Source organism: Arenibacter latericius DSM 15913 (assembly GCF_000424985.1).
GTDB classification, from domain to species: domain Bacteria; phylum Bacteroidota; class Bacteroidia; order Flavobacteriales; family Flavobacteriaceae; genus Arenibacter; species Arenibacter latericius.
Genome location: NZ_AUKX01000016.1, coordinates 57,672 through 101,823, shown reverse-complemented (window position 1 = coordinate 101,823; position 44,152 = coordinate 57,672). Strand labels below are relative to the sequence as shown.

The 44,152-nt window shown below is 37.1% G+C and carries 35 protein-coding genes and 1 pseudogene; 7 read left to right on the top strand and 29 right to left on the bottom strand.

The features are described from left to right. Window positions 1-315: 315 nt before the first annotated feature. Window positions 316-1,008, bottom strand: a complete 693-nt coding sequence (locus tag H344_RS0108725; protein WP_240484964.1) for a glycosyl hydrolase — start codon at window positions 1,006-1,008, stop codon at window positions 316-318. Window positions 1,009-1,169: 161 nt separating this feature from the next. Between H344_RS0108725 and H344_RS21390 the strand changes: the two genes are divergently transcribed. Then, window positions 1,170-1,379 (top strand): carboxypeptidase-like regulatory domain-containing protein, encoded by a 210-nt coding sequence (locus H344_RS21390; RefSeq protein ID WP_169514957.1) that lies wholly within the window; start codon window positions 1,170-1,172, stop codon window positions 1,377-1,379. Window positions 1,380-2,235: 856 nt separating this feature from the next. Here the strand turns inward: H344_RS21390 and H344_RS0108720 are convergent. The 16 genes from H344_RS0108720 to H344_RS21670 all read right to left on the bottom strand — a co-directional run bounded on the left by H344_RS0108720 (window position 2,236) and on the right by H344_RS21670 (window position 24,983). Beyond that, window positions 2,236-3,651: a purine-cytosine permease family protein gene (locus H344_RS0108720; protein WP_026809968.1), complete on the bottom strand. Its 1,416-nt coding sequence runs from the start codon at window positions 3,649-3,651 to the stop codon at window positions 2,236-2,238. Window positions 3,652-3,677: 26 nt separating this feature from the next. Then, window positions 3,678-4,823, bottom strand: coding sequence for an alpha-hydroxy acid oxidase (locus tag H344_RS0108715; RefSeq protein WP_026809967.1), 1,146 nt, complete (start codon window positions 4,821-4,823; stop codon window positions 3,678-3,680). A 2-nt stretch (window positions 4,824-4,825) separates the two neighbouring features. After that, window positions 4,826-6,199 (bottom strand): FGGY-family carbohydrate kinase, encoded by a 1,374-nt coding sequence (locus H344_RS0108710; RefSeq protein ID WP_026809966.1) that lies wholly within the window; start codon window positions 6,197-6,199, stop codon window positions 4,826-4,828. Window positions 6,200-6,208: 9 nt separating this feature from the next. Then, entirely contained in the window at window positions 6,209-7,489 is a 1,281-nt protein-coding gene (locus H344_RS0108705; RefSeq protein ID WP_026809965.1) for a TIM barrel protein, read from the bottom strand. A 77-nt stretch (window positions 7,490-7,566) separates the two neighbouring features. Next, a complete protein-coding gene (locus H344_RS0108700) occupies window positions 7,567-9,672 on the bottom strand; it encodes a bifunctional rhamnulose-1-phosphate aldolase/short-chain dehydrogenase (protein WP_026809964.1) in 2,106 nt (701 codons plus the stop codon). Window positions 9,673-9,874: 202 nt separating this feature from the next. Then, the gene (locus H344_RS21010) at window positions 9,875-10,672 is read right to left on the bottom strand and encodes a hypothetical protein (RefSeq protein ID WP_157378204.1); all 798 of its coding nucleotides are present in this window, start codon (window positions 10,670-10,672) and stop codon (window positions 9,875-9,877) included. Then, window positions 10,609-11,154, bottom strand: a complete 546-nt coding sequence (locus H344_RS21005) for a hypothetical protein (RefSeq protein WP_026809962.1) — start codon at window positions 11,152-11,154, stop codon at window positions 10,609-10,611. The genes H344_RS21010 and H344_RS21005 overlap by 64 nt, the downstream gene beginning before the upstream one ends. A 374-nt stretch (window positions 11,155-11,528) precedes the next feature. Further along, entirely contained in the window at window positions 11,529-12,380 is an 852-nt protein-coding gene (locus H344_RS0108685; protein ID WP_026809961.1) for a hypothetical protein, read from the bottom strand. A 590-nt stretch (window positions 12,381-12,970) separates the two neighbouring features. After that, on the bottom strand, window positions 12,971-13,801 hold the full coding sequence (locus H344_RS0108680) for a PIG-L family deacetylase (RefSeq protein ID WP_026809960.1): 831 nt from the start codon (window positions 13,799-13,801) through the stop codon (window positions 12,971-12,973). Window positions 13,802-13,906: 105 nt separating this feature from the next. Continuing rightward, window positions 13,907-14,905, bottom strand: coding sequence for a GRP family sugar transporter (locus tag H344_RS0108675; RefSeq protein ID WP_026809959.1), 999 nt, complete (start codon window positions 14,903-14,905; stop codon window positions 13,907-13,909). A 24-nt stretch (window positions 14,906-14,929) separates the two neighbouring features. Then, on the bottom strand, window positions 14,930-15,853 hold the full coding sequence (rbsK, locus tag H344_RS0108670) for a ribokinase (protein ID WP_034256356.1): 924 nt from the start codon (window positions 15,851-15,853) through the stop codon (window positions 14,930-14,932). A gap of 150 nt (window positions 15,854-16,003) precedes the next feature. Next, window positions 16,004-17,335 (bottom strand): hypothetical protein, encoded by a 1,332-nt coding sequence (locus tag H344_RS0108665; RefSeq protein ID WP_157378202.1) that lies wholly within the window; start codon window positions 17,333-17,335, stop codon window positions 16,004-16,006. 407 nt (window positions 17,336-17,742) lie between these two features. Continuing rightward, window positions 17,743-18,786 (bottom strand): nucleoside hydrolase, encoded by a 1,044-nt coding sequence (locus tag H344_RS0108660; protein WP_084148759.1) that lies wholly within the window; start codon window positions 18,784-18,786, stop codon window positions 17,743-17,745. Between the two features lie 3 nt (window positions 18,787-18,789). Beyond that, window positions 18,790-20,937, bottom strand: coding sequence for a RagB/SusD family nutrient uptake outer membrane protein (locus H344_RS19935; RefSeq protein ID WP_051254223.1), 2,148 nt, complete (start codon window positions 20,935-20,937; stop codon window positions 18,790-18,792). A 16-nt stretch (window positions 20,938-20,953) separates the two neighbouring features. Further along, on the bottom strand, window positions 20,954-23,977 hold the full coding sequence (locus tag H344_RS0108650) for a SusC/RagA family TonB-linked outer membrane protein (RefSeq protein WP_026809955.1): 3,024 nt from the start codon (window positions 23,975-23,977) through the stop codon (window positions 20,954-20,956). Between the two features lie 847 nt (window positions 23,978-24,824). Then, entirely contained in the window at window positions 24,825-24,983 is a 159-nt protein-coding gene (locus H344_RS21670; RefSeq protein ID WP_157378200.1) for a hypothetical protein, read from the bottom strand. A gap of 64 nt (window positions 24,984-25,047) precedes the next feature. On the opposite strand from H344_RS21670, the gene H344_RS0108635 reads away from it, so the two are divergent. Together H344_RS0108635 and H344_RS19930 are read left to right on the top strand one after the other, a co-directional pair. Further along, the gene (locus H344_RS0108635; RefSeq protein WP_034256352.1) at window positions 25,048-25,326 is read left to right on the top strand and encodes a transposase; all 279 of its coding nucleotides are present in this window, start codon (window positions 25,048-25,050) and stop codon (window positions 25,324-25,326) included. A gap of 11 nt (window positions 25,327-25,337) precedes the next feature. Further along, window positions 25,338-26,084, top strand: a complete 747-nt coding sequence (locus H344_RS19930; protein ID WP_157378198.1) for an IS3 family transposase — start codon at window positions 25,338-25,340, stop codon at window positions 26,082-26,084. On the opposite strand, the gene H344_RS21385 is transcribed toward H344_RS19930, so the two are convergent. Then, window positions 26,048-26,350, bottom strand: coding sequence for a hypothetical protein (locus H344_RS21385; RefSeq protein ID WP_026809952.1), 303 nt, complete (start codon window positions 26,348-26,350; stop codon window positions 26,048-26,050). The two genes, H344_RS19930 and H344_RS21385, sit on opposite strands and share 37 nt — an antisense overlap. Window positions 26,351-26,630: 280 nt before the next feature. Next, a pseudogene (locus tag H344_RS21000) lies at window positions 26,631-27,095 on the bottom strand (IS4 family transposase); the annotation flags it as partial. A gap of 121 nt (window positions 27,096-27,216) precedes the next feature. Between H344_RS21000 and H344_RS0108615 the strand changes: the two are divergent. Beyond that, window positions 27,217-28,128: an IS982 family transposase gene (locus H344_RS0108615; protein WP_026809951.1), complete on the top strand. Its 912-nt coding sequence runs from the start codon at window positions 27,217-27,219 to the stop codon at window positions 28,126-28,128. Window positions 28,129-28,132: 4 nt separating this feature from the next. On the opposite strand, the gene H344_RS22410 is transcribed toward H344_RS0108615, so the two are convergent. Next, on the bottom strand, window positions 28,133-28,540 hold the full coding sequence (locus H344_RS22410; RefSeq protein ID WP_394330142.1) for a DUF4372 domain-containing protein: 408 nt from the start codon (window positions 28,538-28,540) through the stop codon (window positions 28,133-28,135). A 495-nt stretch (window positions 28,541-29,035) separates the two neighbouring features. On the opposite strand from H344_RS22410, the gene H344_RS0108605 reads away from it, so the two are divergent. After that, window positions 29,036-29,332 (top strand): tyrosine-type recombinase/integrase, encoded by a 297-nt coding sequence (locus tag H344_RS0108605; RefSeq protein WP_026809949.1) that lies wholly within the window; start codon window positions 29,036-29,038, stop codon window positions 29,330-29,332. Window positions 29,333-29,481: 149 nt separating this feature from the next. Here the strand turns inward: H344_RS0108605 and H344_RS19920 are convergent, their stop codons facing one another. The 9 genes from H344_RS19920 to H344_RS19910 all read right to left on the bottom strand — a co-directional run bounded on the left by H344_RS19920 (window position 29,482) and on the right by H344_RS19910 (window position 41,776). Further along, window positions 29,482-30,093, bottom strand: coding sequence for a DDE-type integrase/transposase/recombinase (locus H344_RS19920; protein WP_240484963.1), 612 nt, complete (start codon window positions 30,091-30,093; stop codon window positions 29,482-29,484). 470 nt (window positions 30,094-30,563) lie between these two features. Next, the gene (locus tag H344_RS22095) at window positions 30,564-30,689 is read right to left on the bottom strand and encodes a transposase (RefSeq protein WP_240484962.1); all 126 of its coding nucleotides are present in this window, start codon (window positions 30,687-30,689) and stop codon (window positions 30,564-30,566) included. A 156-nt stretch (window positions 30,690-30,845) separates the two neighbouring features. Next, window positions 30,846-31,661, bottom strand: coding sequence for a hypothetical protein (locus tag H344_RS0108590; protein ID WP_026809948.1), 816 nt, complete (start codon window positions 31,659-31,661; stop codon window positions 30,846-30,848). Between the two features lie 93 nt (window positions 31,662-31,754). Further along, complete coding sequence (locus H344_RS0108585; protein WP_026809947.1) at window positions 31,755-32,801, bottom strand: Gfo/Idh/MocA family protein; 1,047 nt, start codon at window positions 32,799-32,801, stop codon at window positions 31,755-31,757. Between the two features lie 21 nt (window positions 32,802-32,822). Further along, entirely contained in the window at window positions 32,823-34,190 is a 1,368-nt protein-coding gene (locus tag H344_RS0108580) for a Gfo/Idh/MocA family protein (RefSeq protein ID WP_026809946.1), read from the bottom strand. A gap of 50 nt (window positions 34,191-34,240) precedes the next feature. Next, window positions 34,241-35,584, bottom strand: a complete 1,344-nt coding sequence (locus tag H344_RS0108575) for a DUF6807 family protein (RefSeq protein ID WP_026809945.1) — start codon at window positions 35,582-35,584, stop codon at window positions 34,241-34,243. Window positions 35,585-35,891: 307 nt separating this feature from the next. After that, the gene (locus H344_RS0108570; protein WP_026809944.1) at window positions 35,892-37,640 is read right to left on the bottom strand and encodes a RagB/SusD family nutrient uptake outer membrane protein; all 1,749 of its coding nucleotides are present in this window, start codon (window positions 37,638-37,640) and stop codon (window positions 35,892-35,894) included. A 12-nt stretch (window positions 37,641-37,652) separates the two neighbouring features. After that, a complete protein-coding gene (locus H344_RS0108565; protein WP_051254217.1) occupies window positions 37,653-40,931 on the bottom strand; it encodes a SusC/RagA family TonB-linked outer membrane protein in 3,279 nt (1,092 codons plus the stop codon). Window positions 40,932-41,029: 98 nt separating this feature from the next. Then, entirely contained in the window at window positions 41,030-41,776 is a 747-nt protein-coding gene (locus tag H344_RS19910) for a phytanoyl-CoA dioxygenase family protein (RefSeq protein ID WP_026809942.1), read from the bottom strand. A gap of 91 nt (window positions 41,777-41,867) precedes the next feature. Here H344_RS19910 and H344_RS0108555 point away from each other — a divergent pair, with 91 nt between their 5' ends. Both H344_RS0108555 and H344_RS0108540 read left to right on the top strand, forming a co-directional pair. After that, window positions 41,868-42,719: a helix-turn-helix domain-containing protein gene (locus H344_RS0108555; RefSeq protein WP_026809941.1), complete on the top strand. Its 852-nt coding sequence runs from the start codon at window positions 41,868-41,870 to the stop codon at window positions 42,717-42,719. A gap of 1,067 nt (window positions 42,720-43,786) precedes the next feature. Further along, window positions 43,787-44,140 (top strand): single-stranded DNA-binding protein, encoded by a 354-nt coding sequence (locus tag H344_RS0108540; RefSeq protein ID WP_026809939.1) that lies wholly within the window; start codon window positions 43,787-43,789, stop codon window positions 44,138-44,140. Window positions 44,141-44,152 lie beyond the last annotated feature (12 nt).

Below are 44,152 nucleotides of genomic sequence, written 5' to 3'. Positions count from 1 at the left end.
TACTGATGTCCACGCCCACTGTTTCCATTATTTTCATAATTTTATGGTGTTTAAAAATGGTTGCGTTGACTAACACCTTTAGTAGGTAGAGACTGAAATTCTATTTGGTCCTTGCAACCGGGTTAATAAAGAACGGGGACTAATACAGGCGATAGGCCATAAACCTAGAACGACACAAAGTTCACCCCGTTCTTTTTCAATTATGGTTATTAACAAAGTTAAACTTATCAACAAAGAAAAAAGAAGCAAAAAAAGAAATCTCATCATCATAACTATTATTCTTTTTTGTATTCCTTTTATTTACTAAATATAACTTTATAAATCTAAAGGAATGACTATGGTATGTTCTTCTGCAGTAAAATCATTACTGACTGTAGTATTCCCATTCAACAAATTACTAGCATTTTCAATAGCTGGAGTAACCGTTATCTTTGAATTTGAGGCATCCAAATAATTAACTTCATTTTCATCCTTAGGAAAAGCCAATACATATACATCTTGAAACTCTGCTTTTGGTTGATCCAATTTTATAGCTAATTTTTCACCTCCTGAGATTAATGTCTCTGAATACACCAAATGACGCATCGTCTTATCACTAGTAATCCAAGGCCCTCCGGACATACTCCATCCTGGAGAATTAAAAGCCCCTATATCAACCCCAAGACGCTTTCCCTCATTTACAGCATGTACCATATGACTCCACCATTCCTCACTAAGAATAGGTACGGGACCATCTTTCTCCTCTGGATTTATGTTACCTATAAGAGCAGTTCCAATCCCAACAGCCTTCATAGCCTTCAAATCCCTTGTAATTCCTTCTTTTGAAATGTCATCTCCAATCCAATACCAATAACACCACAAGTGATTCTCTCCTGGTGGTGATTTAAAATCATCAACAAGAGATTCAAAATAAGACTGTGATATTTCTTCAGGTTTAGAACACTGAGAAAACAAAAGACTTAAAACTATCAAAAACAACAGGGGGCTTAATTTCATATTAGTTGACATCCGTAACATTTAATTTTAATAATTCGCTGGTAAGAAACGAAATATTACGACTGTTCGCATCCTGCTCTATACTGTAAAACCAACATCCTATAATGATTGGGAAAGGCCGGTTAAAGAACTAAAAAACACATATAAGTGAATACCAAATAGTTACGGTAAGCGTGCAAGACGATACAGGCCTGCCATTGCCAGCGGCCTTAATAGTAGTAAAGGGCACAAATTATGGTACACAAACTGACTTTGACGGTAATTTTCCAACAATTACCGATACTGACAGTAACCTGCAAATCATCTCTTACATTGGATATGCTTCAGTAGAACATGCAATTAATAGTCAAACATCAATCACCTTAACGCTACTAGAAGATTAAGGCTTATTTGACGGAATGGTAGTTAAGTGAATGGTAAACAAAAAAGAGCTAATATTACGTGTGATGTAGCAACCGTCGATAATGAAACTTTAACTATTGCTCCAACAGCAAATGTCAGTCATTCACTTACAGGACGCTTACCCGGATTAGTTACTAAATAAGAAAGTGGTTTACTTGGAAATGATTCTGCCTCATTAAGTATTCGTGGCTTCGGCAAACCACTGATAATAGTTTATGGGGTTGAATGGGGCTTTAACAATTAAGAAAGCACATCCAATCTATAAAATTGATTTTATAGATGCAATTACATCTTTACAATTTCATTTAATCTGTATAATATCGGAAGTACTAATTTTTAAGTCAAGTAAGGAGTTTATATAGGATGTTTCCCTACACTCGTTAAGATTTCATTCCTCACCATATAATTTCAAAAGGCTAGTATAATAGTCTTAATCAATTCCGTAATCTAAATTAAGTAGTAACTTAGTTTGCGCCCTATACCTCCAAAAAACTGTTCCATATATTTTTACGGTTTAAAAATAGCTTCTATTAAAAGTAGGTTAAAGAACTTGAAAATCATTTTCCATCGAACGGAAAACCTCCATAACTTCACCCCTGAAAACTCAGATCAAACGCTCTACCAAGCCGCTGAATTACAAGCGCTTACCTCTAGCAATCTGCAGTCATGTTTATTATTTTACCTTTAGATGTTTTATCTCTTATTCACTTTTTAATATCCTTTCACTATTTTAATTCGTAATACAGTACTTCATAAATCTAAACTCAATAATTATGTTGCCTTGCTTTTTTCCGGACAGCGAGGTGAGTCTATTATTGTAATATCATAACTTCGCCGTTATATGGATTGCTTTCTTTGAATCCTTCGGCTAAACAGAAGAAAAAGGACGCCGCAAAGTATCCATGCAGGCAAAGTGACAAAAGATAAAAATATATCAAATTGAACAGATAAAAAATAAAAGATACCAAAGCTAATCAACCAAGCAAAAAACACAGCCCTGTTAAATTTCAGATCTGCCACTTCTGCATAATTCTTAATGATTCCCGCCTGCTTATGGAAAAAATGTTCGAACACTATAATGGCTCCGAAAGGTGCTAGGATAAACCCGTATAAGGCAACAAAACCTAACAATTTCATTGCGAAAGCTGGGAAAAGACCAGCGATGGTGGCCAAGGTACCGGCAATTATAGTAACCCAAAAAGTTGACAATTTGGGTACAATGGCCTGAAAAGCAAGTCCCGCTCTATATATTGTTGGGTTTGCAGTGGTCCAACCCGCCAAAACAACGGCAATTATTCCAAATATACCAATGGCATTATGGGCCAATGGTCCTGGGGCAACCGTGGGTGCCTCCCCATTGGAAAGGAGTCCTTGAGCCTCTGGTGATCTTAAATAAACGGCATACAGCAAAGCTGCCGCTATCCAAGCCATATAGTGTCCTACGTACATTCCGGCTGCCGTGGTCCATCCACTACTTGCGTTTTTCGCAAAACGAAATACGGAAAGATCGGACATCCCAACGTGCATCGCCGCATTGGCGAACCAAGACCAAATAACAACATGCCAGAAGGTGTATTTAATCTGCCCAGGAAAAGGTTCAGAACCTTCGCCCCATATACTCCAAAACTCCGATATACTGCCTACTCCCAACTGATTCAAGGCTACTATGCCACAGGCTATAAAAGCTAGTACTATCACTGGAGACATCCAGTTTGCGGCTTTGGAAACTGTTTCATAGCCTTTGGAGGCAATCAACGAAATAACTGCACCAAGAACAATAACAATAATAACCCACGTCATCCCATTAGGCATAGTATCTGTTAGCTTAGGCATTTCCATATTAAAAGGAATCCCTACAGCTGTGGCCGAAACCGTAATCATGGAACCTGCAAGAAAACAAAAAAGCACTCCATTGGCCAAATTATAGCCAGTAACAAGGTTTTTGCCACATATTTTTTCAAGCTGGTAGTACAAGGTCAACCTGTACTTCACGGCAATTTCAGCTGTCAGGAAACGCCAGCTAAGCACGGCTAAAAGATTCCCTAACAGAAGCCCTATAATAAGATCAAAGGCACTTACCCCAGTTGTAAGGAATAATGGCCCGATTACGAATTCGGTACCTGCGGCATGTTCCCCCGCATACATACCAAGAAAACTTTTCCAACTTTTAAGTTTGGATGTGGGTACTGGTACGCGCTCAAATTCTCCGCCTACTATATCCTCTATTTCTACTTCTAGGTTGAATTGACTCATATTTTATTTATGGTATTATTTAGTCATTATTTTATTAGATGATTTGGCAAATCTTCCACTCGTCCACAGCAAAGTTGATCCATGACTTGCTTGAATTGGGTCTTTACCATAGAGATGGTGTGATCTCCTCCTTTATTTCCTAAAGCTGCTGCACCATACATAAAGGAGCGCCCCATAAAAGTAAACTTGGCTCCACTTGCCATGGCCCTTGCTATATCCGGACCTGAACGAAGACCACTATCTATCATGATCTCAATTTGATCCCCGTACTTGGTCATTTCCCGAAGCGAATTGATTGTGGACTGTGCAGCATCCAATTGTCTACCCCCGTGATTTGATACTATGATACCATCAAAACCAAGATCTATGGCGTCTTTGGTATCCTGTTCTGAGGCTACGCCCTTTAGCACCAATTTGCCCTTCCATTTGTCTCGGATTGGCTTTATTTTTTCCGCATTTAACTTACCTGAAAAAGTCCTATCCATAAACTGCCCCAACTGCTTTAAATTGAGTCCCTCAGGGGTATATGGCTTTAAGGTTTCAAAGGTAGGTTGTCCGTATTTAAGGGTGTTATAGGCCCAAGCAGGCTTTCCTAAAATCTGAAGAATATTTTTTAACGACATTTTTGGCGGTAATGCCAGACCATTTCGAATATCACGCGGTCTATATCCAAATGTGGGCACGTCACAAAGAAGCACCAGAACAGGACATCCGGCGGCCTCTGCACGATCAATTATGTCATTACGAACAGCGTCATCAACGGGATTGTACAGTTGAAACCAAGCCTTACCCTCCGTAAGCTCACTGGCCCTTTCTATACCCATAGTTGTAACGGAACTTAAGATAAAAGGTACGTTATGCTTCTGCGCTGCCTTAGCCAGGATTTCTGGAGAATTGGGCCACATTAACCCTTGAAGACCCACTGGAGAAATTCCAAAGGGAGCATCAAATTCCATTCCCAATACTTTAGTCTGAGTATCACTTTCCCCAAAATTTCGAAGATACCGTGGCTGTAATTGCACCTCCCTTATTTCTGCAGTATTTCTTATAATACTTACGTCTTCATTACAACCTCCATCCAAATATTCAAAAGCAAATTGGGGAAGCCTATTTTTTGCTTTTTCTCGTAGATCGGAAATAGATGGATACCGTGAACATATTTCTGAAGTCATAATTATTGAATTATAAAAGGCACATGCTTCTTTAGTGCATAGTTCTTTCTAAGAAATTTGGAGTTCAGCTTCGTATCCGATATGCATAATGCTGCCCCCAGTGCAGAACCTAAGGAAGAATCCGTAGTGCTTAAGCTCATGTTCCTAAGATAGTGCGATATAAGTTGAATGTACACTTCATTATCTGAAAACCCACCATCTATATATAGCTTTTCAATGTTATCATTTCCACTTACCGTTTTAATACTATCAACCTGCAATAGCACCAGCTCCACCATTAGTTGGTGATAGGCGTGTTCGAATTTGTCGTAAGGGATTCTAGTTGATTTCGGCATATTTTCATCGCAGAAACCAATCCACCTGTACATATATTCAAAATCCTGTACAATCTCAAAATAGATATCATGATCAAAACGTATAGTTTTATGATACTCAAAAGGAACTTGAAAGTGATCTGACAATCTTTTAATCTGTTCCTTGTATTCATTGCCAAGGAACAAACTTGAGGCTTTTACAGCCTTTCCATTAATCCGCATATAATTAATACAGTTTAATTCTATGTCTGAAGCCTTCAAAGCTTCTTCCGAAAATGGATTCATGGCTATACTCCAAGTTCCAGTAGAAACAAGAATAAACTTTTGCCTCACACTTCGAATGTAGGGTAATAATGCAGCAGAACTGTCATGTATACCAACACCTATCTTAATACGTTTGCCGTTATAATTCATATTAATACTGGTCTCGGTAGAGACAATCTTGGGCAATATTTTATTTATCTCCTCTTTATAGACCCAATCGTGATAATCCTTTTTTGTGTAATCCCATAGCGCCGAATGACAACCAATGCTAGTATATTCACTCACCGCTATACCAGTAAAAATAAAACTTATGTACTGGGGTAAATGCAACGAATATTTTATTTTTTTAAATATTTCGGGTTTTGCATATTTCAACCAATAAAGTTGAATTCCCGAATTCAAAAACCCAGAAACCGGCGAGCCAGTATTTACCGAAAAATCCAGTTTTGGCCCATATTTCTCATTAAAAGAATCGATAACATCTTGGGGTATCTTTTTGGTATAATTATATAGCGGAGTTAATACTTTATCATTATCATCCAAATGTACTAAACTGGCACCATAGGTTGAAAAATTGATCGAAATAATATTGTACTCCTTTGCATTCAATATCCTATCAAAAACTTCTTTCAGCCATTCTTTTAATCGCACCAGATCTTCTGATGGATATCCATCCTCATCTTTAACATTCTCAAAATATGTATATTCTCTATACACTTCCTGATAATCCTCATCGAATAGAAAGAATTTTTTATTAGTCTTTCCAATATCGAATACAGCCGTTACTTTCTCTCGCATTTCATTATATTATAATCCTGTTGCAATGCTGTTTTTGCCCCTTTTGTTAATCAAATTTTCTCTAACCTTAAACAAACGATAGGCATTTAAAGGTGAAAGAGCACCTCCACTAATGAGCCTAGCTTCTTGCAATAAAGGTCTAACATCTGTTCGATAGGCATTTTGAAGTATCTCTTGACACTGAACTACGTCGTTTTCCAATTGTGCATTTCTCAATTGTTCTTGATCAATCAAAAGCGCCTTGGCATATGCCTCCTGAACAGCTTCCAAAGATTGAATTAAATCCTCCAATGGATCTTTGATATTATGACTAGCATCGATCATCCATGCTGGGTAAGGGTTTTGGGGATTATTGTTCATACCATAGACCAATTCATTAAAAGTTAAAAAGAGAGCATATGGCTTAATACTACCTACGGTAACATCATCATCACCATATTTGCTGTCATTAAAATGAAATCCTCCTAGTTTTCCCTTTAGCATCAATGTGGCAACGATCTGTTCAATATTGGAATTTGGTAAATGATGACCCAAATCAACTAGGGTATAAGCATTTTCTCCACATTCATTGGCCAACATGAATGAAGTTCCCCAATCCTGTATTACAGTACTGTAAAAATTTGGCTCATAGGGTTTGTATTCAATGAATAACTTCCAATCCTCCGGCAATGCCCTATAAATATCCTTTAGACTGTCCTGGGTGTTTTGCAAAGCATTTTGAAAATTAATCTGTCCAGGAAAATTAGACCCATCGGCCAACCAGACTGTTAAACTTTTCGAACCTAATTTGTTGCCAATATCAATAACATCCAAATTGTGCTGAACAGCCTGATTCCTTACCGCCTTATCCCTATTGCTCAGCGAACCGAACTTATAGCTTTCCTTTGCGTTCTTTTGATCTTGAAAGGTGTTCGAGTTTACAGCATCAAAAACGATATTGTGCGAAGAGGCTAATTGTTTTATGGCTTCGTAATCTTGTGGTATATCCCAAGGGATGTGCAGGGAAATGGCACCGGCTGTCTGTGTGAGAGCATGAATAATGCCAACGTCATCTATTTTTTGCTCCAAACTGGACGGTTCTCCCTGAAAAGAGAACCTTCCAAATCTGGTCCCACCTGCACCTAAGGCCCAACTGGGAATTGCAACTTGAAATTCGGCTAATTTATTAATAATATCATGGACATCACCCCCCCCTTTTACCAGGGTATTCGACAAAAAATCAAATTTTTCTTGGTGTGATTTTATATCCTTTCGATTCTGCTCCTGTATTCTCTCTTTATCTATTCTCATTTTATTCTCTATTAAAATTAGTCCTGCCAGGAATTGGCACCCTACCCTGACAGGTCCTATAATAAATTAACTCACTATCACCTTACAAATGCATTGGCCATACCACCATCTACATTTATTATGTTACCCGTAGTCTTTTCCAGAATCGAAACACAGGCAAAAACACCGTTCGCAATATCCTCTGGGTAAATAATCTCATTCAGCAAATTTCTTTTGGCATAATGTGCCGGCAATTCGTCGACAGTAATTCCATAGGCTTTGGCACGTCCTTCGGCCCAATCACCTTCCCAAATCTTACTGCCTATGATAACCCCATCAGGATTTATTACATTAACACGAATCTTATCTCCACCTAATTCGGCGGCCAATAAGCGAGCCATATGTTGTTGTGCTGCCTTGGCGGTACCGTAGCCCACATTATTAGGACCGGAAACAATACCATTCTTACTAGCTATACTAATGAAATCGCCACCCAAAGCTTGTTTGCGCATTATGGTAACTGCCTGCTTGGCTAGCTCGAACTGCCCTTTAACTAGAACATTCTGTAGTATATCCCAATCGTTTTCAGTTGTCTCTTCCAGTGGCTTGGAAATAGCGAGTCCTGCGCTATGCACTACAATATCCACACCACCAAATTCCAAGCAAGCTTTTTTATAAGCCTCCGCAATAGATTCACCTTTTGTAACATCACAAACGGCATAACTTGCAGTATCTGGTTTATAGGTACTCACGGCCTCCTTCAATCTTTCTTCGGCTATATCTGTCAACACCACATTAGCTCCTTCTTTTGCCATTTTATCAGCGATGGCCTTTCCTATACCACCGCCTGCTCCAGTAACTAGCGCCACTTTCCTGGATAACGGTTGCTCTTCGGGCAAACGTTTCAATTTAGCCTCCTCGAGCAACCAATACTCAATATTGAAAGCTTCCTGCCTTGGCAAAGAGGTGTATTCCGAAATGGCCTCAGCACCTCTCATAACATTAATTGCATTGATGTAAAACTCACTGGCAACCCGAGCAGTCTGCTTGTTCTTTGCAAAACTGAACATGCCTATACCTGGATAAATAATGATTACTGGGTTCGGGTCTCGTACGGCTGGGCTATTATCCTTTTTACAGGCCACATAGTAGTCCTTATACCCTTGCCTATAGGCTTCAAAAGCAGGTTCTAATTTTTCCAGAACAACTTTAAAGTCGCATAGATCTTCATCAACACCAAGATCCAGCACCAAGGGCTGTATTTTGGTCCTAAGAAAATGATCGGGACAGGAAGTACCCATCGGAGCAAGACGTGAAAGGTCATTACTATTTATAAATTCCATAACTACATCATCATCCGTGAAATGCCCAATCATCCTATTTTCGGAAGAACATAATCCCCTTAGCAACGGCATTAACTGAGACGCCATATTCAAACGCTCCTCTTGAGGTAACGATTGAACCTTTTGACCTCCAAAAACACTTCCCTTTTCCTCTATTTTATTATCAATAAACGCGGATGCCATTTCTATAACCTCCAAACTATTGATATAACATTCATAGGAGGTGTCTCCCCAAGTGAAAAGCCCGTGGCTTCCCAAAACGATCCCCCTAATACCTGGGTTCTCTTTTAAACAATTTTCCAATTGCAGCCCCAAATCAAAACCTGGCCTTTGCCATGGCACCCACCCCATAGTATTTCCCCAGATTTCTTTGGTAACCTTTTCGCTATCCTTAGCCGCGGCAACCGCTATCAAGGCATCCGGATGTAAATGGTCTATATGCTTAAACGGAAGCAAGCCATGCAAAGGAGTATCTATTGAGGGAGCCTTGCTTTCCAGATCGTAGATACAATGGTCAAAAAGACCCACCATTCGATCCTCATCCGCAAGACCACCATAAATGCCCTTTAAGCTCCTTAATCTTTCAGTATAAAGCCCTGCAATACCAGACTTATCCAAAGTACCTATATCCCCTCCAGAACCTTTAATCCACATTACCTCAACTACTTCGTTGGTCAAAGGATCTTTTTCAACGGTTTTACAACTGGTGTTACCTCCTCCATAATTGGTGATTCTAAGATCGGCCCCCAAAATATTTGAACGGTACAAAAACAGAGCAACTTCATCATTTTCTAAAGCCTTTGCTAAATCATTATTCCAAAGGTAATCTACGTATTTAAATCTATTTGCAATTGTATTCATAAGAACTAAAAATATGTTTCAAAGCGAAAATAGATTAACTAAATATTGATTCTATCCTGTAGAGTACTGTATAGCGAAAATTAAATTCGATTTGAGTTCATTGAGTTGTGGTATAACAAAAAAAGACGACACTCCTACTTAAGCTACATGACCATTGAAGAATTTAATAACAGAAAAATTAATTATAAATATGCTGCTTAACTTATAGAGCAACTTTCGTTTGCATATCCAGCCTGGCGGTTCTCCATCCAATTTCCAGTATCTTCCCTATTTCTGAAGAATTTACTTCCAGTTTTGATTTTAATTTAAATGGATAACCAGTAAAAGTCCCAAAAACATCATCTATAACCAAAGGCTCATCTTTGGTATGTATGGATAATTGAATATATCGGTAAGTTCTCCACCATAGTGGGGTAAATTCCTGATGCGCAGTTCCATCAGAGATTATACTATCTGTTTTGCCTATGAATATTTTCCCATCCACTTCATCTCGATTGCCTTTGGGAAGCAATGGCAACCGAAAACCGTCTAAATTTTCATCCTTATGAATATATAATCCCTCCGAATAACCAATGGCTATACGGGCATCTTGACCACCACTGAAAATTAAAGTAGGATAGGCGTTAGTAAGATATTCCTGGTCCAATAGAATTTTGGCTGTAGAATTAGCGGGAATGTTAACCTTAGATTTATTAGCAGGAAATCTATCAAAAATCAGAACACCCTCAGTCTTTCGTGTAGATACCAATCGTTGCTCTGTCATTTCCATTTGAGGTAGACTAGAAGGTACGAGAATCCAATCAGTTGGGGCGACGGCAATTTCTTTTAAAACCCCAGCACCCATAACACGAGCTTCATCCCATTTACTATCCTCAAGACCAATTTTATACCAGTCTTTAATGTGTTCACTCATTTTCACCATTTCTCCAGGACCGGCTACATAATAGCCCTGACCCTTACTGCTAGAGGTTGATAACTGTTGTCCTCTATGACTTTCCAAGAGCTATTAGTGTTAAAAATTCTTTCAGTCTCAGTTTCTCCTTGTAGGATGAAAGCAGTCAAATGGCTTATCTGTGCTTCGGGTTTATATGGTCCATCATTCCAAACTACGGCGGCTATGGTGTTGGTGCCTTCATCTAGTTCAGAACCTATATCAATTGTCTCATAATTCCAGAAATATAAATCTCCTCTGGCAGGCCCTTGAGAGACTTGATTCTCATTGACAAAAAGTTTGTAGCGGTTATCAGCGGAAACATGGATTACAAAAGATGAAGGTTTTTCTTTTAATTTTATGGTCTTTCTGAATTTGAAAACTCCATACTCTTTGAGAGTATTGTCAGTTATGGCATTAAAGCTGCTAATAGAGAATCCCAGTCCAGTAATCCAATGGGCATCACATTGCTTTTTTGACTGTTGGGCCATCATTGGATAGATTGAAACCCCTAGTGTACCGATTAATAAGGTTAAAATAAGTTTTTTCATTTTTATAAGGTTATAAAAAAATCATTCAATTCTTGTTTTCCAAATTAAATAGGATTATTTAGATATAATGCAATTAGCCAATTACATACAACCATAAATCACTATTACTCCTAACCGTTCTGAATGGATATATAAAATTTACAGTTGGATTTGTTGGCCATTTATAAAAGAATTAACCCTTTCAAGTCTTAATAATTTGAAATGCCTTCCAATTAAAGGGGTTCAAAATGTCTATTATCTTTATTCTAATCTAGAAGAAACTATAAAACCTTACAACCATTTTTTCTAAATCTCATAATTGTCTTTTTATCTAAAATTCACAATTATAATTTAAATTAAACCTGTTAATCTCTTTCAGAACGGTAACACTCACTTCAAAGTGGTTTTAGATCAATCAACACTGAACCACCCGCTTCAATATACCATCCTTTCAAAGGTTCTTTTTTATCTTTCTGCTTTGAGTTTATCGATGTAAAAACATGATCCAATTTCCGGTTTTGGGATAGGTTTAAGGAAAATTTTGAAGGCTGATCAAAATTACTATTTGAGATAACAATCCGGAGTTTGTCACCTTTTCTCAATGTTACTATAACAAGATTTGCCTCCTCACCAATGGGTGTGACAAAAGGAGAATACCCCGTTCCCAGTAGTTTTTTAAATTCATAACGGGCAACCTCTGTGTTTTTCCAACGAATAAGACCCCTTCCAGCTTTCCCAAGGTATAAATTAGCTTCACGAACATAATTGTAAATTTCTGTGTGTTTGCCTGTACTATCTATCATAGCATTATAATGGGGTTCTGTTTTGACCATCTCTTCCTCTGCCTTTTGAGCTAATCCCTGTGTTGGTGTTGGTGTCCAATACGTAAACCATGCAAATCCCCTTGCTCCATAGGCTAAGGCTGTGTTCACTTGCCAGAAAATTTCAGCCCTGTTTGGTACACGAAGAATTCCCCTTATACCTTGACTTTGGACGAAAACAATAAAAAGGATATTTGCTTTTTGTGTTGCTTCACGTACCATCATTATATCGCTGTACCATGCATCGAATAAAGTTGATTGTTCAAGTAAGGGGTAAAAATCATAAGATAATATCCCTGGATCAACAGTTTCTATATAGTCTTTAATATAAGCATGGAAATCATCTACCCCTAGTTGTTTAGGGCTTGCATAAGATGGAAACAGATTAATATAAGGTTCATGCACAGAGTCTTTTGCCCTAAACATATCATAAACAGTTTTCAGGGCGGGAAACAGACTGGCGTTCGGCTCGTCATTTAATAAATAACCTGCAAAGGCCGGGTGTTCTTTATAAACAAATATCAGCTTCGAGATAATCTCAGGATTCTTATAGGTTTAAGCTGTTACAGGATAAAATACGGTGTCTAGTGTAATAATTCTAATGCCTACTTCATGAGCCAGGTCAAGAGCTTTAAGGTTTTGTTCTATCGTAAAAGTCCCGATACCTGGTACCAGAACATCAATCCCCGCATCGGCAATCTCGCGGTAACGTTCAATATTAACTTCTTCAACAGGCGGGCCAGAATAGGCATAAATAACAAATTCATCGGCAAGTTTAGTCTGTTTTTGTCCCCGTCCAATATTATTTCCAAGACCTCCTGCGCAACCAATACAAAATGGGATTAATAATCACAATAAAAAAATGAATGTGGGAGTTATTATTGTTTTATCGATTTGCATGCTATAAGATGTCAAGTTTTATATTTATTAAAATTTTCCAGAGGTTTAAATCCCTATTGCGCTGATATTAAACATGTATTCTATTACTGATTTAAGCCCTCTTAATTACTCGTTTGTCATTCAAAAATGTCATACTTGATTGTATTTGAACCGAGCCAAGGACGAAAATAAAGCAATCCTTTATTTTGTGCCATAATTATAAAAATCTCATCCATCACAGCAGATGTAAATTGGGATCTACAACATCCCAAAGCTTCTCGACCAGTTTTGAGATTAGCTTCTGTGTAAGGTATTCTGTATGTAAGGAATTTTTTTTGGGTTGTATGCAAATGTTTCTTATACCAATTTACAATTTCCGTATTTAAGGATGGTAAGGATTCTATTACTTCATTTGGGAAACCAATATAGAGTAGCTGTTTTGGGTACGCATATTTGCCTTCTTGAACTACTTCTGTCACAACGTTGCCAACCATGCGATGGTCGGGATGCCCGTAGCTCCCATCAGGCCCGAAGGTAATCACGACATCGGGTTTGTATTGATTAAAAAGACTGTCTATTTGTTCATTAAGTAAAAACAAATGATCCATAGAAGCCAGATTCCCATCTTCATAATCGAGCTGAATAGGAGGATTGATACCCAGCGTCATCGTAGTGCATACGGTCTCCTTGGCACGTACTTTTGCTAGCGGGTCTCCTGCCGGAATATTGGCATGAGGCGTTACTCCTTTTGAACCATCTGTAACGATCACCAAATAAACCTTCACACCCAATTCTGCATATTTATTCAAGATTGGGGACACCATAAGTTCATCATCCGAATGCGCAAAAACAGCCATTATGGTCCTATTACTATAAGAAAAAGAATCAGTTTTAGTATTTGAATCAGCAGCCCAGTTATTCGTAAGTACTAATAACAAGGGGCTAAAAATCAGCATCCATTTTTTCATCGACTTAATTTTTTATTTTTCAAATCATATAGCTTCCTCAGCAAATTTTATCCAAAATATAAGGTCGCTTCACGGTGTAAATTAAAGATTATATAACATCTATACTTATTTAGAGACAATAATCATGGTAAGCCCAGTAATGTATAAAAGCAACATGATATTCAACATGGTTTTGGTGTCAGAGGGTGCTTTGTCAAATTCTTTCCAGAAATAAATCCCCCAAATAGCAGCTACTACCGTTGCACCTTGTCCAAGTCCGTAGGAAATCGCTGGTCCCGCTTTTCCTGAAGCAATAATACTTAAGGACATCCCTATACTCCATATTACTCCACCTAAAATACCTGCTAAGTGGTCTTTAGATTTACCTTTAAAATAATCACTAAATGAAACTGGAAGGTCTACAAACGGACGCTTCATTTGTATCGTATTAAAAATAAAACTACTCACAACCACACCGACTGCAAAAACAACCAATGCCGTGTATGGAGTGAGTTTCCCTATTTCTGGCACATTAAAATTGGTTACCATTGAACCAGCAACATACTTGTAAAATAAACCCATCAAACAGCCGCTAATAACCGATATAACTAAGCCTTTTTTAGAAACTTTTCCCAATGAGGCTGTTTGTAATTTTCCATAGGCTTTGGCGTTAATTAAAATTGCCAAAACAATTAAAGCGACACCCCCAAATATATAAATAGGATTTCCTTGTGGGAATGCGATATAATTTACCAATACACCCAAAGCTAAGGCGATACCAATAGCAACGGGAAAGGCTACAGACATACCAGCTATGGCAATGGCAGCAACCAATAGTATGTTAGCTAGATTAAAGATTACACCTCCTATAAAAGCCGAAATTAAACTTTCTGAATTTGCTTGACCTAAATCCACAATAAAAGAGCGGCCTTCAATTCCGGTACTTCCTAAGGTAAATGCCAGAATTACGGTGGCTAACAAAATTCCGATGCCATAATCCCAATAAAAGAGTTCAAACCTCCAAGTTTTGGAAGTCAGTTTGGTCGTGTTGGCCCAAGAGCCCCAACAAAGCATAGTGATAAAGCATAGAACAATTGCCAATCCGTAATTTTCTACAATAAACATAGGCTAATTTTTAAAGGATAATAATCAATATAATACTATTTCTTTTTTATAAGGTATCGATACCTGCGCTCCTAATCTTGTTACGGATTTAGACGCAGCTACAATTGCAAATTTTACGACCTGTTCCCACTCAATAGTTGAACGATCCTGTTTTTCTGTAAGTGCAACAGCAATTGCCCCACTGAATGTATCACCTGCAGCAGTAGTGTCTATGACTTTTACAAGAGGTGCAGGGATTTTAAAGTGTTGGTTATTATTTTCGAAATAAGCCCCTTCTTTTCCTAAAGTGATAATGACGTTTTCGACTCCTTTATCTAGAAAAATTTTAGAAGCTTGTGAAGCGGTTTCTTCGTCAATTACCGTTATTCCAGTCAATAGAGCCGCTTCCGTTTCGTTTGGTGTGATCAAGAATAAACCCTTCAGCAATTCGTCATCCAATTTTTGAGCAGGAGCTGGATTGATAATTACCTTTTGATGCGTTTTCTTTGCGTTTTTAACCACAAAAGCTATGGTTTCCATTGGGATTTCTAATTGCATCAAGATTATTTTGGCTCTAGATACTTGCTTTACTTTTTCAATATCTGAAGGCAATAGATTGGCATTTGCACCTGGCGCAACGACTATACAATTTTCACCTTCTTCGTTTAGAATAATTAATGCTGTACCTGAAGGACTTTTATTGTCTGTAAAAACATAGTCCGTTTTGATACCATCTTTTCGTAAACCTTCAACGGTTTGCTTTCCGAAAATATCATTTCCCACTTTAGTAACCAAGCTAACATTGCCACCCAATCTTGCGGCGGCTACAGCTTGGTTTGCACCCTTGCCTCCAGCATTCATATAGAATGTTCCACCCAAAACCGTTTCTCCAGGTAAAGGAAGTTTAGTTGCTTTTACCACCATATCAGTATTGGCACTGCCAATGACGATGATTTTGTTTGGGCTCATATTTTGCTTTTTAAATTGCACGTAACTGTAATAAAATTATTAAACCGTAAATACGGACTTTTCAAAAATATTGTGTTTGACCAACTAGGATGCTCTCAGCAATCATTCACTAATTCTTTAGTCATTTTTATTCATTCTCACTTGTCTTTCTTATTTCTCCAACCACTTTTTGGCCGCCAAAACAAATGGACTGTCTTCACTGTGTGACACAGAGAACATGGATTCCAAAGGTTCTCGACCCCATCCAAAAACCGATACAAACAAGGCGTTATTATTAAACATAGAAGCGAAATAATCATCTGCCTGTTTAAAATTCTGATCAACACCGAGACTATAGCCTTCTGCCAAAGCAAAATAGTTTTGTGTGGGGTCGGCCTTTTTAATTTCGTTAGTAAGGGTTTCTAAGTTATAAGGACAGGTAACTGGGGACATCGTAAAACCAGGCACGCTGTATTCGTTTACAGCAGTCCAAATTGGCGGGGAGAAAGTAGTTCGTAGATCAGGATAAGCAGACATCATCCCAACAATGTGCGTAAATATCTTATGCTTTGGAATCCCAGACTCGAAGGCTGTTTTTGCCAAAAGTTCTGAATAATCGTGTATCACCGTATTTAGTACATCCAAATCATACTGATCATGTCCCAAAATATGTAATGAATTATATCCAAATTTCCTTGCTTCCCACGGCTCCATGCGGTCACCGTTTATTACGCTAATTGGTAAATTATCAGGATTAACTTGAAGCACGGAATTAGAAGATGAATAATCTGGTATATGTGTTTCCCAACCAATTGCCATCCCTGCAAATAAATGTGCTCGTCCTTCTTCTTTCAACTTACTATACCTAATATTTAACGGTTTAAGAACACCTTCTTGTAATCTGTTAACTATAAAATCACGATATCCTGGGGATTGAAATGCGGGGAACGCTTTGGCATGCATCCATGAACCCCAGTTAAACCAAAAATAGGGTGGTCTTCCATTTTGCTGTCCACCCCAGTTTTCCTTGTCCTGAGGGAAGGATACCCATTCAACCCAATCCGGGTTTTCATAAAACTTTATATCAGTACCATCACCAAATTCATCTGTGTAATTGTTACAATCATCCAATTGAAAATATACTGGGACGTTGTATTTTTCAGCGGCATCAAATGCTTTATTAATCTGATCCTTCATTTCATCAACAGATTGTGTTAAAAGCATGGGACCTGGAAGACCAAAAGCATATTTAAACTTACTGTCCTTTTTAATTTCACCAAATAAATGAGGCAGTTCGCTAATGAAGTTATAGGAAGAATTAGCATCCATTCCTGTATTTATATTGACAGCCTGGTCAATACTAGTATTGGTAAGAAAAAAGACAATGTACCGATCAACGAATGTACTATCATTCTCATAATATGCATTTCCACAGGACGCTAATATGGTCATAAAGAAAAACAATGTCAATACAGAGTATCGTAATATTACTAATTTAATCATGTTAACAGTTTAAAGATTGCCCAATAACAGGTCCGCTATAATTCAGAATAATGCAAGGGGTTTCGGTTAATAAAAATTAATTTCAGTATTATACATTCAGTCGACGACTGCAAGGATGTTATAGCCAAATAAGAAAATAATCCGTTCAATAGCACTTCTTTAAATATGCTCTCTCTTTTTGAAAGCTCCACTAATGTCTAACTGAATGGTTACAGGCCAAAAAGAACTACAACACGCCATTCATTTTCACTTTAACCATATCCTTCACTGTTCTCAAAGAAATCATAAGCTTTTCCCAAAAACTTACAGGAATAATTTTTGTATAAATCTTGTTCTTTAAATTACAGTTCTGGGACAATAATTAAAGTTAAAAACCATGCTTTAATACTGTTCTTCAACTACATCCTTCAATTAGCATTTATCAGTTCAATAAAACGGGATAATATCCTATTCTTCGCAGTTGAATCAGGAAGCATGAGGTAGAAATGTGTTCCATTTGTATCTTCTGTAAACCTAGTATATCCTTCCTCATTTACCCTTACCAAACCGGGATTACTAGTAGTGAAATATCCCCTCTCTGGCTCTATAGCAAATAACGCCGCAGTCAAATCCCATGTAGGTCTATCATAAGGCATGGGAAAATAGAGTTTATATCCTTCCACTAGTGGATTAGGTCGTGTATAGCCTAAATTATCTTCTATGAAGGAAGCTGGAAAGAGGATTTCGTTTCCAATTTCAAAAGGACTGCTAAAAATGATACCTGGCCATTGCTCATACACCTTTTTTGCTGAAGGGATGTCAACCCTGACATTAAATTCCGTAGACGCGGGAGTACTGAAATTTCCAGCCATGGCACTTAGAAATTTAACTTTCCTCGCCACTAATTCCTTACCATTAAGCGCTGAGAACTTATCTGGCCCAGAATCCAACAACCTGGCAAGATTGGTGAAAAAACCTACGGAAATAATGATTACGGAATGATCAGGTTCAGCAGATAAAATCTGCCGGTACAAGCTCACAGACTCTTCCACCTTGGTTTCGAAATCAATTTCTCTACTATTACTAACCGATTTATCTTTTTTGTACTCATCAACGACCTTTTTCGCAAAGCTCTTGGATTCAACTTCTCCCCTTTTCCCTTTAACTACCGTACCTATCGGAATCTTTGGAAAATTATACCACTTATTCATAATATCAATAAACTTAGAAGAATTCTCACTTTGCTTATTATTACTTATTCCAATAATTTCCACTTTCCCCTGCTCGGCATATCGATATAGCATAGCTAGAGCAAGGGCATCATCAATATCATTACCCATATCCGTTTCAAAAATCACCTTAACGGGATTTCGGTCAGCGATGCCCCCAGAAAAACAAGCACTCCAACCGCTCGTTATCGGCAAAATGATACTTAAAACCAAACAAGAAAGAAACTTAAATGTATTATCCATAATTTACCATCCCGGATTTTGATTAATACTAAAATCTGGAATTATTGCAGCTTCACCTATCGGAATAGGGAAAATTAGAAATTTATCTTGCCATGAATTCCGCTCTTCTGTAACAATTCTTGTGTAATTCATTCTTCTAACCTCTAAATCATCAACAAACCCTGTACTTCCTGGGTCAAACTGTGCTCCTACTATAGCAGTTGTATTAGTTGGACCAGTAGTAAAAGTTGCCGACACTTTAGTCCATCCTGGTGAAGCTGTAAACCCTCCTACTGGGTCTCCCCCATAATCTAGTGCGCCTATAATGCCTACACCTGAAGTTACATTCACCCATCCAGAAACTGAATACGTCGTATTGGGCTCAACATCAATATTTTTAATAGCAAGGCCTCCAGATTCCCCACTTATTTCTGCTGAAAAGTTTCCCGTCCGGGGTGAGGTAGAGGTTCGTGAAGCTCCCGAAAGATAGGTCCAATCTGCTGAATTTTCCTCAAATCCACCATCAGAAAGTGATACACCACTCGTACTCAGTTCTATTAGCATCCCTGTAGCCACCTTATCTGTTTGATCTAGAATTTTCCATCGACGTACATCCCAAAAACGATGTTCCTCAATTGCTAATTCAACCCTTCGCTCACGGCGGATACGGTCACGCATTTGTTCTTTAGACAGTCCTGAGGGTAAGGGGGGCATCTGTACTCTTGCCCTAATGGTATTAATCGCATTATAAACATCTCCTGTGGGACCTTTACTTTCATTTTCCGCTTCGGCAAAGTTTAGATAAATTTCAGCAAGTCTGTATTTTTTCCAACGAGTATCTTCTGGTTGGCCAGGTTGTAGGCGAGGATCTATAAATTTTCTGAGATAGTATCCTGTACGAGTAAAATCCCACCCAATAGGCGCTACAAGCAACTGCTCCCGGCCACCTTGATATGTCTCCAATGGCCGCACTTCCCCATTTATATTATCATACATGGCTCCATTGTGCCAAACGGTTGCGTAAAATCTTGGATCCCTGCCTTTGTACGGATCAAGTTCATTATATCCTGATGTCGGGTTAATAATTGGTTCAAGATGTTGCTCATCATTATAGCCCAATATGGCAGGCTCACCAGTTGCTTGCATATCATAACTATCCACTAGTTCCTGAGTAGGAGTAGCTCCTACTTTAAAATTTCCGCTTTTACTTGGAATACCATTAATAATACTGAATACAGGATCAATTTGCGGTTCATGTACTTCGTAAATTGTTTCTTTGTCTCCGAGAGTAGATTTGCTAAGAAAATATTCACCATAGTCAGGAGCCAATGCAAAGCCTTCAGCAATTAATTCCTGCAAAGCATTTTTAGAAGCGGTAGCCGCATCCTCCCATTTTTTAAGATCGTTTTCGGGATTCCATAATGGGCTCGCATTATATAACAAGGCCTGAGATTTAATAGCATGGGCAACCGATTTGGAAAATCTACCTCTCTCCGCTTCTATGGTAATATTGAATGGCATATCGGAATTGGCAAGTACTTCATCACAATCTTTAACTATAAAGTCTATGCTCTCTTGAAATGAAGGTCTTGTTAGTGAGGTGTAATCAAAAGAATTATCGAAGGGTGAGTCTACTACAGGCATCGGACCAAATTCTTTAATCAATTCCAAATAATAAAATGCTCTTAATAGTTGTGCTTCCGATTTTAACCTACTCCTTTTGGCTTCATTTGAAATGTTTGCTCCGTCTATATTGGCCAAGAATACGTTTGCTTCTCTGATACCTGACCAAAACGTGGGATAATGATTGGCACCCTTCCCACGCTCTTGAGGTGTATGTGCAATGGGATTAGAACTTGCACTTAAGCTACCGGACGCCCATGGCATTGTTCCTCCACTAAATGCATAGCATTCATCGGAATAAGACGCAAGAAAATCAAAAAAACCATATTTCCAGAAATAACTGGGTATTCTACTGTATACAGCATTTAACTGAGCTTCAGTTCTTTTCTCATCTAAAAACACATCATCCAACGTAATTCTACCGTCTGGAGTAATATCCAAAAAGTCCTTTTGGCATCCAGTAGCAACGACAAGAATAAGAAAACAAAACGCTAGTCCTTTTTTCATGTATTGAGCTCTTTTAGTGTTAAGTTCAACTATATTTTTCATATCTGTATATTTTGTATTAAAATGTAATATTTACACCGAGATTGAAAGTCCTTGTTATGGGGAATGAGCGAGAATTTCTTAGTTCGGGATCAAATTCTTTAGTAGGTAAATTATCCCAAGTAATAAGATTAAGTCCGTTAGTATATATTCTGATTCGTTGAATATTAAATAGCCTTCTGGTGAGCTCAGAAGGAAGAGAGTAGCCCAATTCAGCGCTTTTCAATCTTACATATCCTGTATTGACAATGAAGAATGAGTTTCTGATTTCGTTTGGACTATTCTGCAAACTCAATCTTGGATAAGAAATTTCATCTCCATTGGCTGCTCGCTCTGGAGTATAACTATTCAAATGTCTAGAGATAAAATTGTTGACCCCGTTTGTCGCAAAAGCCCCCTCTCCACTAATATAATTTGAAACATTGCCAACCCCCTGGAACAAAGCACTAATATCAAAATTCTTATAGGTGATATTAAATGCTAAACCAAACTGATATTCAGGGACATTGGAATAACCGATCGGAGCAATATCTTTTTCATTTACCACTCCATCACCATTTAAGTCCTTGTATTTAAAATCGCCTGGTCGAGACTCATGGCCTCCGACGACCTGTTCAGGAGAACTATTTATATCTTCCTCATCTAAAAAATATCTGTCCACTACATACCCGAATTGTTGTCCAATTTTATATCCTGTTTCTCGGAATCTATAAGCAAAATCTTCAGGTAAAATAGCTTCATCCGCAAACAATTGTTTGTTTTTGGAATGGTTAAGATTAGCCCTAGCTAATAATGATAAATCTTTGCTGAAAGCTTTTCTATAATTTAATTCCAACTCATATCCCTTGTTACTAATAACACCTATATTAACTGGGGCAAGTGCCTGATTGGGCAAACCATTTAAAACGGGGATTATACCGCGAAATCTTAAAATATTATCTCTTCTTTCATAAAAAAAATCGGCATTGACAGTGAAATCGTGAAAAAGGCCCAGTTCAATTCCAACGTTTGTCTTTTTAGCCACTTCCCATTGCAAATCCTCATTTTTGAGCAGATTGGTAATAATCGTATTTCCATCACCTAAACTACCTGAAAATCCACCACCAGCAATCTTTATGTCATCTAAGAATAAAAATCTACTGCTACTAACTCTATCGTTACCAACTTTTCCAAAAGAGCCTCTAACTTTTAAAAGATTTACAACATCTTTCCCATTCCATTCCTTCCAAAAGCTCTCGTTCGATAAAACATAACCGGCCGACACCGCAGGGAAAAAGCCATATCTGTTGTTTTTCGCAAACTGTTCAGAGCCATTGTACCCAGCATTTAGCTCCATAAAATACTTATTATCATACCCGTAAGTAAAACGAGCAGAGGTTCCTAATGAATTAAAAGGCAATTGTTCATCAATAATCAAAGATTCTTTCTGAAATAACAACATTCCCGTTGTCGCATGCTTTCCAAAAGTTCTGTTGTAATTCAGGAACGCTTGAAAATTTGATCGCGAGGCAAAGGCCCTTCTACCGCTAATCGATAGCGGTGTGTTTTTATCGTTATTATACAGTCGATAAGACACACTAGGGAGGCCTTGATCGTCGAGATTATCATTATCAATCACCTGAACAAATTTTTCATGAGATCTCTGGGCTTCCAATCGATTTATCGATTTGGTGTCAAAGGATAAAATCGCTTTTGCCGATAAGCCTTTAGTTATAAAATCCAATTGTTGTTCCATACCGAAGGATGCTAACACGTTGCTTTCCTTTGTTTGCACAAATCCGGATCTATTTAATAACCCATAGGCAGGCCAAGCTACGTCTCCATCGGTAATAACGCCATCATCTGGAGTAAGAGGCCCAGGTACAGTTGCTGGCAAACGATTCATAAAGTAAATTATCCAGTCCGTCGGATCATCCCCACCTAATGCATATGGGGCATTTCTAGTTTGAAGATAGCCAGCAACATTTAAAAACGCCTTTAGTGATTCGGTCAACTTAACATCTGCATTAGATCGAAAATTGTAACGTTCAAGTTCAAAGCTTGGATTATATGGAAGGTCTTTTTCCGTTTTGAATTGCCCTCCTTGTTTCACATAACCACCATTAATAAAATATTTTGCTTTTTCACCTGCCCCAGAAATATTTAGATTATATCGCTGTTGAAAGGAATAATCTTTCATAAGTATGCTACGCCAATCGGTGTCTGGATATCGAAGCGGATCATCCTGTAGTCTATAATGTTCCAAAGCATTGGCTGAAAATTCTTCAGGCAAACCGTCATTAGCCAGCGAAAGATTTCTTAAAGTCGCATATTGGAAGGAATTCACAGGGCTAATAAATCTGGGCAAATCAGAAAAGCTGCTTTCTGATGAAAAATTAATCTCTGGAATTTCGGAATTTCCTCTTCTTGTTGTTACTAAAACAACCCCATTTGCACCCTTTACACCAAAAATAGCAGTGGAGGACGCATCCTTTAAAACCGTGATAGATTCCACTTCATTTGGATCAATAAAATTGAGTTCACGCTCAACACCATCTACCAAAATGAGTGGACTTTGAGTATTGACAGTTCCTTGTCCCCTTATGAGTAATTGGACGTTTTCTGCCCCGGGCTGTCCAGTTCTCTGAATAGAAGTCAAACCAGGTAAACGCCCCGCCAAGGTAATCGCCATATTAGCTGCAGGGCTTTGCTTAACCTCTTTGGTTTTAACCGATGAAATAGCCCCAGTAACTGTTTCCTTCTTTTGAGAACCAAAACCAACAATCACAACCTCTCCGAGTTGCTCTGCCTCTTCGATTAGGGTAATATTAATTTCTGAACGATCTCCGATCGGTTGTTCAAGTGTCTGAAATCCAATATAAGAAAAAACAAGAATATTAGATCCTTCTATTATTCTTATTCTGTAGATTCCATCAAAATCGGTAACGACCCCATTTACAGTCCCTTTCTGAATAATATTTACCCCGGGCAAAGCCGTACCATCCGACGAAATAACCTTTCCGGTAATCTCAATCTCTTGAGCATAAACTCCTAATGAGAGCATCAAGATACAAAAATGGAGTATTCTTGTAAAGCATTTTTTATAACTGTGTTCCATAATTTTATTTACATTTTTAGTCTGGTTAGTAATTATGTTTGTGCCCGAATGTAACTCAAAATTAACTCAACTTACAAAATAGGGCATCCTGCACCTTCCTGTCCAAATTAAATTATTGAATCTAACTTTTGATTTAATGCATATATTATAACAAGCCTAACATTTAAGGTTTAAACTAACAAGGACAATTATTAACATCCACTAAATTTGATAAAAAAGGCTCATATAGTCTGTTTTAGGTATCTGTTATTATTAAAAAAGCTTATACAACCTCTAACTCCCTGCTCATTCAAAAGACATCTGTAAATCTTTGAGACAGTTCTTTAGTACCAAAAACATATATTGCTTACCGCACAGATTTACACTCATTTAACCGAAAATTTGGGCCCAATTAAGATTAAAAGCAATTACGGGGAGATACAGGTACTTACTGGATTGAGCTATCCCTATTTGATAAGTTTTTAATGTGACCATAGACAAAAAAAGGTCACCCAAAACAAGTCCAGAAGCGCCAAGCCCGTTCATTATTTGACGTTATAGATCTATTCCACAAATCAACATCTATATTTTTCATCTTTATACTCGGGATGTTGACCCCAGACGTCTATTTGCACTTGCCTTAAGGGTAGTATTCCCTCTCGGTCAACCACTTTGTACCCAGTATTTGGTAACTTATTTTCTTTGAAAGCATAGGCATTAAATGATTTTAACTTAATAGAAAAACTTCCTTTATCATTAGTCCAAACAGTTTGTTGCCATAGAGGTATATTGAACTTATCAGTTTGAGGATCCCTTAGCCCAACTTTATAATGCAACAATGATCCACTTTTACCGGTCTTGTTTTAAAAGCAGGACCAAGTTCCAGTGGACTTAACAAACTAAGACCTATTCCTAGATCGTATTTTGCAGCAAAATCCGAGATAATCTTAATCTTATCAACATATTTGTACATATCGGGAGTATGGAATGTCTAATTTAGTTGGTACCGATTTATGTGATAAACTTAAATTTGTAATATGAATAAAAGAAATTACGACCAGGAATTTATAACCACCATTGTAGAGTTACTAAATACAGGATGTTCCGTTAAATCCTTATCTGAAGAATACGGAGTTAGCCAAGCCTCAATTAACAGGTGGAAAAGGATGGCAATTACAAATGGCACGCCACAAGCTGCAGAAGACACCAAAGAGACGTTAAGAATTAAGGCTTTAGAAAAAGAATTGAAGGAAATAAAGTTAGAACGTGATATTTTAATAAAGGCGGTGAGCATCTTTTCCAAGAGCGACAGGTAAGATATGGTTTCATAAAAGATCATAAAGACAAATTTTCTGTTGAAAAGATGTGTAAAATCATGTGCGTCAGTAAAAATGCTTTTTATACATGGTTAAGAACAAGCGAGACCAGTGCCACTAATACTAGGTTAGAGTTTTTAAAACAAAGCATACAAGAAATATATCACGGTAGTTACCGTATATATGGCAGTTTAAGAATCCAAAAAACATTGGAAAGAAAAGGGCTGTTTTATAGTAGGTCCTATGTAGCCTACTTAATTAAACAGATGGGATTAAAAGGTGTTTTAAGTAGAAAATTCAGGGGGACTACAACCGACTCAAAACACTCGCTCCCAGTTGCAAGAAATCTATTGGCAAGAAACTTTACCAGTGAGTGTCTAGGTGAAAAGTGGGTCTCAGATATCACCTATATCAAAATAGGAAGCAGTTGGAATTACCTAACAACAATTTTGGATTTAGCAGATAGAAAGGTGTTATCTTGGGTTTTAAGTGAAGACATGAGCACTGAAAACACAGTATATAAGGCTTGGATCTTAGCCAGAAATAGAAGAGAAATAACGGAAAATCATATTTTCCATTCTGATCGAGGGAGCCAGTATGCTTCAAATAAAATGACAAACCTGTTAGGTTTAAGTAGTAAAACAACTCAAACTATGAGCCGGAAAGGAAACTGCTGGGACAACGGTGCGCCACGAAGATCGGAGGGAATCGTAAAGATACTCTATGATCTAGTAAGCTTGCGTTCCGATGCTGGTTGATCGCGATATTGTCTAAAAAACTCATCGAAAGCTATGGTCAATGTATGACCTCCGTTTTTTCTTATTTCTTCGCATACATCCCGTAAACTGGCATAACGTTTTGTATGCCCAAGTGACATATCAATTTTCTTGTTAGGATCAGTCAGATCGGTCAATTGTTGATCGCTGGTAAAAATTATCGCTTGCGCAATAGAATTGTAATTACTCGTAATCCATACAATGAACAATAGTATTATTTTCTTAAAAAGATATTCTATTCTTTTCATTTATTGAATTTAATAAGCATTTCTAATCACTAGTGTCCGCTTAAAACAGACTGATTTTCAATTGATTATATTCAAGTTCATGGATATTATTGTAATCTACATTAGTAAACAACTCATTTACAGGGGTTTTATCCAGTAGGTATATCCCCAAGACCTGTAATATTTCGTAGGTTGAACGTTCAATTTTCAGGTCATGCCCTACAATCGCTACAGGACAATATGTAATGGTGGCGGTGTAAATTTGGATTCGCACTGCATTTTCCGATGTTCCCCAAAAGGATTAAATCTTTAGATGCTGTTTGATCCATTTGAAAAAGAGCTCTACCTGCCAACGATTTTTATATAAAAGTGCTATCTCTAGGGCGGATAATTCGTTGTTGTTGGTCAAGAAGACGAAAGTACATCCGGTTTCTTGATCATGGAATTTAACCCTTCGCATCTTGTCCGGATAATCTTTGGAAACATAGAACCCTGTTAGTTTGCCCAATTGGTCGCATAATATTCCGGTCGATCTATCGGTTTTTTTGGAATACATCCGCCTAAACTTTAGGTTGGACTTGGCACGAACCACAAAGTAGGCTTGGAGCCTTGCTATTCTGTACAGTCTTTGATAGTCCACATACCCACGGTCAAAGACGTAATGGGCCTCTGCTTCATATGGTATGACATCCATGGCATTCATGTCATTTACCGTTGCGGCCGTAATGTGGATAAATGCCGGGATTTGGGTGGTTATATCGAAAAGCGTATGAACCTGAGTTCGACGTAAGAATTTCGAATATTATTGGGTTTTTACACCATAGAAAAAGCGGAAATTCAGAATATTTAAGTGTCTAAAAATCAAATATTTAACTAAATTATCCGCTATGATTTCCAATGATAAAATTACTGAAATGTTCTTCAATATTGATGAGTTTTCTAAGGTTTTTAAGCCTGCTCTAAGACAAAACCTTTTATCACAGGGCAAAAAGACTAGAAATAGACCCGGTAGGATGTCCAATAGCGAGGTGATGACCATTTCAGTTATCTATCACTTGAGCGGCTTTAAGAACTTTAAGCATTTTTATATTTTTTATGTACAGGAACATATGGAAGATAAATTTCCTGACACCGTGTCCTACAACCGGTTTGTTGAGCTGATGCAGGCCAATATGCTGCCGCTCGTGCTTTTTATGAAGACTTGCTGTCTTGGGAAATGCACAGGAATATCCTTTGTGGACTCAACACCAGTAAGGGTCTGCAATAATAAGAGAATAAACAACAACATGGTTTTCAAAGGTATCGCAACCACGGGCAGGTCAACGATGGGGTGGTTCCATGGTTTTAAGCTCCATCTGATCGTAAACGATAAAGGCGAGGTACTCGATTTTGTTATTACCCAGGCAAATGTGGATGACAGACAACCGTTAAAAGAAGGTAATGTTCTAAAGCGGATATTTGGAAGCCTCTATGCGGACAAGGGCTATATTTCGAAGGATCTTGCGGCGATGCTATTTGAGGACGGTATGCACTTGGTTACTGGCATCAGAAACAATATGAAGAATGTTCTAATGACCCTCAGGGACAAAATACTACTTAGAAAACGCTCAATTATAGAAACTATAAACGATCAGCTTAAAAATATATGTGACGCAGAACACTCTAGACACAGGAGCTTCGGAAATTTCATAACTAATCTTGTCTCAAGCCTAATAGCCTATTCGTTCCAAGAGAAGAAACCGGGAATCAAGTTTGAAAAAGAGCAATATCAAAATGGACAATTAGCATTATTTTGCTAAATGCTTATCCCGAACTCAGGTTATGAAGCTTGATACCCCCTTTGGTCTTACGGAACTTGGCCCACCAAAACACGCTCAGGCACAAGTCTATGGTAGAAGAATCAAAGGCGTAAACCTTCCCCTTTACCTCAAAATCGTCATTGGAGCGCTTTCTGCGGTCAATATCGATCAGGCAATAGGCAAATTCCTCAAAGAATTTGCTGTTCCGATTTTCATTGGCTTTGGCGAGGTTGCTCCGGGTAACGCTTTTCCCAAACCCAAGGTGGTAGGACTTGGGGCTATGGGCTTCTATAACAGTAATCAGGTCACGGAGGCTGTCCCGGGTTGTCAATTGGCCAAAGACCATACAGAGAAGTTGGTTCCAGCAGATAAAATGCTTGACGTATTTGTTGCCATTATGTTCGGCTACCATGCGGTCAAAAATACGCCGTGGCAGAAATTCTGTCATTTGTGAAAAAACATATTTGCCTTTGTTCATAGATTAAGAGTTATAAAATCATGAACAAAATAATTCAAATCGTCACGCCATAAAAAAGCGCTGGAAGCCAATGATTACAATATTTTCAAAGAACGTACATTAACTTTTAGTGGACACTAGTGATAAATATCAAAACTAAAAAGTAAACCAATTAAAAGAGCACTGGATTTTGAAGAGGTAATGAAGGTAATTAAAATGGACATCTCAAAGTATCCACACCTTTTAAACAGTCATAAATATTTTGTTTTCAGCTCGTATACACGGGGAATGAATTTTGCCGACCAAATGAGTTTGAAATAATCACAAATTCCTGGTGATAAGATATCTTATGTACGGTCTAAAACTAAAGGAAGTTTTAATATTACTATTCTGCCGCCTGTTAGGAGTAATCTAGAATATTATAAAGAAAATTCAAATGGAACAAACTAAGTGTTTCCCATTCTCTTAAGAGATAATCAGACTCCAATTCAAATTGAAAATCGCAAACATAAAACGCTAGCTATATACAATACAGATTTAAAGGAAATCACCTCCATTTGCAATATCGAAAAACCATTGACAAGCTACGTGGCTAGGCATAGTTATGCTAATAGTTTGAGGCAAAAAGGGGTTGCCACAGATATTATTAGTCAGGCTTTAGGACATCAGAATATGGCTATCACCCAAGCTTATTTAAAAGAACTTGATAGTTCAGTTTTAGATAAAGCAAGTGCACTATTGCTATAATAAAAACATTGAACTATATACAATGAAAAGTGAAAGATATTATTTCGAAACTAAACCCAAATTATAGAACATATGCCAATTATGTCGCACTGATTATATGGTTTGGCCCCTATAAAACAAGAGTATTCTTTTAAATTTCGTTGATTAATTTAAGCGGTTAATTTTTCAGTTACAATTTTATATTTTTCAGTGTTCCATTTTTCCATGGGGGTAATTCTTCCCAAGAGTCCGTGTAGCCTTTCATAGTTATAAAACACTACGTATTCTTTTAAGATTTTCTCTATCTCACCAAAGGTTCTGTATTCAAATCGATTAAAAACTTCTTTCTTTAAAATTCCGTGATAAGCTTCTATATGAGCATTTTCCTCCGGTGTTGCAATGTGGGTAAATTCTTGGCTCACGCCAATTAGCCCAAGGCATTCCCTCACATTCTTGGCTATAAACTGACTCCCGTTATCACTCCTTATCACAATATTATCAGGATATTGGTAGTTCATAAACAATTGGGAAAGCAATTCTATAACCTGTTTCTGCTTAATGGAAAAGGAAAAAAGGTCGGTTAAAATCCTACGGGTGTGTACATCTATTACTGATAGCAAATAAGCGTTTTTACCGGCACTAGGAATCCAAACCATCTTTATATCCATCTCTAGACATTCAAAAGGTCTAGAGGTATTTACTTTCCTAAAGTTAACAAACTTGCGTCCCGAACCACTTCTGTCTATCCGGTCTTCTAGTTTTAAGAGGTTTGCTTCTTTCATTATTCTATAAAGCTTTTTATGGTTTATATTCTAGCCATCCCGCTTTAGGTATGAAGTCATTAACCGATATCCACAATCTATAAATGGATGTTTTAATATTGATTTTACTGACTCAACAACACTATCCTGGCTAACCGGGCCTTTTTTACTGTGATAGGTAAACTTGCTTGGTTTATTCCCCTTCTTGCCATTGGTGGGCTTTCTATAGTAACTGCTATGAACCATTCCTACCATATCTATTAGTTTGGTCTTACTGATTTTGTGTTTGGCGTGCATCCTATCTACTAGATCTTTCTTGGATCGGACGTCCCAAACTTTTTTTTTAAAAGCTCACGTTGCACTTCCAATTCAATTTCCTTATCACCAAGTAACTTACGAAGTACAAGGTTTTCCTCTTCTGCTTCTTTCAGTTCCTTGCTTTTAGTGTCATAGGGCACTTTTAAACCTGCTTCCCCTTTATGGTCGAACTTCTACTTCCAGTTGTAAAAAGTGCCAGTGCTGACCCCGTATTTACGACAAGTTTCCACAATGCCTATTTCTTCGGAACTGGATAATATCTCCAACTTCTGCGCGAAGGTCCATTTCTTATATTTCATATCTCAAATGTATAAATTTGAAATTTAAAATATCACTCCGATCTTATTGGGGCTAAAGTATTATACACGCATGATCTAGTCTCAAGAATGATATAATTTCTTTTTGAAATTTCTTTTTGAAAATAGTTTTGCTTTCGTGATTTGTACCTATCAATATTAATTATTGTGATTTTGAAATATATAATCTCTGATGAAATTATTTGCCTCCCATTGATTACCCATCATTATTTTAGTATTAGGCTTATATGGAGTATATGGATGTGGTCCATATTCCGGTGTAATGGTAATATAATCCCGATTGCTTCTTATAGCATTTGCAACCATTAATCCCCACCATTCACTGAATCGGTCCAACTCAATTTTATAATTTCCATCGCGAGGATCTATCACCTGTGGACTCTGAGTTGATCCAACTCTTGCGTGAATATGATGTGTATGTGCAATAGCCTTCTCTACAGCATAAGATTGATTTTCCAACATGGATTCGGCAACGCAACACCAATGTGATAGATCGGAGGTCAGTTTTAAAAAAGAGTACTCCTCCAAATAAGGTAAACAAGCGTGCGCTGCAAAAGAGAACCTGGAGCGATGAGTTTCATGGGTTACAAAAACTCCAGTTTCCAATTCAATCTCATGAGCCATTTCTAATAACTTACCATTTTGGGCATAGCTATAGAAGTCCATACCGGTTTGCGAGTTGATAAACAAAGGATTAGCTTCTGCTAAATTATATAAATACCTTCTATATGACTCCATATGTTTTTTAAAATCGACATCCTTGGTTTCCCAATGTTGACCAACAAATTCCAATTCAAAATCCGTCAACATAGCACAAATTTCACTTTTATCTTGGATAGCTAAGGGTAGATCTATCTCTACCCCATGATATCCAGCTTCCTTTACCTTTTTTAAAAAAATTGGCCATGGTAGCTCAGAACTTCCCCATCTGGGGTAAATAAATTTTAACTGCATATATTACAACTTAGCATTAAAAGACATTATACCATTTTGGAACTACCTGAATCTCATGTTATGAAGCTACTTTAATCCAATGGTGCATTTCTACTATAAATTTTGACGAATCCACCTATTGGAGACTTTTATTGCACGTTGTTTAACTACATCAATAGATACAGATTTACCCCCTAATTTTTTACTTTCCTCCGCAGCTTGCATAAATGCAAATATCTCTAATGTCTCCTCATGAGAAACAGGTATATTTCCAGTTTCATAAAATTTAGTCATTTCAGCTAATAAAGGGCCGTCCCCCCTATATTCGCCAAGATTTATAATCTCTTTATCCCCAAAAACCGTTCCTCCATACCCACCTTGTCCATTACGTATTCCACGATATGTAGCTATACGATCATTCTCCCATTGTCCTACCACTACATCTGTTCCTTGTGTAAAAGTTCGTGTAACATTTTTGCATCCGGTTCCCATTATTGCAAAAATCATTTCAATACCATGGACTCCATACCAGTATAGATCGGGATGATGTTCTTCCAAATGTGCTGGACTATAGACTTGTGTACCAAGTACTTTTCCGGCTTTCCCTTCGGTGATCTCCTTTATTCTATCAATATACCGTAAAGATGAGGTTGAATACATAGGTGTATTATAATATTTAGCAACTTCAACAATTGTATATGCATCTGAGAGGGATGCGGCAAATGGCTTGTCGATAAATAATGGCTTACCCGATTTCAATATAGGAATTGCTTGTTCAAGGTGCTTATTTCCATCAATACAGGTAATAATAACTACATCCACCTTATTTAGCAATTTCTCTAGGGAATCAACTATTTCCACCCCCATTTTGCTTACTTCTTCTGTAAAATAGGGTATTTTATTTTTCCAACTTTTTATTAGATCCGTACCCTGTGGATAAGCCGCAACTACTTTGAATCCATTAAATTCTCCATCATTTGCATTAGCATTTAATAACTTTGTAAAACTTATACAATGGCCAGTATCCAATCCTACCATACCAATCCTTTTGCCATCGAGTTTTCTATTTGTTTTTCCAAATAACTCAGAAACACCTCCAAACAATCCTATTCCAAGACTAGCCGTAATTGTTGTCTTTACAAAGTTTCTTCTATCTGACATTTTTATTGGGATTGAATATTATTATTTGTTTAAATATTTCTTTGGAAACTTCCATTGACCTCGGTAGTCAGGTATTGCTAATTTCGCTGCTTCTCTATCACCTATTATACTTTCTGTTAATGGGTCAAATTTAATAGAACGACCAAGTTTCAATGAAAGTGTACTTAAAGCTATAGGTATATCCACCTTAATATGGTAGTCAGCATTACAAGAAGGTTGTTTACGTATTTTAATACAATCTATCCATTCCAATTCGTGTCCAGGTGATGGGGCGATGGATTTTGGTGGAATTTCCATCCCATCCATCCTATCTCCTTCAGGAATTAGAATGTGCGATGAATAGTCAGACATTAGTGTACCATTAGATCCATGAAAATAGACACCTAATCGACGATTTGTACCTGTTTCATATCCAAGCCCAGATTTATCCATTCCCTGAAATGCAAATCCATGGCTGTTAGTCAGTGAAAGCATCCAAGTCATGTTTAAGTTTGGATAGCGCCACAATACCTCATGATTATCATAAGCATCACCATCGTCCTTGGTTCCATATCTTCCACCAATAGCACTTATTTCCGTCGGATATCCAAGTTCAAGAGCCCAGATTGGAAGGTCTGTAATATGTGGCGCCATTCCCGGCGTCCAGCCTCCACTATAATCCATCCAAGATCCGTGGTAAAATGCATCTTTCACTAAGTTTGGATTAAAAGGTTTCATTTCTGCAGGGCCTACCCACATATCCCAATCCATTCCTTTTGGGATATTAGTCGTGTTATATCCAAGGCCAACGCCATTTGGCGATTCATTCATGGTAAAAAACGTTCTTACTGTATTTATATTACCTAAATTACCTGATCTGACTAACTCTACCATTCGTCGGTAATGTTCTTCGGCATGAATTTGTGTTCCTATTTGTGAAATAATATTGTGTTTACGGAAAGCATTTCTCACTGCAATACTCTCACCCAGATGCATAGTCATAGGCTTCTGCAGGTAGATATCCAAACCTGCTTCCGCAGCTTCTATAGCTTGAAGAGCATGCCAATGTGCTGGAGTTGCAATAATTACAGCATCCAATCCCTTATGCAGTAAAAGTTCCCTATAATCAGTATAGCCTGTGCATGTAGCCTTATATTTCTCCACAATTGGATCCAAGCGTTCTTTCCAAACGTCGCACGCAGCAACCACCACTACATCAGGATGTTTGGCAGCTGCAAAAAGATTTTGCTTCCCAAGCCCTCCACAGCCAATTATTCCAAGGTTAATTTTATCACTAGGAGCTGTAAGTCTTGTTCCTAAGGAGGCGTTTAATATTAGTGGAGTGCCAATAGCCGCTATAGAGGTGGTTTTAACAAATTTTCTTCGTGTTAGTGAGGATTTATTTCTCATTGGTTATTATTTTTAGTTAATTTTTAAAATTATTTCAATTTTGAAGTTTTCTATTTGGATGCTGACAGTGAATTATACACCTCCCAATGTGCCTTTGAAACCTCCTGAGTTGGCTTTCCATTAGCGTGGACAATTAATCTATACCTCAAAGTTAGAGGCACTGTAGTACTTAATGGATATCTCGTGCCAGGTGAGGGAAAAGTCGGCTGTACCCATGACAACCCTGGGTACTCAACCCAATCACCTGGATATTCAGGGTTTTCCTGGTGCTGTAATAACATTAAACCAGATGTAGATGTATTCCCTTCAAAAACACCATTAAAATCGGCCCAAGATCGCAAAGGCATTGAATTAGGCTCATCGGAGAAATAGGATATATCCTGAGATTTTGGAGTCTGCATTTTTATATTCAAACCACCATAACTATCTGTAAACCTAGTTGCAATGGTTATACTATCCTTCAAAGCTAAAAAATGGAACGTTAAATCGATAATTTGATTATCCGTTGTTGAATGGTAAACGCGAATAATTGAACGCTCTTGAACTATAGGTTCCTTATCTTCCCACATCCACAAATTTTCAGCATCTATCTCTGCGAACACTGGACCACTGGTATATTCAATATTTCCCGTTGGTCTTGCAAATACTGTTTGCAAGGCATAGATATCACCAAGTTTTGCCCCATATTGTACTTCTGGCCAGGCCCAAAAAATACCCCGGTGATGTGGATGGGCAGCATCAGGCCAATCACTGGTAAGCATCTCACCTTCTAAACCATACAAAGGATGGATATAATTGCTGCGAGGTATTGCATATATAGACCCTGTTACGATGGTGTCTTTTGGAAATGTAGGGTGGTTTTTTAAATATTCATCAAAATAAATACCCGACATCGTATCCAAGTATTGAATTTTATAGTTTTTAGAACTTTCTGGACGGATTACATCTTTTTCATAAACCGTTTGATAATTGTATTGCAGCACCTTTTTGCCTTCTTCTTCAATAACGTATTGGGTAGTATTGGAATCGAGGTAGGCTTTCATATCATTGATATCGCTGTTCGACTTAGTTTCGAGAAGTTTAAATTTATGTAATTCAGATTCTCCTTTGGAAATTATCGCTAGCGCATTGGAATATTCTTTATTATTATAATTTTCTAATTGAACAGGAATCTGATTTTGATTAGTGAGATCTACAAGTACGAGTCGCCCTTCTTTAGCGGCAAGAACTTGGCTTTTGTTCAAATCCAATTTAATTGATACAGGCGCATTGGTCTTGGCTATTATTCCTTTTGAATCATCAATAGTTATAATATTTTGCTTGCAGGAGTGAATAATTAGACTTAAAATGAAGAAAGTTATTATTCTTTGGGTTATAATTATGTTTAGTTTCATTTAGATTAATATTATTAGGAATCCTCACATAACCTTATTTAAGACTAGAAGTTCCATTATTTTCTTTTATTTTCATTCTTGGCATGAGATGTGTTTTCTCACAATTGTTATTAATATTATTTCGATTGAACCAATATCTAAAATGTTTACTATCGAGTTTTAAACATATATACATCCAATCCAGTAATAAATACATTGAAAAATTTCTATCATTATTCAAACATATTACCTAGGTAGACCTAACTTTTAAACAAATTGTCAAACGAATGGGATACTTTAAAGTTTACTGGTTTAATAAATACTTGCATTACCAATTAGGGTTCTGCACTAGATTAGGATTTAAATTTAATTCTTCAGTAGAAATTGGATCCAAATAATCTCTATCAAGCACAAATCCATTTCCATTAGGTATTTGGTCCTTTAATTCATCAAAATAACCATCAGTTAATTTAAAATCAGTAGGATCATAATCTGGATAATCTATGTCATTAAATTTAGCACCAAGAAATCTTTTTCCAATAATTAATTCATCCGCAGCTGCCCATCTAGCTATATCATTCCATCTAAAGCCTTCGGCTACTAATTCAATTCGTCTTTCCCTTCGGATTTCATTTATTACAGGTGATAAATCAGGAAAGTTCCAGTTTGGATCAGTCTGTATATTTCCAATAACCAGATGCGGCATAGCTACTCTATCTCTTAATTTGTTAATACTTATGTCCAAATCTGATTGGGTAATTGAGCCTAATTCAGCTTTTGCTTCTGCAAAATTCAACAACACCTCTGCGTACCGGAATATGATCTTTCCAGTTGTTCCTCCGTCAAGTTGACTTAAATTGGAATGTATTGGGTCCCAATTTAACCCTTTATTCAATTGGTAACCTGTTGTGTTTTTAGTATGGGCAGGTGCATCTATATTAGCTCTAACATAATGAATTGTATCATTTCCTGTATTTATTCTAATTGGGAATCCAGGTGTGAATACAGTTTGTTTTGCTCGAGGATCCCTATTCTTAAAAGTTGAGGAAATACTTTCATCACCATTGTACAACGAGTTAGGAGTGCCATCAGGATTTGTTATAGGATTTCCGTCAATTACCAAATAAGATTCAATAAAGTTTTTAGTAAGTCCCATCCCACCTGAATTTCCATTAGCCATTTGATATTGTACTCCATGAACCATACCTAAGTCACGATTAAATTCTTTCCACAATAAAATTTCAGGGTTATCCGAATAATTCACTTCCCCAAACATAAAGTAATCCCAATCTGGATTTCCTGTGTTGTTTATTTGATACTCACCTGAATTAATAATATCTTCAGTTTCCTCCACTGCCATGGATAAATATTTCTCGGAATTGTTGTTTTCAACACCGAAAACAGTTCCATCATGATATTTTTCCCATGTTCCTTCAAATAAACATACTCTTGATTTAAATAGCTTAGCAATATTTTTATTGAGTCTGGTTTTCCCATCAATATTTCCGCTAGGCAATAATTCTATAGCGATATTTAAATCAGCTATTATGGAATCAATTACTACATTTCTTGGTGTTCTAGTTGAATAAAGTTCTTCTGATTCTAAATTTAGAGTTTTTCCAATCCACGGCACATCTCCGTAAGACTTAACAAGGTCAAAATAGGTATATGCCCTAAAAAACCTAATTTCACCTACATGAGCCTTATAGGAATCAAAATCATCCTCTACCTGCTTATAATTTTCAAGAAAATAATTTAAAGAACGGATTCTACTATAATCCCAACCTCCTGTCGCAGGCACTTGTCTAGTCCCCCGTAATCTTGGGTAGGAGGCCACGAAAACCATATCATCTGTATCAATATCTTTTGAAAATATACTTTCATATCGATCAGATCCACTAACTGCGAATACCTGCGGATAGAAAGTATTAGTAAACAGTTTTACATCATTAGAGGTCTTCCAAAAATCTTCTGTGGAAATCTCATCCAATGGATATAGTTCTAAAGGATTCTTATTGCATGATCCCAAAGTGATAATAAATGCTATTAAACTTAAGTTTATAATTTTTGAAGTCATAATATCTACTAATTAAAATGTTATATTTAGTCCTACGGCATATACCTTTCTCAATGGATGTATTTTTCCAGCACCCCAAGACGAGCTAAGTGTTGAGAGTCCTTCAGGATCCATCAATTTTGTAAGCTTTGTAAATGTTAAAAGGTTTTCTCCAGAAACATAAATTCGTGCATTACCTATACCTATATTTTCTGTAATATTTGAAGGTAAGGTGTATCCAAAAGTCAAGCTTTTAAGACGTAAATAAGAAGCGTCTTGCATATATCGTGTGCTAATTTCCTTATTTTTTTTGTCTTCAAGTGACAAATAAGGTTTTGGATAGTACCCATTAATATTTGGACCTAAATAATTAGATTCATCCGCTGGTCTCCAATAATCCACAGTTTGCCTGTAGACATTCATGTCCCACCAAAAGTTGGCGTTAAATCCATAGAAATTAGCATCATTAGCTGCAAATGCATAATCTCTTTTTCCGACTCCCTGTAAAAGAAAACTAATATCAAAACCATTCCAATCTGCGCTGGCAGCTAGTCCATAATTAAATCGAGGGGTATTATTTCCAATAACACGGTAATCACCTGAGTCACCTTTAGTCCAAGTTCCTCTTGAAATAACATTATCACCATCCAAATCTCTATAGGCTATGTCTCCTGGTCCCCATGTTGGCCAAAACAGGGTCTGATCAGCGCCAGTGTCAGCCTCGGACTGAGTTTGATATAATCCATTTGTATCTAAACCCCATATTTCTCCTACTGTCTTACCTTCGTACCAAGTGGTTAGTGTGTTGGTAGGATTATTATATTTCTTAATTTTTGAAATATTATCGGATAGATTAAATCTCAAATTATAGGAAAACTCTTCACCTATATAGTCCCTCCAAGCCAACGACAATTCGAATCCATTAGTTTCCAAGCTAGCGTTATTTAATTTAGGAACGCCGGTCCCTAAAAGTCTAGGTAAGGCATTAGCTGGGCCAAACATATCAGTAGTTGTACGCCTAAAATAATCAAACGTTGAGGTTAGTCTATTATTTAAGAAAGATGCTTCAAAACCAATATCCAAAGTAGAAGATGTTTCCCAGGTCAAACTTCCGCTAACTAAGCCTGGAGAAGTGATGTAGTCTGGTCTTTCACCATTCATTAACCAATATAAATTGGTATTGATTCCCAAAGTCGATAGGTAAAGATAGTTGTCAACATTTTGATTCCCTAATGACCCCCATGATCCCCTTATTTTTAAGGTATTAATTATCGACTGTAAAGGAGACCAAAAATCCTCTTTAGAAATATTGTACCCTGCCGAAACTGATGGAAAAAATCCCCACCTAGAATCCTTAGAAAACCTTGACGAAGCATCATATCGCACATTTGCTTCAAATAAATACTTTTCATCATAATTATAGGTAAATCTTCCAAACACACCTTGTGTCCCCCAATGATTTTTAGTATCGTCCAAGAACTGTTCACCTGTTGAAGTGCTTATGGCTGGAAGATTAGAATTTAATAGATTTGTTTTCCTTCCATATAAACTATTGTATTGATTCAAATCAAACTCATAGCCAAGTAAAAGATTTAAATTATGTTTTTTAATACTGTGTAAATACGAAGTAGTTGCAGTGAATAATTGATAGTCATTTCGCGCAAACTGGCTAGCAAAGTAACTAGTTGAGCCTCCATTAGCAATTGGATATGCAGAACCATCAGGCAAATGCCCAACAACTTCCTTTCTTGTGTTATCCATTCTATAGGAATTGTTCTTATAACTATATTGAATTTTAGTATCCCATCCATCTAACAACTTTAGGTTAAAACCTACCGTAGCTATATATTGATTATCATAATGCTTTTCTTTTCCACCATCAATCATCTCATTAATATAAGAGATGGCAGAATACTCTCCATTAGGTAAATATAATGGCCTAAATGGATTTGTTCTATAGAAATTATGATACTGAACATCTCTACTCCATCCCTGCCCAGGATTAAAATATTGCTTTCTTTCATTGATAAACTTCGAGTTAAAATTAAAGGATAACCAATTCGTAATTTCTGCATTGAGATTTGCAGTAACGTTAAATCTTTTATAAAATTGATCTCCAAATTTTAGTTCATCTGGTTGGTCAAAAAAACCTCCTCCTACAAAAAAGTTTACTTTATCTGAGCCTCCACTAAAACTGACATCATGCTTTTGCCTAAGAACCATATTATCATAATAAATATACATCCAATCATTATTTCCATTTCCTGATAAACTCCAAATATCATTTCCATGCCAATTATTTTCATCGTCTCTTAACCAAGTTTCGTCTGTAATATTCCCTTCCATATATTGCTTAACCCTATCATAGTTTTCAGTAGTAAAGGTTCGAGATAAACCAGCATTAATTTGAGCTTGATCATGGGCCGTCATGTACTCTATAGAATTAGCCATATGTGGTAATCCAATAGGACTTGAAAAAGAAAAATTATTAGAATAATTTACTTTTAACTTATTTTTTTCTCCTCTTTTAGTTGTAATTAAGATTACTCCGAAGGCCGCTCTAGAACCATAAATTGCTGATGCCGCAGCATCCTTTAATATGGAAAATGATTCTATGTCATTCGGATTAACAGAATTTAAATCCATAGGCACCCCATCAACTAAGATATAAGGTCCATCGTTACCATTTAAAGAACCCATTCCGCGAATATTAATATTCTTACTTCCACCAGGCTCTCCATCCCAGCCATTTGAAGTAATATTTAGATTGGGAGAAATACCTTGAAGAGCTTCAGTAACATTGGTAACGGAACGGTTTGCGATTTCTTCCGAATTAACGACATCCACCGCGCCCGTTAAATTAATTTTCCTTTGCGTTCCATACCCAACCACGACTACTTCATCCAATCCTGCAGCACTTTCTTCTAAATTTATGGATATAACCGCTTGTCCATTTACTGCAATCTCCTGGGAAGCATATCCTATATAGGATATAACTATAATGGCATTTTCATTGGATATATTTAAATCATAATTACCATCAAAATCGGTTTGGGTACCATTGGTAGTTCCTTTTTCTACTATACTAGCTCCTGGTAAAGGGGCACCTTCTCTATCAGAAACAGTACCTGATATGGTCATTTGGGCATGAATTTTAAGGGGGAGAATCTCATCCTTATCTGCCAAATGAGTTTTAAATGGTTTTGCTGATGCAATCATAACAGATATAAGAGAAATACATAATATTATTGATTTTAATGCTAACAATTTCTCTCCTTCTTTAAATGAATAGTTCTTATTATTCTTTTTCATGGTTTTCAGTAACTTAATTATGGTTTAGTTGATGTACTTTAATATTTAAAATTCATATAGGTTCCATTCACATTTATTTTTTATGTTCTTTAAACATTTTACAAAATATCTCGTTTAGGATTGTTATTTTTTCTTTCCCCTGTATGGTCTACTCCTTTCTCCCTTTCTAATTCTATCATTGTTTTAGGTCTGAAGTTTAGAATTAACGCCCTTCTTTGGGAATCGGTACTATTACCTTTACTAAAATGAAGCGTATATCCATCGTGAAAAGTGCATCCACCAGGAGATAAAGGGATACTTTGTGCATTATCTGTTTTCGTATTACAATATAGTGCTCCTCCATTAGGTAGATTTTTATGTGGTAGAATATCATCTCCATTTTGCTTTGGTATAAACCACATACAACCATTCTCCTCAAACACTTCATCTAATGCTATCCAACAACTAGCCGACCTTTTATCTGGCATATCTATCCAATAAGCTGCATCTTGATGCCATGGGGTTTCTGCATTGGTATGGGGTGCTTTATTTATCATCATATCAAAATCGAGCTCCATGTCCTCACCTAGCAATTTTTTCGCCCATTTTAGTGCTACTTCATAAGTCTTATGTTTTAGCAAATTTGGAAAAACCGTGCTTGGCCTCATAATTTGTGTAATTCTTTCAACCTTTCTAGGTTTAGACTTATCAACACCGGCAAGATCACTTCGCAGATGTTTAGTCTTATCTTTCTCTATGAGTAATTCATCATAAATTGTTCGCAAACTCTCAACCTCCTTGGAGGGAAGTAATTCGTCAATTTTGATAAACCCATCTTTAATAAATTCTAAACGTATGTTTTCCATTTCCTTTTATTCATTAAGTTTCCAAATTTGGTTTATAAATAATTGAATGTCTTTCGATTTTGTACTATATTACTTTTTTATACAAGAATAAATGGATCTAAATACAACTGAAAGAATTGTAATAAACCTTCAAGAATACGATGTAAAAAGAGGTTTATCATTTGGGCATTATCGATACAATGAAGTAAAACCTGGACTGGAAAGTCACCAACACCAAGGCGCTTTGGAGATTTGTTACTGCATGAAGGGGCTACAACATTATAAAATTGGAGATAATATGTATGAATTAAAGGGGGATGATATTATAGTGGTTCCACCAAATACCGTCCATAGTACTGGGGAGTATCCAGAAGATAAAGGGGAGCTGTTTTGGATCCAAATTTTGATAAACCCTTCGCATGGAAAGCTCTGTAATTTACCAAACCTACATTCAGAGTTTTTACTTAAGGAGCTATTGGAAAGGTCAGAGTATATATTTAAAGGCGCTTTTCAATTGAAACTAATTTTAGAAAGACTGGTCTTACTGTTTAAAAAGGAAGATTCCATTCTCACTCGTATAATGGTAAATCAATTAATTACTGAATTGCTCTTGGAAACTGTACTTTTATCTCAAAAGAAAATGCAGCTCTCCCCTTCAAAGAAGATAAATATACTTAACTCCTACATTGTACAAAATCTACATAGGATTATTTATGTAGATGAATTAGCAGAAATCGTATCTATGTCCACTGGCTATTTCAAAGCTTGGTTTAAGGAAAAAACAGGTATGCCTCCAAAAGAATATGTAAACCGACTAAAGATTGAACAGGCTAAGGTGGACTTACAAAACAGCAATTCAATAACCAAGGTCGCCTTTGATCTTGGCTTTAGTTCTTCTCAATATTTTGCCACTACTTTTAAAAAGTTTACTGGATATACACCAAGTTCCTTTATCAACTCATAATTTAAAAATAAAACTTTATTGTTATTAAATAATCTAAATCATTTTATTCAATTCCTCTAAACACCATATTTATTGACCAATAATTGAAATGATAACAGTAATATAAAATGAAAGTTTAATGATAAAACATCTTTAAATCCAATTATTAAATTTTATCTCTCCTATATTCTAATTACTATTACTCTATTAGCACCCTTTCAGCCCTTTCTCATTTCATCCCACTGAAGAGCTCTTTTAACCAAAATGAGCTACAGGCAAAAGCTTTTCAAACAACTCTAAAGATTTCGATTACTATATTGGTGAATAACAGATAAGGTATTGACAGCTTTAATATTATGAATTCAACAAGCGGATACACAAGCTCAATCTTTAAAGTAAAATCCGTTATAGTTCTAACCCAGAGAGAACAATCCTTTTCCCTATCCCGTTCAGCACATAGCCGCTTCATTTCGTTCCACTCCATTACGGGCAAAGAGCTTCCCTACAAAAGTCTTGGACACCATCCCCAATTTCATCTTTCCGTTTCGTTAGCCCTTCCCGCTCTGCCGGGAAGCACACTACTCTTCAAGACGAAACCGGAAACGGAGTCCGCTTGATCAGAAAATCATTTTTGCATTTGGTCCCGCTTCCAAAATTTTCCTACTTCACAAGAGCTTTTAGTCACACTTCCCGAACCGTCACTGACCCTATCTTTTTTTGACAGCAAAACAACAACATTCATTCTAGGACGACGGCATAAAGCGTTTCCCCACGTTCCACTTCTTATACGCCTTACCTAGCCTGAATATTGAACCTCCGAAAGCAACAAAAAAAGGTAACAGCAACGGCTCTATGGGAAGTAAATCTAAAACGAATCTTATGAAATCTTACGAAATCATCAATAAAAACGCGGAACCAAAGTTAAAAAGACAAAAAAAGGAAAACGCTCCGGATATAATAAGTAAATCAATTAAAAGTAAAATAAACGCAAACCATCCGAAGGCCGGTCCGACATTTCATTATGGCGGGGTTCGGGTAGGCAATTATTAATCCTGTCTGCCGACAAGGCAGGCTTTAAATCTTGTATTATGAGTACTATCAGAAATCATGTTCAGTTAATCGGAAACCTTGGGGAGGACCCAAAAGTAACCATTTTGGAAAACGGGAGAAAAGTAGCCCGTTTTTCGCTCGCCACCAATGAATTTTATAAAAATGAAAAAGGTGAGAAAACCCAGAGTACGGAATGGCATACCATCATTGCCTGGGGAAAGACCGCCGAGATCATTGAGAAATATGCCGGTAAAGGACAGGAAATTGGTGTGGCAGGGAAATTAAAGACCCGTACTTACACAACGGACGACGGAAACCAACGGTACATCACCGAAGTGGAAGCTAAGGAAATCCTGTTGTTGGGATCCAAGAACGGCAATGATGCCGGTTAAAATGTATTAAAG

Bases quoted from the DNA above. Each gene is read 5' to 3' on its own strand.
- H344_RS0108720 (WP_026809968.1), bottom strand. From the start codon at position 3,651: ATGAGTCAATTCAACCTAGAAGTAGAAATAGAGGATATAGTAGGCGGA.
- H344_RS0108715 (WP_026809967.1), bottom strand. From the start codon at position 4,823: ATGACTTCAGAAATATGTTCACGGTATCCATCTATTTCCGATCTACGA.
- H344_RS0108555 (WP_026809941.1), top strand. From the start codon at position 41,868: ATGGATCTAAATACAACTGAAAGAATTGTAATAAACCTTCAAGAATAC.
- H344_RS0108580 (WP_026809946.1), bottom strand. From the start codon at position 34,190: ATGAGAAATAAATCCTCACTAACACGAAGAAAATTTGTTAAAACCACC.
- H344_RS0108635 (WP_034256352.1), top strand. From the start codon at position 25,048: ATGAATAAAAGAAATTACGACCAGGAATTTATAACCACCATTGTAGAG.
- rbsK (WP_034256356.1), bottom strand. From the start codon at position 15,853: ATGAGCCCAAACAAAATCATCGTCATTGGCAGTGCCAATACTGATATG.
- H344_RS21005 (WP_026809962.1), bottom strand. From the start codon at position 11,154: ATGAAAAAACTTATTTTAACCTTATTAATCGGTACACTAGGGGTTTCA.
- H344_RS22410 (WP_394330142.1), bottom strand. From the start codon at position 28,540: ATGGTAGCCGAACATAATGGCAACAAATACGTCAAGCATTTTATCTGC.
- H344_RS0108705 (WP_026809965.1), bottom strand. From the start codon at position 7,489: ATGAGAATAGATAAAGAGAGAATACAGGAGCAGAATCGAAAGGATATA.
- H344_RS19920 (WP_240484963.1), bottom strand. From the start codon at position 30,093: ATGAAAGAAGCAAACCTCTTAAAACTAGAAGACCGGATAGACAGAAGT.
- H344_RS0108540 (WP_026809939.1), top strand. From the start codon at position 43,787: ATGAGTACTATCAGAAATCATGTTCAGTTAATCGGAAACCTTGGGGAG.
- H344_RS0108685 (WP_026809961.1), bottom strand. From the start codon at position 12,380: ATGTTTAGGGCAAAAGACTCTGTGCATGAACCTTATATTAATCTGTTT.
- H344_RS0108615 (WP_026809951.1), top strand. From the start codon at position 27,217: ATGATTTCCAATGATAAAATTACTGAAATGTTCTTCAATATTGATGAG.
- H344_RS21385 (WP_026809952.1), bottom strand. From the start codon at position 26,350: ATGAAAAGAATAGAATATCTTTTTAAGAAAATAATACTATTGTTCATT.
- H344_RS19910 (WP_026809942.1), bottom strand. From the start codon at position 41,776: ATGGAAAACATACGTTTAGAATTTATTAAAGATGGGTTTATCAAAATT.
- H344_RS0108725 (WP_240484964.1), bottom strand. From the start codon at position 1,008: ATGTCAACTAATATGAAATTAAGCCCCCTGTTGTTTTTGATAGTTTTA.
- H344_RS0108680 (WP_026809960.1), bottom strand. From the start codon at position 13,801: ATGAAAAAATGGATGCTGATTTTTAGCCCCTTGTTATTAGTACTTACG.
- H344_RS0108575 (WP_026809945.1), bottom strand. From the start codon at position 35,584: ATGAAACTAAACATAATTATAACCCAAAGAATAATAACTTTCTTCATT.
- H344_RS0108710 (WP_026809966.1), bottom strand. From the start codon at position 6,199: ATGCGAGAGAAAGTAACGGCTGTATTCGATATTGGAAAGACTAATAAA.
- H344_RS0108570 (WP_026809944.1), bottom strand. From the start codon at position 37,640: ATGACTTCAAAAATTATAAACTTAAGTTTAATAGCATTTATTATCACT.
- H344_RS21670 (WP_157378200.1), bottom strand. From the start codon at position 24,983: ATGTACAAATATGTTGATAAGATTAAGATTATCTCGGATTTTGCTGCA.
- H344_RS0108565 (WP_051254217.1), bottom strand. From the start codon at position 40,931: ATGAAAAAGAATAATAAGAACTATTCATTTAAAGAAGGAGAGAAATTG.
- H344_RS0108650 (WP_026809955.1), bottom strand. From the start codon at position 23,977: ATGCTCTCATTAGGAGTTTATGCTCAAGAGATTGAGATTACCGGAAAG.
- H344_RS0108700 (WP_026809964.1), bottom strand. From the start codon at position 9,672: ATGAATACAATTGCAAATAGATTTAAATACGTAGATTACCTTTGGAAT.
- H344_RS19935 (WP_051254223.1), bottom strand. From the start codon at position 20,937: ATGAAAAATATAGTTGAACTTAACACTAAAAGAGCTCAATACATGAAA.
- H344_RS22095 (WP_240484962.1), bottom strand. From the start codon at position 30,689: ATGAAATATAAGAAATGGACCTTCGCGCAGAAGTTGGAGATATTATCC.
- H344_RS0108585 (WP_026809947.1), bottom strand. From the start codon at position 32,801: ATGTCAGATAGAAGAAACTTTGTAAAGACAACAATTACGGCTAGTCTT.
- H344_RS0108665 (WP_157378202.1), bottom strand. From the start codon at position 17,335: ATGATTAAATTAGTAATATTACGATACTCTGTATTGACATTGTTTTTC.
- H344_RS0108660 (WP_084148759.1), bottom strand. From the start codon at position 18,786: ATGGATAATACATTTAAGTTTCTTTCTTGTTTGGTTTTAAGTATCATT.
- H344_RS0108590 (WP_026809948.1), bottom strand. From the start codon at position 31,661: ATGCAGTTAAAATTTATTTACCCCAGATGGGGAAGTTCTGAGCTACCA.
- H344_RS0108675 (WP_026809959.1), bottom strand. From the start codon at position 14,905: ATGTTTATTGTAGAAAATTACGGATTGGCAATTGTTCTATGCTTTATC.